Source organism: Mycobacterium sp. TKK-01-0059 (genome assembly GCF_000709305.1).
Taxonomy (GTDB): domain Bacteria; phylum Actinomycetota; class Actinomycetes; order Mycobacteriales; family Mycobacteriaceae; genus Mycobacterium; species Mycobacterium intracellulare.
Genome location: NZ_KL446993.1, coordinates 3,254,498 through 3,312,168 on the forward strand (window position 1 = coordinate 3,254,498; position 57,671 = coordinate 3,312,168).

Sequence of the window (57,671 nt, forward strand, 5' to 3'; positions counted from 1 at the left end):
TCGACGAGCACAACGTCGGCGCGGTGATCCTGGGTGACTTCGAGAAGATCGAAGAGGGCCAGCAGGTCAAGCGCACCGGCGAGGTCCTCTCGGTCCCCGTCGGCGACGCGTTCCTGGGCCGCGTGGTCAACCCGCTGGGCCAGCCGATCGACGGTCAGGGCGACATCGAAACCGACGTCCGGCGCGCCCTGGAGATCCAGGCGCCCTCGGTGGTTCAGCGGCAAAGCGTGAAAGAGCCCCTGCAGACCGGGATCAAGGCCATCGACGCGATGACGCCGATCGGCCGCGGCCAGCGCCAGCTGATCATCGGCGACCGCAAGACCGGCAAGACCGCCGTCTGCGTCGACACCATCCTCAACCAACGGCAGAACTGGGAGTCCGGCGACGAGCGCAAGCAGGTGCGCTGCGTCTACGTGGCCATCGGCCAGAAGGGCACCACGATCGCCTCGGTCCGGCGCGCGCTCGAAGAGGGTGGTGCGATGGACTACACCACCATCGTCGCGGCGCCGGCGTCCGACTCGGCCGGGTTCAAATGGCTTGCGCCCTACACCGGTTCGGCGATCGCCCAGCACTGGATGTACGACGGCAAGCACGTGCTGATCGTCTTCGACGACCTGAGCAAGCAGGCCGAGGCATACCGCGCGATCTCGCTGCTGCTGCGCCGCCCGCCCGGCCGCGAGGCCTACCCGGGTGACGTCTTCTACCTGCACTCAAGGCTTTTGGAGCGTTGCGCCAAGCTTTCCGACGAACTCGGTGGCGGCTCGCTGACCGGTCTGCCGATCATCGAGACCAAGGCCAACGACATTTCGGCCTACATCCCCACCAACGTCATCTCGATCACCGACGGGCAGTGCTTCCTCGAGTCCGACCTGTTCAACCAGGGTGTGCGGCCGGCCATCAACGTCGGTGTCTCGGTGTCCCGCGTGGGCGGCGCCGCCCAGATCAAGGCGATGAAGGAAGTGGCGGGCTCGCTGCGTTTGGACCTCTCGCAATTCCGCGAATTGGAATCGTTCGCGGCCTTCGCCTCCGACCTCGACGCGACGTCGAAGGCCCAGCTGGACCGTGGCGCGCGGCTGGTGGAGCTGCTCAAGCAGCCCCAGTACCAGCCCATGCCCGTCGAGGAGCAGGTGATCTCGATCTTCCTCGGCACCGGTGGCCACCTGGACTCGGTGCCCGTTGAGGACGTCCGGCGCTTCGAAACCGAATTGCTGGACCACATCCGGGCCTCCGAAGAGAAACTCCTGTCGGGGATCCGCGACACCCAGAAGCTCTCCGACGAGGCGGCCGAAGAACTCGAGAAGGTCATCAACAACTTCAAGAAGGGCTTCGCCGCCACCGGTGGTGGATCGGTGGTGCCCGACGAGCACGTCGAGGCGCTCGATGAGGGCGAGCTCGAAAAGGAATCGGTGAAGGTCACCAAGCCCGCACCCAAGAAGAAGGCAAAGAAGTAGCAACCTATGGCTGCCACACTTCGTGAATTGCGCGGACGCATCCGCTCGGCCGGGTCGATCAAAAAGATCACCAAGGCCCAGGAGCTGATCGCGACGTCGCGGATCGGTCGCGCTCAGGCGCGGCTGGACGCCGCCAGACCGTACGCCTTCCAGATCACCGCGATGCTCACCACGCTGGCCGCCGAGGCCGCCCTCGACCACCCGTTGCTCGTCGAGCGGCCCGAACCGAAGCGGGCGGGCGTGCTGGTGGTGACGTCGGACCGAGGTCTGTGCGGTGCCTACAACGCGAGCATCTTCCGCCGCGCCGAGGAGCTCTTCTCCTTGCTGCGGGAACAAGGCAAGACGCCGGTGCTGTACGCCGTCGGCCGTAAAGCGCTGAATTACTACAAGTTCCGCAACTGGGACATCAGCGGCTCCTGGACCGGCTTCTCCGAGCAGCCGCAGTACGAGAACGCCGCCGAGATCGGCGAGACGCTGGTCAACGCGTTCATGCTGGGCACCGGCGACGAGGACGAAGGCCAGTCCGACGTCGAGGGCGTCGACGAGTTGCACATCGTCTACAGCGAGTTCAAGTCGATGTTGTCGCAGGCGGCGGTCGCACACCGGATCGCCCCCATGGTGGTCGAATATGTCGAGGAACCGCCCGAAGTGCGAACGTTGTATTCGTTCGAGCCGGATGCGACAACGCTTTTCGAGTCGCTGTTGCCGCGGTACCTGACCACCCGTGTTTACGAGGCGCTGCTCGAATCGGCGGCATCGGAGCTGGCCTCGCGCCAACGCGCGATGAAGTCGGCCACCGACAACGCAGACGACCTCATCAAGGCCCTGACGCTGATGGCGAACCGCGAGCGGCAGGCCCAGATCACCCAGGAGATTAGCGAAATCGTCGGTGGCGCAAACGCGCTCGCCGACGCCCGCTAGGTAGCACCACTAGGAAGCGAAAGAAATTATGCCTGCTACGACAGCAACCGACGAGAAGTCCACGAAGTCGGCCAAGAGCGACACCAGCGGCCGGGTGGTAAGGGTCACCGGGCCCGTCGTCGACGTCGAGTTCCCCCGCGGTTCCGTGCCGGAACTGTTCAACGCGCTCAACGCGGAGATCACGTTCGAGGAACTGGCGAAGACCCTCACGCTCGAGGTCGCCCAGCACCTCGGGGACAACCTGGTGCGCACCATCTCGCTGCAGCCCACCGACGGCCTGGTGCGTGGGGTCGAGGTGACCGACACGGGTCGTTCCATCTCGGTGCCCGTCGGCCAGGAGGTCAAGGGCCACGTCTTCAACGTCCTGGGGCACTGCCTCGACAAGCCGGGCTACGGAGAAGAGCTCGAGCACTGGTCGATTCACCGCAAGCCACCGCCGTTCGAAGAGCTCGAGCCTCGCACCGAGATGCTCGAAACCGGCCTCAAGGTCGTCGACCTGCTCACCCCGTACGTGCGTGGTGGCAAGATCGCGCTGTTCGGTGGTGCGGGTGTCGGCAAGACGGTGCTCATCCAGGAGATGATCAACCGCATCGCCCGTAACTTCGGTGGTACGTCGGTGTTCGCCGGGGTGGGGGAGCGCACCCGCGAGGGCAACGACCTCTGGGTCGAACTGCAAGAGGCCGACGTGCTCAAGGACACCGCGCTGGTGTTCGGTCAGATGGACGAGCCGCCCGGTACCCGTATGCGAGTGGCGCTTTCCGCGCTGACCATGGCCGAGTGGTTCCGTGACGAGGCCGGCCAGGACGTGTTGTTGTTCATCGACAACATCTTCCGGTTCACCCAGGCCGGTTCGGAGGTGTCGACGCTGCTCGGTCGTATGCCCTCGGCGGTCGGCTACCAGCCCACGCTGGCCGACGAGATGGGGGAGCTGCAGGAGCGCATCACCTCGACGCGGGGCAAGTCGATTACGTCCATGCAGGCGGTCTACGTGCCCGCCGACGACTACACCGACCCGGCGCCGGCGACGACCTTCGCGCATCTGGATGCCACCACCGAGCTGTCGCGTTCGGTGTTCTCCAAGGGCATCTTCCCCGCAGTGGACCCGCTGGCCTCGAGCTCGACCATCCTCGACCCGAGCGTCGTCGGTGACGAGCACTACCGCGTGGCCCAGGAAGTCATCCGAATCCTGCAGCGGTACAAGGACCTTCAGGACATCATCGCGATCCTCGGTATCGACGAGCTGTCCGAAGAGGACAAGCAGCTGGTGCAGCGGGCGCGGCGCATCGAGCGGTTCCTGTCGCAGAACATGATGGCGGCCGAGCAGTTCACCGGTCAGCCGGGTTCGACGGTTCCGCTGAAGGAGACCATCGAGGCGTTCGACCGCGTGACCAAGGGCGAGTTCGACCACGTGCCCGAGCAGGCCTTCTTCTTGATCGGTGGCCTGGACGACCTGGCCAAGAAGGCAGAGAGCCTTGGCGCCAAGCTCTAACTTGCACCCGGGCCGAAACGGGCTCGCACGCTATCGAAGGGGTCTGTGGCATGGCCGAATTGAACGTTGAGATCGTCGCCGTCGACCGAAAGATCTGGTCGGGTGCGGCAACGTTTCTGTTCACCCGCACCACCGTCGGTGAGATCGGCATCATGCCGCGGCACATCCCGTTGGTAGCGCAATTGGTCGACGACGCAATGGTGCGCGTCGAACGAGAGGGCGACGACGATCTCCGGGTCGCGGTGGATGGCGGATTCTTGTCGGTCACCGAGGAGACGGTGACCATCCTGGCCGAATCCGCCGAGTTCGAGTCGGAGATCGACGAGAGCGCCGCGAGAGAGGCTTCTGAGTCGGACGATCCGCGTATCGCCGCCAGGGGGCGCGCCAGATTGCGCGCCGTCGGCGCGATCGACTAAGCGCCGATGAGCGCGCCCATGACCGCCATGGTCGTGCTCGTCGTCGTGCTGGCGGCCGCCGTCGTTGCGTTGAGTTATCGGCTGTGGAAGCTGCGCCAGGGCGGCACGGCGGGGATCATGCGCGACGTTCCCGCGGTGGGCGGTCACGGCTGGCGGCATGGTGTAATCCGTTACCGCGGCGGCGAAGCCGCGTTCTACCGGCTCTCCAGCCTGCGACTGTGGCCGGACCGGCGGCTGAGCCGGCGAGGCGTTGAGATCGTGGCCCGGCGCGCGCCGCGTGGCGACGAATTCGACATCATGACCGACGAGATCGTCGTCATCGAACTGCGCGACACGACCCAGGACCGCAGGTCTGGCTACGAGATCGCCTTCGACAAGGGTGCGCTGACCGCGTTCCTGTCGTGGCTGGAGTCGCGCCCGTCGCCGCGTTCCCGCCGGCGCAGCATCTAGCCCGCATCACCGAACGTCCTGCGGTGCCGGCTAACTTGTGGGGGCTTGCCCGCCGCCCGGCTTCCACAGCACATCGCCGTCCGGGTTGGCCACGCGCGACAGGATGAAGAGCAGATCCGACAGGCGGTTCAGGTATTTCGCGGGCAGGACGTTGACCTGCTGCGGGGCGGCGTCGACCGCCGCCCACGCCGAGCGCTCGGCTCGGCGCACCACGGTGCGCGCCACGTGCAAGTACGCCGACAGCGGCGAACCGCCCGGCAGCACAAAGGAATTCAGCTTCGGCAACGACTCGTTATATGTGTCACACCACTTTTCGAGCCGGTCGATGTAGGGCTGGGTGACCCGCAAGGGCGGGTACTCGGGGTTTTCCACCACAGGGGTGGACAGGTCCGCGCCGGCGTCGAAGAGGTCATTTTGGATCTGGCGTAACACGGCCTTGAGCTCGTCGTCGGGCTGACCGACGGCGACGGCGACGCCGATCGCCGAGTTGGCCTCATCGCAGTCGGCGTAGGCCACCAGGCGGGGGTCGGTTTTCGGGACCCGGGAGAAGTCACTCAATCCCGTGGTGCCGTCGTCGCCGGTCCGCGTGTAGATGCGGGTCAGGTGCACTGCCATGAGCAAAACGGTACTGCGGCGCGTGTAGGGGCCAAGACTTGGCTCGTTGGCATACGGGCTCGCTGGCAAGCCGGCCGACTGACAAGCCGATACCGCTTCACTAGACTGACCCGGGTGGCTGAGCGATTCGTGGTGACCGGCGGCAACCGGTTGTCCGGCGAAGTCGCGGTGGGGGGCGCAAAGAACAGCGTGCTCAAGCTGATGGCCGCGGCGTTGTTGGCCGAAGGCACCAGCACCATCACCAATTGCCCCGACATCCTCGACGTGCCGCTGATGGCCGAGGTGCTGCGCGGCCTCGGGGCAACCGTCGAACTCGACGGTGACGTCGCCCGGATCACCTCGCCCGACGAGCCGAAATACGATGCCGACTTCGCGGCGGTGCGCCAGTTCCGGGCTTCGGTGTGCGTACTTGGTCCACTGGTCGGTCGGTGTAAGCGGGCCCGCGTCGCCCTTCCCGGCGGAGACGCGATCGGCTCGCGGCCGCTGGACATGCACCAGGCCGGCCTGCGCCAGCTGGGCGCGCAATGCAACATCGAACACGGATGCGTCGTGGCGCAGGCTGATACGTTGCGCGGCGCGGAGATTCAGTTGGAGTTTCCGTCGGTGGGCGCCACCGAGAACATCCTGATGGCCGCGGTCGTGGCCGAAGGCGTGACCACGATCCACAACGCCGCGCGCGAACCCGACGTCGTCGACCTCTGCACGATGTTGAACCAGATGGGCGCGCAGGTCGAAGGCGCCGGTTCGCCGACGATGACCATCACCGGCGTCCCGCGGCTGCACCCGACCGAACACCGCGTCATCGGGGATCGCATCGTCGCCGCCACGTGGGGCATCGCCGCCGCGATGACCCGCGGAGACATCTCGGTCACCGGTGTCGACCCGGCGCACCTGCAGGTGGTGCTGCACAAGCTGCACGACGCCGGCGCCACCGTCACCCAAACGGAAAGCAGCTTCCGGGTGGCCCAGTACGAGCGCCCGAAGGCCGTCAATGTCGCGACCCTGCCGTTTCCCGGGTTTCCCACCGACCTGCAGCCCATGGCGATCGCGCTGGCGTCGATCGCCGATGGCACGTCGATGATCACCGAGAACGTATTCGAGGCGCGCTTTCGTTTCGTCGAGGAAATGATCCGGCTGGGCGCCGACGCCCGCACCGACGGGCACCATGCCGTCGTGCGTGGGCTGCCGCAATTGTCGAGCGCGCCGGTGTGGTGTTCGGACATCCGGGCCGGCGCCGGCCTGGTGTTGGCGGGGCTCGTCGCCGACGGCGACACCGAGGTTCACGACGTCTTCCACATCGATCGCGGCTACCCGTTGTTCGTGGAAAACCTGGCGATTTTGGGAGCGGAGATCGAGCGGGTAGAGTAACCAAAGTCAGTGCCCCACAAGCGCGATCACCGACGCGAAGGTGGACGAGAGCGGGGCCTTGACTCCCTCGCTGGATTGGTACTAGCCTGGCACGGCTGCTCCCGACTCGGTCTCTGGAAGACCAAAACTGGGAGTTGACTCCACTGCCGGACTTGTATTAAGCTGGCAGGGTTGCCCCAAAACGGGCGAAACAAGTGTTGTTTGAGAACTCAATAGTGTGTTTGGTCTTTTTATTTGTTGTTGTTTTTTGGCCATACCTAGCACTCCCCGTGTGTGGGTATGGCAATTTTTGATGCCAGTTATTTGGTGTCTTGTCAGGTATCTCTGATTTGAAATTCACCTCGTTCATCGAGGAGTTTTTGTTTGGAGAGTTTGATCCTGGCTCAGGACGAACGCTGGCGGCGTGCTTAACACATGCAAGTCGAACGGAAAGGCCCCTTCGGGGGTACTCGAGTGGCGAACGGGTGAGTAACACGTGGGCAATCTGCCCTGCACTTCGGGATAAGCCTGGGAAACTGGGTCTAATACCGGATAGGACCTTTAGGCGCATGTCTTTAGGTGGAAAGCTTTTGCGGTGTGGGATGGGCCCGCGGCCTATCAGCTTGTTGGTGGGGTGATGGCCTACCAAGGCGACGACGGGTAGCCGGCCTGAGAGGGTGTCCGGCCACACTGGGACTGAGATACGGCCCAGACTCCTACGGGAGGCAGCAGTGGGGAATATTGCACAATGGGCGCAAGCCTGATGCAGCGACGCCGCGTGGGGGATGACGGCCTTCGGGTTGTAAACCTCTTTCACCATCGACGAAGGTCCGGGTTTTCTCGGATTGACGGTAGGTGGAGAAGAAGCACCGGCCAACTACGTGCCAGCAGCCGCGGTAATACGTAGGGTGCGAGCGTTGTCCGGAATTACTGGGCGTAAAGAGCTCGTAGGTGGTTTGTCGCGTTGTTCGTGAAATCTCACGGCTTAACTGTGAGCGTGCGGGCGATACGGGCAGACTAGAGTACTGCAGGGGAGACTGGAATTCCTGGTGTAGCGGTGGAATGCGCAGATATCAGGAGGAACACCGGTGGCGAAGGCGGGTCTCTGGGCAGTAACTGACGCTGAGGAGCGAAAGCGTGGGGAGCGAACAGGATTAGATACCCTGGTAGTCCACGCCGTAAACGGTGGGTACTAGGTGTGGGTTTCCTTCCTTGGGATCCGTGCCGTAGCTAACGCATTAAGTACCCCGCCTGGGGAGTACGGCCGCAAGGCTAAAACTCAAAGGAATTGACGGGGGCCCGCACAAGCGGCGGAGCATGTGGATTAATTCGATGCAACGCGAAGAACCTTACCTGGGTTTGACATGCACAGGACGCGTCTAGAGATAGGCGTTCCCTTGTGGCCTGTGTGCAGGTGGTGCATGGCTGTCGTCAGCTCGTGTCGTGAGATGTTGGGTTAAGTCCCGCAACGAGCGCAACCCTTGTCTCATGTTGCCAGCGGGTAATGCCGGGGACTCGTGAGAGACTGCCGGGGTCAACTCGGAGGAAGGTGGGGATGACGTCAAGTCATCATGCCCCTTATGTCCAGGGCTTCACACATGCTACAATGGCCGGTACAAAGGGCTGCGATGCCGCAAGGTTAAGCGAATCCTTTTAAAGCCGGTCTCAGTTCGGATTGGGGTCTGCAACTCGACCCCATGAAGTCGGAGTCGCTAGTAATCGCAGATCAGCAACGCTGCGGTGAATACGTTCCCGGGCCTTGTACACACCGCCCGTCACGTCATGAAAGTCGGTAACACCCGAAGCCAGTGGCCTAACCCTTGGGAGGGAGCTGTCGAAGGTGGGATCGGCGATTGGGACGAAGTCGTAACAAGGTAGCCGTACCGGAAGGTGCGGCTGGATCACCTCCTTTCTAAGGAGCACCACGAAAAGCACTCCAATTGGTGGGGTGCGAGCCGTGAGGGGTTCCCGTCTGTAGTGGACGGGGGCCGGGTGCACAACAGCAAATGATTGCCAGACACACTATTGGGCCCTGAGACAACACTCGGTCGATCCGTGTGGAGTCCCTCCATCTTGGTGGTGGGGTGTGGTGTTTGAGTATTGGATAGTGGTTGCGAGCATCTAGATGAGCGCATAGTCCTTAGGGCTGATGCGTTCGTCGAAATGTGTAATTTCTTCTTTGGTTTTTGTGTGTAAGTAAGTGTTTAAGGGCGCATGGTGGATGCCTTGGCATCGAGAGCCGATGAAGGACGTGGGAGGCTGCGATATGCCTCGGGGAGCTGTCAACCGAGCATTGATCCGAGGATTTCCGAATGGGGAAACCCAGCACGAGTGATGTCGTGTTACCCGCATCTGAATATATAGGGTGCGGGAGGGAACGCGGGGAAGTGAAACATCTCAGTACCCGTAGGAGAAGAAAACAATTGTGATTCCGTAAGTAGTGGCGAGCGAACGCGGAACAGGCTAAACCGCACGCATGTGATACCGGGTAGGGGTTGTGTGTGCGGGGTTGTGGGAGGATACATCTCAGCTCTACCTGGCTGAGGGGTAGTCAGAAAGTGTCGTGGTTAGCGGAAGTGGCCTGGGATGGTCTGCCGTAGACGGTGAGAGCCCGGTACGCGAAAACCCGTCACCTACCTTGTATCAATTCCCGAGTAGCAGCGGGCCCGTGGAATCTGCTGTGAATCTGCCGGGACCACCCGGTAAGCCTAAATACTTCTCGATGACCGATAGCGGATTAGTACCGTGAGGGAATGGTGAAAAGTACCCCGGGAGGGGAGTGAAATAGTACCTGAAACCGTGTGCCTACAATCCGTCAGAGCCTCCTTGTGGGGTGATGGCGTGCCTTTTGAAGAATGAGCCTGCGAGTCAGGGACACGTCGCGAGGTTAACCCGTGCGGGGTAGCCGCAGCGAAAGCGAGTCTGAATAGGGCGCATCCCCTTTGGGGTGTAGTGGCGTGTTCTGGACCCGAAGCGGAGTGATCTACCCATGGCCAGGGTGAAGCGCGGGTAAGACCGCGTGGAGGCCCGAACCCACTTAGGTTGAAGACTGAGGGGATGAGCTGTGGGTAGGGGTGAAAGGCCAATCAAACTCCGTGATAGCTGGTTCTCCCCGAAATGCATTTAGGTGCAGCGTTGCGTGGTTCACCACGGAGGTAGAGCTACTGGATGGCCGATGGGCCCTACTAGGTTACTGACGTCAGCCAAACTCCGAATGCCGTGGTGTAAAGCGTGGCAGTGAGACGGCGGGGGATAAGCTCCGTACGTCGAAAGGGAAACAGCCCAGATCGCCGGCTAAGGCCCCTAAGCGTGTGCTAAGTGGAAAAGGATGTGTAGTCGCAGAGACAACCAGGAGGTTGGCTTAGAAGCAGCCACCCTTGAAAGAGTGCGTAATAGCTCACTGGTCAAGTGATTATGCGCCGATAATGTAGCGGGGCTCAAGCACACCGCCGAAGCCGCGGCACATTCACGTTTACGTGGATGTGGGTAGGGGAGCGTCCCTCATTCAGCGAAGCCTCCGGGTGACCGGTGGTGGAGGGTGGGGGAGTGAGAATGCAGGCATGAGTAGCGATAAGGCAAGTGAGAACCTTGCCCGCCGTAAGACCAAGGGTTCCTGGGCCAGGCCAGTCCGCCCAGGGTGAGTCGGGACCTAAGGCGAGGCCGACAGGCGTAGTCGATGGACAACGGGTTGATATTCCCGTACCCGTGTATGGGCGTCCCTGATGAATCAGCGGTACTAACCACCCAAAACCGGATCGACCATTCCCCTTCGGGGGCATGGAGTTTCGGGGCTGCGTGGGACCTTCGCTGGTAGTAGTCAAGCGATGGGGTGACGCAGGAAGGTAGCCGTACCAGTCAGTGGTAATACTGGGGCAAGCCTGTAGGGAGAGCGATAGGCAAATCCGTCGCTCATTAATCCTGAGAGGTGATGCATAGCCGATTGAGGTGAATTCGGTGATCCTCTGCTGCCAAGAAAAGCCTCTAGCGAGCACATACACGGCCCGTACCCCAAACCAACACAGGTGGTCAGGTAGAGAATACCAAGGCGTACGAGATAACTATGGTTAAGGAACTCGGCAAAATGCCCCCGTAACTTCGGGAGAAGGGGGGCCGGAATACCGTGAACACCCTTGCGGTGGGAGCGGGATCCGGCCGCAGAAACCAGTGGGTAGCGACTGTTTACTAAAAACACAGGTCCGTGCGAAGTCGCAAGACGATGTATACGGACTGACGCCTGCCCGGTGCTGGAAGGTTAAGAGGACCCGTTAACCGTAAGGTGAAGCGGAGAATTTAAGCCCCAGTAAACGGCGGTGGTAACTATAACCATCCTAAGGTAGCGAAATTCCTTGTCGGGTAAGTTCCGACCTGCACGAATGGCGTAACGACTTCCCAACTGTCTCAACCATAGACTCGGCGAAATTGCACTACGAGTAAAGATGCTCGTTACGCGCGGCAGGACGAAAAGACCCCGGGACCTTCACTACAACTTGGTATTGGTGTTCGGTACGGTTTGTGTAGGATAGGTGGGAGACTGTGAAATACAGACGCCAGTTTGTATGGAGTCGTTGTTGAAATACCACTCTGATCGTATTGGACACCTAACGTCGAACCCTTACCGGGTTCACGGACAGTGCCTGGCGGGTAGTTTAACTGGGGCGGTTGCCTCCTAAAATGTAACGGAGGCGCCCAAAGGTTCCCTCAACCTGGACGGCAATCAGGTGACGAGTGTAAGTGCACAAGGGAGCTTGACTGCGAGACTTACAAGTCAAGCAGGGACGAAAGTCGGGACTAGTGATCCGGCACCCCCGAGTGGAAGGGGTGTCGCTCAACGGATAAAAGGTACCCCGGGGATAACAGGCTGATCTTCCCCAAGAGTCCATATCGACGGGATGGTTTGGCACCTCGATGTCGGCTCGTCGCATCCTGGGGCTGGAGCAGGTCCCAAGGGTTGGGCTGTTCGCCCATTAAAGCGGCACGCGAGCTGGGTTTAGAACGTCGTGAGACAGTTCGGTCTCTATCCGCCGCGCGCGTCAGAAACTTGAGGAAACCTGTCCCTAGTACGAGAGGACCGGGACGGACGAACCTCTGGTATACCAGTTGTTCCACCAGGAGCACGGCTGGATAGCCACGTTCGGACAGGATAACCGCTGAAAGCATCTAAGCGGGAAACCTTCTCCAAGATCAGGTTTCTCACCCTTTTAGAGGGATAAGGCCCCCCGCAGACCACGGGTTCGATAGGCCAGACCTGGAAGCTCAGCAATGAGTGCAGGGAACTGGCACTAACCGGCCGAAAACTTACCAACACACAATCGCAACCACAGTCCATTTCGGCGGCATTTTGCCGCTGGAAGCTTGAACACCGCACCCCCCACCAAACAAATTTAAATAGAGTTACGGCGGCCACAGCGACAGGGAAACGCCCGGTCCCATTCCGAACCCGGAAGCTAAGCCTGTCAGCGCCGATGATACTGCCCATACGGGTGGAAAAGTAGGACACCGCCGAACATACACAAAAACACCCCCGGCAACGGGGGTGTTTTTGCATTCGTAGCCAAAACCACTGGCGCACAGGGATTTACACCGGCATGCGGGATCGCCGCGTCCCGTGTCCGTAAGCCGGCGACGCGGTACGCGCGGTCGACGGGCCACGGTGGAGCCGGGGGTGCAGCGCCCTCCGCGATGCCAACGGCGGTGCGCTGAGCCGGATCTCGACCCGATTGCTCGGGACGTTGTTGCTCGGCTAGCCGGCAAACGGCGGGCGGGCCATCACCGTCGGGCGGATCCCGTAGCGCGGGCCGGCGCCGGTCGAACCCCCGCCGACACCAGCCAGCGGCATACCGCCCAATAGGTTTCCGGGTCCCGATGTCTCGGGAGTGGTGATGAAGCGGCTGACCGGAATCGACGAGGCTCCGGAGGCGACCGCCGGGCCCGCCGCGGAGGTCCAGGCGGGGGGCACGGAGAGGCCGCCGACCGGCGCCGCAGAAGCCAAAGTCGCCGATATGGCGCCGCCGCCACCGGCCAGCCCGCGCAGCGATGCGCCCACGGCGGGCAGGCTCGCGGCGGCCTTCGCTCCCTCACTGGCGGCCTTGGCTGCGGGAGCCAAACCCTTTGAGAGCGATAGGAAGTGGGTCGACATCCCGGTAACGCGATACATCATCGCGAGGGTGTTCTGGGCAGGGCTGGCGTATTCGGCCCACATGTCGAACACGGGGTTCTGTTCCAGCACGTCGGTGATCGGCGGCAGTTCCGTGTTCGCCGCCGCGGGCGACGACAGTGCCTGCAGTGTGGGCGGTACCGAGGACAGCAACTGTGACTGTGCCGACTCCGCCCCGGCCGAGGTGCCGGCCGCCTGAGCGACGGAGGCTGCCTGCATGGCCTCGCCGGCCGGATTGGTGGTCTCCGCCGGCCGGGTGAACGGTGTCACCTGGGTGACCGGCGCGGCCTGACCCGCGTAGCCGTACATCGCCGTAGCGTCTTGCGCCCACATTTCGGCGTATTGCGTCTCGAGCTGGACGATCAGCGGCGTGTTTTGGCCCAGGACATTGGTCGACACCGCCTGGACGAGTTGGGCGCGGTTGGCTTCGATCAGCGGTGGGGGAACCGTGGCGGCAAACGCCGCTTCGTAGGCGCCCGCCGCGGCCCTGGCCGAAACGGCGGCCTGTTCGGCCTGTACGGAGGTGGTGCGCATCCACGCCACATAGGGTTTGGCGGCCTCGGCCATCTGGGCCGAGGCCGGGCCCATCCACTCTTCGCTCACCAGTTGCGTGATGATCCTGTCGTAGTCGTTGGCCGCGGAATCCAACTCCGCGGCCAGCAGATTCCAGGCCCACGCCGCGGCCATCATCGAGGCCGAGCCCGGGCCGGAATACATGCGCTCCGAATGGATCTCCGGGGGTAACGCTCCGAAATCCAGCACGTCGCACCCGCCTCAGCTGGACGCGGCGGCGTTGATGGCTTCGGTTGCCGCATATGAGCCGGCGCCGAAGTGCAGCATTCTCACGAAGCTGTCGTGAATCACCGTGGCCTGGGCGCAGACGGTCTGATACATCTGGGCGTGCGTGGCGAACTGCGCGGCAACCAGCACGGAGACCTCGTCGGTTGCCGCGGGTACCACTCCCATCGTCGGCGCCGATGCCGCTGCATTCTGTGCGGCCAGCGCCGAGCCGATGGCAGCCAAGTTCTGGGCTGCGGCGGTTAACGCTTCGGGCTGGGTGGTCACGAACGACACGGTGATTCTCTCCTCGCTGGTTCCGATTCAACGGTGCTGAACGGCCGCTGAAAGCCGCTCCACCGCGAGGTTAAGGGCTGCGCGCCCAATAGTGTATTGCTAAAGACAAGTGTTCATCTTCAGCTAGATTCAGTTCATATCTGTGAACTCATATGTACATATATGTTCTTACGATCACATATGTGTACAAACGTCCACTCATAAGAGATGACCGCCGTGCCCGAGGATCGGCATCGCGTTCGTGATTCGACGGCCGACGCCGGCGGCTGCGCTGGACGGTACCCGCGCACAAGTATCTGACCACAGTTTCGGGGGGCGTCGGCGCGCGTGCGACAGCCGTCGCCGACAAGACGAGGGGACCACTTAGTGGATTACGGGGCGCTTCCGCCGGAGGTCAACTCCGGGCGGATGTACGTCGGTGCGGGTTCGGGGCCGATGCTGGCGGCCGCCGCGGCCTGGGACGGGTTGGCCATCGAGCTGTACACCACCGCAGCCTCCTACGGTTCGTTGATCGCCGAACTCACCGGCGCGTGGCTGGGCCCGGCGTCGGCGACGATGGCCGCCGCCTCGGCCCCCTACGTGGCGTGGCTCACCGCGACCGCCGCACAGGCCGAACAGACGGCGGTCCAGGCGAAGGCCGCCGCGGGGGCCTACGAGGCGGCGTTCGCGATGACGGTTCCGCCACCGGTGATCGCGGCCAACCGCGCCCAATTGATGATGCTGATCGCGACGAACTTCTTCGGCCAGAACCTGCCCGCGATCGCGGCCACCGAGGCCCACTACGCCGAGATGTGGGCCCAGGACGCGGCCGCGATGTATGGCTATGCCGCGGCGTCGGCCGGCGCCTCGGCGTTGCCCCCGTTCGACCAGCCGCCCTCCACCACCAACCCGGCGGGGGAGGGCGGTCAAGCGGCCGCGGTCGCCCATGCCGCCGACACGGCGGCCGAAACAAGCACGCAACCCGGTGCCTCCACCTCGGGGTTAGCAAACCCAACGTTGGTCTCCAGCGCAGTGGTGGAAGGCTCGTCAGGGGCATCCGAATCGTCGGCATCGGAGTCCTGGAAAAAGTTGACCTCGTTGTATACCAACCACCTTGGTATGGCCTACAACCACGCGGGCGACTGGGAGCACATGATGAAGATCTGGGAAGGCGTGATGCCGGCCGCCGGTGACGGCAAAGGCGCGACGGCCGCGGCAAGCTTGCGCGGTGTGGGTGGAACGCTCGGCGGTGGCCCGGTGTCCTCGGGTGCGTCCTCGCCCGTGTCGGCGGGTCTGGGCAGGGCGGCCACGGTGGGTCACTTGTCGGTGCCGCAGAGTTGGGCCGCCGCGGCTCCGGCGGCAAGCGCGGACACAGCCGCGCCGGCGGTGAGCACCGTCGGCGCCGGCGCCGAAGCCAAGGGAAGCGGGTTGCTCCGCGGCATCCCGCTGTCGGGCACGGGCCGGGGGGCCGGGGGCAAGATCGTCGGGCAGCGGTACGGGTTCCGCCCGATGGTGGTAGCGCGGCACGTGGTGGGCGGATAAACGCTCAGGTCGCCGAAGGCGCGGGATGGCCTACTTGCCGGACGTGAACCAGGCCACCTTGGCCTGCCACGATCGCGCGGATCCGTAGGCGAAGCCGATGGCGCTCAGGCAGGCGCACAACCAGACGGGCAAGGCGATGTCCGTGCCCGCCCAGGCGGTGCCGATTTGAATCACGCTCGCCGCCACCCCGAATCCCGCCGAGATCAGGTAGAGGTCGACGGTCGTCGTTGAGCGGGGATCCGTCCGCAGGATCAGCAGCACTCGCCCGGCGTAGGAGAGCAGGTAGATCATCAGGGCGCCCAGGACCAGCCAGTAAGCCAGCAGCCAGAAGTCGGCGGGGGCCGCGAAGAAGTCGAGGTGATGGCCCTCGTCGGCGATGACGAACAGAACCACCAGCAGCGGAACCGCGATGCGTAGCGGGCGCGTGACGTGCTTGCGCAACAGCTCGCTCTCGTGGGCTTCGTCGACCAGGCGGATGAGCCCATGGCGGATGATCGCCGTCACCGCGAAGATCCAGCAGATGTGTCCGAGCAGGTGTTGCACGTTCCACAGCCCGAAGACGCGGTGTAGCGGGGGTCCGAGCGCGGCCGCGGCCCAGTGCGACATCAGCAGCACCGCGCAGCCATGCAGTGCGATGTTGCGGGTGGCGCCGGCCTCCCATCGGGAGCGCCAGGTGTAACGCCGGATCCACAGGCTGCACAGAAGGGCGGCCAAGGTGACGACGATGAGTGCGGTTTTGATCATCCAAACGGTCCGGCAGTGCCGCTCAGACGGGCGGACTGTTGGGATCGGGGCGAAGGTCGCGCAGCCTGGGCGGGCCGGTCTGGGACTCCAGGTACTCGGTGACCGAGTCGGGGTCGATCAGACCGTAGCGGACCTGCAGGTCGACCGGGTTCAACCCCAAATACTTGGCCGCCCTGATCAGGTTGTCGGCGGTGATCAGCCTGCCCTCGCGAGCCGCCTTGTAGTACGCGGACTTGCGGTAGCCGAACGCTTCGTAGACCTCGGTGGCCGCCAGGGGTCTACCGACCAGATACGGCAGCACCACCGCCGGATCCTTCGCACTGTCGTCCACAAATATGGACGATAGCGTCGTACGACGGACCTCGCAAAAGAAACGCGACCACCGCCGGCGGTCAGTCGAACAGCGTTGCGCAACTGTGGGTCTTTTCCAGATCCAGCAGGGCGCGCTTGCGCTGCAGGCCGCCGCCGTAGCCGGTGAGGCTGCCGTTCGAGCCGATCACCCGGTGGCAGGGCACCACGATCGCGATCGGATTGTGCCCGTTGGCCAATCCCACGGCGCGCGCGGACCCCGGAGCGCCGATCTGCTCGGCGATCCATCCGTATGACCTCGTCTCCCCATAGGGAATCGTCAGCAACGCCTTCCACACGCGCCGCTGGAACTCGGAGCCGTGCAGGTCGAACTCGAAATCGAAGTCGGTGCGCTCGCCGGCGAAATAGGCGGCCAGCTGCTCGACGGCGGCGCCGAACGCCCGCGGGTTCGGCGACCAGCCGGCGCGGCTCGGCTCATAGGTCTGGTCGACCATCCGTAGGTTCGTCAATACGGAGCCGCGACCGGCCAGGGTGAGCAATCCGATGGGGCTGTCGATGGTGCGGTACTCGATCATGCGACCTCCTGTGGCGGCCAATGGTTTACGGGATGCTCGAGAGTGGTCCAAAGATATTGGGTGGCATAGGAACGCCAGGGGCGCCAACGGGCGCCGCGTTCTACGAGGGAGCGTTCGTCGGACGGCAATCCCAGCTGTTTGGCGGCCAGGCGCAGCCCGAGGTCGCTGGCGGGGAAGGCGTCGGGGTCGCCAAGGCCGCGCATCGCGATCACTTCCGCGGTCCAGGGGCCCACCCCGGGCAGCGCGAGCAACTGTCTGCGGGCACTGTCCCAGTCGCATCCGGTGTCCAGCACGATGCTGCCGTCGGCGAGGCCGGCAACCAATGCGCTCAGCGTGCGGCGGCGGGCCTTGGGCACCGCCAGATGGACGGGATCGATCTCGGCGAGCTCCTCGACCGAGGGGAAGGTGTGGGTCAACGTTCCCTCGGCGTCGTTGACCGGCCGTCCGTACGCGGCGACCAGCCGGCCGGCATGGGTGCTCGCGGCCCTGGTCGACACCTGCTGCCCGAGCACTGCGCGCACCGCGAGTTCGGCTTCGTCGACGGTGCGCGGAATGCGCTGCCCGGGCGCCTTGGCCACGACGGGTCGCAGACCGGCGTCCGCGCCCAGCGCTTCGTCGACCGCCTCCGGGTCCGCGTCGAGGTCCAGCAGCCGCCGGCAGCGGGCGATCGCCGTGGTCAGATCGCGGAAATCGTCGAGCACGAGGACGCAACGGACATGGTCGACGGCGGGCGTCAGGGTCACGATGGCGTTGCCGAACGGAAGGCGCAAGCTGCGTCGGTACCCGCCATCGCGGACCTCCTCGCAACCGGGAACGGCGCCGGCCGCGAGATGGCCGAAGACGCCCTCGTAGGCGAAGGGTGTGCGCACCGGGAGCCGAAGGCACACGGTGCCAGGCGAATTGGCCTCGGACGCGGTACGGGCGGCCGCGCGCCGGCGCAGGGCGCTCGGTGTGCCTTCGAACACCGATCGCACGGTGTCGTTGAACTGACGGATGCTGGAAAAGCCCGCGGCGAATGCGACGTCGCCGAACGGCAGGTCCGTCGTCTCGATCAACACGCGGGCGGTCTGGGCGCGCTGCGCCCGGGCCAGTGCCAGCGGGCCGGCGCCGACCTCGGCCTGCAGGAGCCGTTCGAGCTGGCGAGTGGTGTAACCGAGGTGGGCGGCCAGACCACCCACACCGTCGCGGTCCACGGTGCCGTCGGCGATCAGCCGCATCGTGCGCGCCACCACGTCACCGCGCACGTTCCATTCGGGGGAACCCGGAGAGGCATCGGGACGGCACCGTTTGCAGGCCCGAAAGCCGGCCCGCTGGGCGGCCGCCGCGGTGGGGTAGAACCGCACGTTGCGGGCGAACGGCGGCCGCACGGGGCAGCTGGGCCGGCAGTAGATCCGGGTGGTCAGCACCGCGGTGACGAACCAGCCGTCGAACCGGGCGTCCTTGGACTGGACGGCGCGGTAGCAGCGGTCGAAATCGTCGTGCACGCTTCCAGACTTACACCCGGGCACCGACAAAACTAGCGGGAAAGCGACATCGTGGTGGGCGGTGTCGGTTGGCCTCACGTCGGAGCGGCTTTCTTGTCGATTCGAGGTACTTCCCGCACGCGATGGTATTTACTGTGACCCAACTCGCCGGCTCTGACGGCGTGACCCGACGGGGTGAGTGAGTTCGGGGAAAGGCGAACCGATGAAGCGGCTGGCGACGTGGTGGGGGCAGGACGACCACTTCGATTGGCTGACAGGTTATTTGCAAGCGCACGGGCTGAGCACCAACACCCGCAGGGTGTTGGCTGTCGTGGCGTCCTCGTTGGTGCTGGTGCCCGTCAATGTGTACTGGGGTCCCGAGCCGTTGTATCCCCATGTGGCGCTGACGGTTTCGGTCGTGTCCGCCGTGATCGGACTGGGCATGGCGGTGCTGTGGTTGAGCGGATGGCCCACCCGGCGCCAGTCGATCTTCTACATCATGACCGGCTGCGTATCCATTGGCGGCGGCTGTCTGTGGCAGCCCCAGCCGCTCGTCGGGCTGATGTCCTGCTCGGCGCTCTCGGTGACCGGCGGCTACATCGCGTTCTTCCACACCACCAGGCTCATGGCGCTGAACCTCGGCGTGGCCAGCGCGATCGGGGCCTGGCAGGCGGTGCGTCTGGCCGCCGAGGGGCAAGCAGTGTTGGCCTTCACCGGCTACTTCCTGGTTCTGGAACTCAACGTGGTCGTTCCGCTCGCCATCCAGGTCGTGGTGCGCGCCCTGTGGGTTGATCTCTCGCGTGCCAACCGCGATCCGCTGACCGGCCTGCTGAACCGGCGAGCCTGCGACAGGGAGATAGTCGGCCGGATGCTCGCGGGCGCGCATCACATGTTCTTGGCGGTGGCCATGGTCGATCTGGACCGCTTCAAAGAGCTCAACGACACCCGCGGGCACGCCGCCGGCGATGAGGCGCTCATCGAGGTGGCCGGCACCCTGACGACCGCCTGCGGAGAGACCGCGATCGTCGGCCGCGTCGGCGGGGAGGAGTTCCTGGTCGCCGACATTGTCACCGCGGACCAGCTGCCGGAGTGGGGCCGACAGCTCTGTGACGCGATAGCCGCGATGAACGCATCGGTGACCGCCAGCGTCGGAATCGCCACCCTCGCGTTGCGCAGCGTCGTCTCGGACTATGCCGAGCACGCGTTCCACCAATTGGTCGCCCAGGCCGACACCGCGATGTATGAAGCCAAACGGTGCGGCGGCAACCAGAGTCGCCACCGCCAGGTGGCGGTCTGAGCCCGCCGAAGCCCTACTGAGCGGATGAAGGGGCGTCGACGAGCGACGCCAACCGGGTGGGGCGCTCGTGCCCGCGCAGGGTGACCGTTTCGCCCAATGACCAACGGGCCCGCTCGTTTTCGCTTGCGCCCTCGATGGCGTCGGCCGTCGCGAGCAGACGGTTGGTGTGTGACTTGGCGAGCTCGCACAGCCGCGCCGCCTCGTTGACCGGCTCCCCGATGACGGTGTATTCGAATCGTTCTTTGGCGCCGACATTTCCGGCGACGACCTGGCCCGCGGCCACGCCGATCCCGGCCTCGAGGTCGGACATCTCGTCCGCCAGGCGCTCGGCGATACACCGCGCGGCGGCCAGCGCCGCATCTTCGGGACTGTCCAGGCGGTTGGGCGCGCCGAAGATGGCCAGCGTCGCGTCGCCTTCGAATTTGTTGACCAGCCCGCAGTAGCGGTCGACCTCCTCGACGACGATCGCGAAGAAACGGTTCAGCACCGCAACGACTTCGGCCGGCGGCTGGCTCGTCACCAGCTGCGTCGACCCGACGATGTCGATGAAGACGACCGCGACGTGGCGTTCTTCGCCGCCCAGCTTCGGCCGTTCGCGTTCCGCGGCCAGCGCCACCTCACGCCCGACGTGGCGGCCGAAGAGGTCGCGGACGCGTTCCCGCTCCCGCAGGCCGTCGACCATCGTGTTGAAGCCGCGTTGCAGCTCACCGAGTTCGGTACCGTCGAACACCACGAGGTCCCCCCGCAGATCGCCGCGCTCGACGCGCGCCAGGGCCGCACGGACCACCCGCACCGGTGTCGCGGTGAGCCAGGCCAGGATCCACATCAGGACGCACCCGAAGATCAACGGGGCCATCGACACGATGAACACGGCCACCGCGAACTGCGTCTGGGTCAGATTGCGCAGCACGAGCTCGAACAGAGCGAGCATCATGGTCCCGATGACGGGCACGGCCGAACCGAGGAACCAGACGACCATCGTGCGGCCCATGATGCCCGCCGCGAACCGTCGTGGCGGTGGCCCGGCCTCGAGCGCCTGGGCGGCGACGGGCCGCAGCGCGAACTCCGCGAGCAGGTAACTAGCGGTGGCGACCACCACCCCGCCAAAGCTCACGACGAGCAGGAATCGCGGAATGAAGAGCGTGTTGACCATGCCGTACAGCGTCGTCAGCAGTATCGTCCCGACGCCCCACAAGACGAGGTCGACGAGGGCGATGCGCCACGGCGCGACAAAGGTGTTGCGCTCGTCCTCTGGAGTCGGCTCGCGCTCTTCAATCGCCCAGCGCAGGGCGATCACGGTCCGGCGGGTGATCCAGTACGTGCCCCACGCCGAGGCCGCCACGATGTAGGCCGGGGAGGCACCGAACGTGATCCACGCCGGCGCGTCGTCGAACACGCTCGGCACCGGGATGGCGACCGTCACCAAAAACAGCGCGACGGCGATGCCGATCAGGTTCGCGCCCAGCACCAGCACCGTCATGATGATCTGGATGCGCACCCGGCGGCGGCCCTGGCTTTCCGACACCCGACCGAGCAGCAGGGAGCCGTACGCCGGCGTCTCTGGCAGACGGCCGCTCTGACGGGTGACGCGCTCGAGCACCCGGCCTATTCGTTGTGCCAAGGACGTGTTGGCCGACATGGTGGCGTCAGCCTAATTTGTCGGCCACGCTCTAAGGTGAGTCGGGTGCGTCTAGTGATCGCTCAATGCACCGTGGACTACGTCGGCCGGCTCACCGCGCACCTGCCCTCCGCGCGCAGGCTGTTGCTGTTCAAGGCCGACGGATCGGTCAGTGTGCACGCCGACGACCGCGCCTACAAACCGCTGAATTGGATGAGCCCGCCGTGCTGGCTGAGCGAGCAGGCCGGTGACCCCCCGGTGTGGGTTGTCGAAAACAAGGCGGGCGAACAACTGCGCATCACCGTCGAGGAGATCGAACACGACTCCAGCCACGATCTCGGCGTGGACCCGGGGCTGGTCAAGGACGGCGTCGAAGCGCACCTGCAGGCGCTGCTCGCCGAGCACGTCCAGCTGCTCGGCGAGGGGTACACGCTGGTGCGTCGCGAGTACATGACCGCCATCGGCCCCGTCGATCTGCTGTGCCGCGACGAACGCGGCGGCTCGGTGGCGGTGGAGATCAAGCGGCGCGGCGAGATCGACGGCGTCGAGCAGCTCACCCGCTACCTCGAGCTGCTCAACCGGGACAGCCTGCTGGCGCCGGTGCAAGGGGTCTTCGCGGCGCAGCAGATCAAGCCGCAGGCGCGCACCCTGGCCGTCGATCGCGGGATCCGTTGTGTGACATTGGATTACGACAAGATGCGGGGCATGGACAACGACGAGTACCGGCTGTTCTGAAGCCCGTCACTAGACTGATCGCATGCCTCGGCGCCGCCCACCGCCACGCAGGCAGCGGCCGTCGGCGCCGCTGTTGCGCCGGGTGGAGGTCGGGCCCGACGGACACGAGTACGAGGTCCGTCCCGTTGCAGCGGCCCGAGCGGTCAAGACCTATCGCTGCCCGGGCTGCGATCACGAAATCCGCTCCGGCTCAGCTCATTTGGTGGTGTGGCCGATCGATTCGGTGTCCGGGACAGGCGCGGGTCACGTCGAGGACCGCCGGCATTGGCACACGCCGTGCTGGGCGCACCGCGCCACCCGCGGTCCCACCAGGAAGTGGTCTTGACTACCGGCTCTCAGGCGGCCGGTTCGACGAGTTCGATCAGCACTCCGCCGCCGTCCTTGGGGTGAATGAAGTTGATCCGGGAGTTTGCCGTGCCGCGCCGGGGCGCGTCGTAGATCAACCGCACGCCTTGCTCGCGGAGCCGCTCGACCATGGCGTCGAGGTCGCTGACCCGAACGGCCATCTGCTGAATGCCCGGCCCGCGCTTGTCGAGGAACTTCGCGATCGTCGAGGACTCGTCGATCGGGGCCATCAACTGGATCTGCGCGGTGCCCGCCGGGGCGCCCCGCACCGCCAGCATGGCTTCGCGGATTCCCTGCTCCTCGTTGACTTCCTCGTGCACCAGGATCATGCCGAGGTGGTCGTGGTACCAGTCGATGGCGGCGTCCAGGTCGGCGACTGCGATGCCGACGTGATCGATCGCCGTCACCAGTGAGGTGGCCAGGATCTGACGGGCGTCAACTTGATCGGTCGTCATCACATAACGGTAACCTGGCGGCAAAGATTGCGCTTCTCCGGGAGTCCGAATCGGCCGTCGGGGGAGCGCCCAGCAGGCCTTAGGAGAGAGTCATGACGACGTCGGTGATCGTTGCTGGAGCGCGCACACCCATCGGCAAGCTGATGGGTTCGCTGAAGGATTTCTCGGGCAGCGATCTGGGCGCCATCGCGATCGCCGGCGCGCTGGAGAAGGCCTTCCCAAATGTTCAAGAGCCGGGTTCGCTGGTCGACTACGTGATCATGGGCCAGGTGTTGACGGCCGGGGCGGGCCAGATGCCCGCACGCCAGGCGGCCGTGGCCGCCGGCATCGGCTGGGACGTGCCGGCGCTGACCATCAACAAGATGTGCCTGTCCGGAATCGACTCCATCGCGCTGGCCGACCAGCTCATTCGCGCCGGGGAGTTCGACGTGGTGGTCGCCGGCGGCCAGGAGTCCATGTCCAAGGCGCCGCACCTGCTGATGGACAGCCGCTCGGGCTACAAGTACGGCGACGTCACGGTCCTCGACCACATGGCCTACGACGGCCTGCACGACGTGTTCACCGACCAGCCCATGGGCGCGCTCACCGAACAGCGCAACGACGTCGACAAGTTCACCCGCCAGGAGCAGGACGAGTTCGCTGCGCGGTCGCATCAGAAGGCGGCCGCGGCGTGGAAGGACGGCGTCTTCACCGACGAGGTGGTGCCGGTCAACATCCCGCAACGCAAGGGTGATCCGCTGCAGTTCGCCGAGGACGAAGGCATCCGCGCCAACACCACGGCCGAGTCGCTGGCCGGCCTCAAGCCGGCGTTTCGCCGCGATGGCACCATCACCGCCGGTTCGGCCTCCCAGATCTCCGATGGCGCCGCCGCGGTGGTGGTGATGAGCAAGGCCAAAGCGCAGGAGCTGGGGCTGAGCTGGCTGGCCGAGATCGGCGCGCACGGGGTGGTGGCCGGTCCGGATTCCACCCTGCAGTCGCAGCCGGCCAACGCGATCAAGAAGGCCATCGGCCGCGAGGGCATCTCCGTCGACCAGCTCGATGTCGTGGAGATCAACGAGGCGTTTGCCGCGGTCGCGCTGGCCTCGACCCGCGAACTCGGCGTGAATCCCGACATCGTCAACGTCAACGGCGGCGCGATCGCGGTCGGGCATCCCATCGGCATGTCGGGAGCGCGCATCACGCTGCATGCGGCGCTGGAATTGGCGCGGCGGGGGTCCGGATACGCCGTCGCGGCGCTCTGCGGGGCCGGAGGGCAGGGCGACGCCCTGGTTCTGCGGGCGGGTTAGCCAGGGATCGACGCTCCCCGCGACGTTGCTGGCGCCGTGCGGCGGCAAGAATTTTGTGATCTTCGTCATACGGGCCGATCACGCCCCTTTTTGAGGGGATTTTCGGCCCCGTCCCGGCCGTGCCCGAGCGGCGCCGCCACCGGGTGGATCGGTAGCCCGCGCGCATGACAAACTTGACGGCGTGACGCGTCCGCGACCTTCCATCGGCCCCGCACTGACCGGTGCTGTCGATCTGTCCGGTCTCAAGCAGCGCGCCCAGTCGCCCGGCGCCGCTCCGGGAGGGCCCACGCCCCCGACCCCCGAGGGGGGCGGCATCACCGCGGTCACCGAGGCCAACTTCGAGGCCGAGGTTCTGCTGCGGTCCGAGGAAGTGCCGGTCGTCGTGCTGCTGTGGTCGCCGCGCAGCGACGCGTGCGTCCAGCTCCTCGACACGCTGTCGGGCCTGTCCGGCCAGGACAACGGCAAGTGGTCGCTGACCTCCGTCAATGTCGATGTCGCGCCCAGGGTCGCCCAGATCTTCGGCGTCGACGCCGTCCCCACCGTGGTGGCCTTGGCGGCCGGACAGCCGATCTCGAGTTTCCAAGGCGTGCAGCCGGCCGAGCAACTGCGCGGCTGGCTGGACCAGATCCTCTCCGCGACCGCCGGGAAGCTTAGGGGCGCAACGGGTTCCGCGGAACCCGACGTCGTCGACCCCGAGTTGGCCGCGGCGCGCCAGCAGCTGGAGGACGGTGACTTCGAGGCCGCCAAGGCGTCCTATCAGTCGATCCTGGATGCCAACCCGGCCAGCGCGGAGGCCAAGGGCGCGATCCGCCAGATCGAGTTCCTGACGCGCGCGACCGCCCAGCGCCCGGACGCCGTCGCGGTCGCCGACGCGGCGCCGACCGACATCGAAGCCGCCCTCGCGGCCGCCGACGTGCAGATCCTCAACCAAGAGGTCGCCGCCGCGTTCGAGCGACTGATCGCCTTGGTGCGCAGCACATCCGGCGATGATCGCGCGTTGGTGCGCACCCGCCTGGTGGAGCTGTTCGAACTGTTCGACCCGGCCGATCCCGAGGTCGTCGTCGGGCGACGCAACCTCGCCAACGCGCTGTACTGACGCGAAATCGGCTCACGAACGTCGAGTTGTTGGCGCCAACAGCGCCGAAATCGCGCAACTAGTCCACGTTCGGCGATGGGGTTAAGGGGCCCTACTCCGGTTCCAGCCACAGCGCCGACGTGGGCGGCAACACCAGCACCGCCGAGGCCGGACGCCCGTGCCACGGATCCTCGGTGGCATCGACACCGCCCATGTTCCCGACCCCCGAACCGTTGTAGACGGTGGCGTCGGTGTTGAGCACCTCGCGCCACCGCCCCGCCGACGGCAGGCCCAGCCGGTAGCCGCCGTGCTCGGCACCGGCGAAATTGAACACGCACGCCATCACCGAGCCGTCCTTGCCGTAACGCAGGAAGCTCAAGACGTTGTTGCCCGAGTCGTTGGCGTCGATCCAGGAGTAGCCGTCGGGCACGGTGTCTTGGCTCCACAGCGCCGGGCGGCTGCGGTAGATGTCGTTGATGTCGCGCACCATGCGCAGGACGCCGTTGGAGAATCCCTGCTCGTCGAGCTGCCACCAATCCAGACCGCGCTCTTCGGACCACTCGGCGCGCTGGCCGAATTCCTGGCCCATGAACAGCAATTGCTTGCCCGGGTGCGCCCACTGGTAGGCGAGCAGGCTGCGCAGCCCGGCGGCCTTGACGTGATTGTTGCCCGGCATGCGTCCCCACAGCGTTCCCTTGCCGTGGACCACCTCGTCATGGCTGATCGGCAGCACGTAATTCTCGCTGAACGCATAAAGCATCGAGAACGTCATCTCGTGGTGGTGATAGCTCCGATAGATCGGATCGCGGCTGATGTAGTCGAGCGTGTCATGCATCCAGCCCATGTTCCACTTCATTGAAAAGCCCAGGCCGCCAAGGTTTGTCGGCCGGGTGACCCCGGGCCAGGAGGTCGACTCCTCGGCGATGGTGACGATGCCCGGGGCGCTCTTGTGCGCCGTGGCGTTCATCTCCTGCAGGAACTGGACCGCCTCCAAGTTCTCCCGCCCGCCGTAGATGTTCGGCGTCCAGCCACCTTCGGGGCGCGAGTAATCCAGGTACAGCATCGACGCGACCGCGTCGACCCGCAATCCGTCGATGTGGAATTCCTCGAGCCAATACAGCGCGTTGGCCACCAGGAAGTTGCGCACTTCCCGCCGGCCGAAGTCGAATACGTAAGTGCCCCAGTCGAGTTGCTCGCCACGCTTCGGGTCGGAATGTTCGTAAAGCGGGGTGCCGTCGAAGCGTCCCAGCGCCCACGCGTCCTTCGGGAAGTGTGCCGGCACCCAGTCCACCAGCACGCCGATACCGGCCTGGTGCAGGGCGTCGACCAGGGCCCGGAATTCGTCCGGGGTGCCGAACCGGGACGTCGGGGCGTAGTACGACGTCACCTGGTATCCCCAGGATCCGGCGAAGGGATGTTCGGCGACCGGGAGCAGCTCGACGTGGGTGAATCCGTGCTCCACAACGTAATCCGTCAGCTCGCGGGCCAACTGGCGGTAGTTGAGCCCGGGTCGCCATGAACCCAGGTGAACCTCGTAGGTGCTCATCGGCTCGAACACCGGGTTGCGCCCGGCGCGCTGCGTCATCCAGTCCGCGTCTTCCCAGGTGTACTTGCTGCGCGTCACCCGGGAGGCCGTGTGCGGCGGCACCTCGGTGGCGAAGGCCATGGGGTCGGCGCGTTCGGTGACCACTCCGTCGGCGCCATGAACGCGAAACTTGTACAGCCCCTCGAGCTGGAAGCCGGGCCAGAACAGCTCCCACACGCCCGAGGAGCCCAACACCCGCATCGGGGCGTCGTTGCCGGTCCAGCCGTTGAACTCGCCGATCAGGCTGACGCCCTTGGCGTTGGGCGCCCACACCGCGAACGACACCCCGTTGACCACGCCGTCGGCCGTGGTGAACGAGCGAGGATGCGCGCCAAGGACTTCCCAGAGGCGCTCGTGGCGCCCTTCGGCGAAAAGATGAAGGTCGACCTCGCCGAGGGTGGGCAGGAAACGATAGGCGTCGGCGACGACGTAGGGGTCGGCGCCCTCGTAGGTGATCTGAAGCCGATAGTCGATCAGGTTGGTGAACGGCAGCGCCACGGCGAACAGCCCGGACTCGACGTGCTGCATCGGGAATCGGTCGTCGCCGACGATCGCGACGACCTCGACCGCGTGCGGCCGGTACGCCCGAATGACGGTGTGGTCGCCGTATTCGTGGGCACCCAGCACGCCGTGCGGGTTGTGGTGCGTGCCGGCGACCAGGCGCGACAGGTCGGCGGGGTCGGGCGCCAGGTGCGTCCGAGCGAGTTGGTCGGCTTGGCTCATGTCCCTTTCGCCTCCGGTCCGTTTCATGTCTGGTGTCAATGCCTGCGCAGCAGCGTCATTCGAGCGTCATGCGGTACGCGCGGCATGTTGATGATGTGCGCGACCGCCTGCCCGGGATCGATGCGAACGTAATTGGCTTGTCCCCATTGGAATTCCTGGCCGGTGATCTCGTCGCGCACCCAAAAGCGCTCGTAGGGCTCCATACCCAGTGCGGCCATATCCAAAAACAGGGTCGCTTCCTCGGGGCCGAAGGCGTTGAGCGTCACCACCACCAACACGCAGTCGCCGGTGGCCGGGTCGAACTTGCTGTAGGCGAGCAGCGCGTCGTTGTCCACGCTGTGGAAATGGATGGTGCGCAGCTGCTCGAGGGCGGGGTGGAGTCGGCGAATCGCGTTGAGCTGCGTGATGAATGGTTCAAGCGAGCGTCCCTCGGCGAGCGCACCCGCGAAATCGCGAGGCCGCAACTCGTATTTCTCGGAGTCCAGGTACTCCTCGCTGCCTTCCCGCACCGCGCGATGCTCGAACAGCTCGTATCCCGAATACACGCCCCAGGCCGGTCCCATCGTCGCGGCCAGCGCCGCACGGATGGCGAACATCCCGGGCCCGTTGTGCTGCAAGATGGCGTGCAGGATGTCGGGGGTGTTGACGAACAGGTTGGGCCGGCGGAAGTCGGCCAAAGCGGCGATCTCGTTACCGAATTCGGTCAGCTCCCACTTCGCCGTGCGCCAGGTGAAGTAGCTGTACGACTGCGTGAAGCCCAGTTTGGCCAGCCCGTACTGGCGGGCCGGCGGCGTGAAGGCCTCGGAGAGAAACAGCACGTCGGGGTCGATGGCCTTGACCGCGGCGATCAACCACGCCCAGAAGTCCGGCGGCTTGGTGTGCGGGTTGTCGACGCGAAAAACCTTGACGCCGTGGTCCATCCAGTGCCGGACCACGCGCAGCACCTCGTCGTAGAGGCCGGCCGGGTCGTTGTCGAAGTTGATCGGATAGATGTCCTGGTACTTCTTGGGCGGGTTCTCCGCGTAGGCGATGGTGCCGTCGGGCAATTCGGTGAACCAGTTGCGGTGGTTACGCGCCCAGGGATGGTCCGGCGCGCATTGCAGCGCCAGGTCCAGCGCCACCTCCATGCCCAATTCGCGTGTCGCGGCGACGAACGCGTCGAAGTCCTCGATGGTGCCCAAATCCGGGTGGACGGCGTCGTGGCCGCCCTCGTCGCTGCCGATCGCCCAGGGAGAACCCACATCTGTCGGAGCGGCGGTGGGGGAGTTGTTGCGCCCCTTGCGATGTACCTTGCCGATCGGATGGATCGGCGGCAGGTAGACGACGTCGAACCCCATCGCCGCGATGCGCCCGAGCGCGGCGGTTGCGGTGGCGAATGTGCCGTGCACGGGGTTGCCGTCGGCGTCCCATCCGCCGGTCGAGCGGGGAAACATCTCATACCAGGAGCCGAACCTGGCCAACGGCCGGTCCACCCAGACGCTGTACTGCTCGCCGCGCGTGACGAAGTCGCGCAGCGGGTGGTCCGCCAGGATTTCCTCGATCTCCGGCCCCAGCGCCAGCGCCGTTCGGGTGACCGGGTCGCCGGGGGTGCGCAGCGCCGCGGCGGCGGCCAGCAGCGGTTCGCGCCGGGCGCGCGGCACCTCGCTCGCGGCGCGTTCGAACAACCCGGCGCCTACCAGAAGATCATTGGACAGTTCCTTCTCGCCCTGACCGGCGTCCAGTTTGGCGACCAGCCCGTGCCGCCAGGTGTGGATCGGATCGCCCCACCCCTCGACGCGGAAGGTCCACAGCCCCACCTGGTCGGGGGTGAACTGGCCGTGGAACACATAGGGTTCCAGACCCATCGTCATCGGCAGCGCCAGCGGCTTGACCTTTTGCTGGTCGACCTTGCCGTCGCGATCGGTCACCGGCTTTGCCGGAGCCTGAACCGCTTTGACCCGCCGGGTCTCGGTGACTTGCGGATAGCCCGGCCCGAGGTAGCGCACGACCAGGGTTGCGGCCACCGCTTCGTGGCCTTCCCGCCACACCGCGGCGCTGACCGGCACGACCTCGCCGACCACGGCTTTCGCGGGAAACGCGCCACAGGAAACGACCGGCTGGACGTTATCGATCTCGACACGACCGGGCACCACCACTCCGTTCCGATTTTCCCGCTTCCTCCGCGCCCCGCGCCGCGGGCCGCATCGTCACCGGGAGCGATCCAGATTGTGTGCGGCCAGTCCGGGGTGTGCTCCGCGCGGAACGCCGCTCGTCGGGAAACTTCCTGTCGTGGGGAACTTTCTATGCGGGGAAGCATCGTTGCGACCCCGATAACTAACCGATACCCACCCTAGTCTTCGGTCACACCCCGCCACGGAAAGCGAACGAAAAGCGGTCTTTCGCGCCGCCGTGCGCGGGCCGGAATCCTCAGTAAGGTAGGGACGCGTGAAAGCCCTCCGCCGGTTTACCGTCCGTGCTCACCTTCCCGAGCGTTTGACCGCGCTGGACCAGCTCTCGACCAACTTGCGATGGTCATGGGACACGCCGACCCAGGACCTTTTCGCGAGCATCGACCCGGACCTGTGGCAGCGATGCGGCTGCGATCCGGTGGCGTTGCTGGGGGCGGTCAAGCCGGCGCGACTCGACGAATTGGCGATCGACGAGACCTTCCTTCGCCGGCTCGACGAGCTGACCGCCGAATTGAACGATTACCTCAACCGCCCGCTGTGGTACCAGCAACAGCAGGACCACGGCGCCGAGATGCCGGCCGCCATCGCCTACTTCTCGATGGAGTTCGGCATCGCCGAGGTGCTGCCCAACTACTCCGGCGGCTTGGGCATCCTCGCCGGTGACCACCTGAAGTCCGCATCCGATCTGGGCGTGCCGTTGGTCGCGGTGGGGCTCTACTACCGGTCCGGCTACTTCCGGCAGTCGCTGACCGCCGACGGGTGGCAGCACGAGAACTACCCGTCGCTGGACCCGCAGGGGCTGCCGTTGCGGTTGCTGACCGATGCCACCGGCGACCCCGCCCTGGTTGAGCTGATGCTGCCGGACTCCGCGCAGCTGCACGCCCGGATCTGGGTCGCGCAGGTGGGCAGGGTCCCGCTGCTCCTGCTCGATTCCGACGTCCCCGAGAACGAGCACGATCTGCGGGGTGTCACCGACCGCCTGTACGGCGGCGATCAGGAACACCGGATGAGGCAGGAGATCCTGGCCGGCATCGGCGGCGTGCGGGCGATCCGCGCCTACACCGCCATCCACGGCCTGCCCGCGCCGGAGGTGTTCCACATGAACGAGGGGCACGCCGGGTTCCTGGGCGCGGAGCGCATTCGCGAGCTGATGACGGGCGCGGCGTTGGACTTCGACACCGCGCTGGCGGTCGTGCGCTCGAGCACCGTGTTCACCACCCACACCCCGGTGCCCGCGGGCATCGACCGTTTCCCCATCGACATGGTGCGGCTGTACTTCGACGACCATCTTGCCGACGAATCGGCATCCGGCGGCGACGGCACGGCGGCCGACGCGACGAGCGCGCCCGTGTTGCTGCCGGGGGTGCCGACGGCGCGCATCCTGGCGCTCGGCGCCGAGGACGACCCGACGAAATTCAACATGGCGCACATGGGTCTGCGCCTGGCCCAGCGGGCCAACGGGGTCTCGTCGCTGCACGGCCGGGTGAGCCGGGCGATGTTCAACGAGCTGTGGCCCGGATTCGACCCCGGGGAGGTGCCGATCGGGTCGATCACCAATGGGGTGCACGCGCGCACCTGGGCGGCGCCGCAGTGGCTGCAGCTGGGCTACGAGCTGGCCGGGTCGGATTCGTTCAGCGATCCGGGCGTGTGGTTGCGCCTGCAGCAGGTCGATGCGGGTCACCTGTGGTGGATTCGTTCGCAATTGAGGTCCCTGCTGGTCGACGACGTGCGGCGCCGGCTGCGGCGCTCGTGGTTGGAACGCGGCGCCTCGGACGCCGAATTGGGTTGGATAGCAACAGCTTTCGATCCGGAAGTGCTGACCATCGGGTTCGCCCGGCGGGTGCCGACGTACAAGCGGTTGACGCTGATGCTGCACGATCCGGATCGGCTGGAGCAGCTGCTGCTGGACAGCGAACGGCCGATCCAGCTGATCGTCGCCGGTAAGTCGCACCCGGCGGACGACGGCGGCAAGGCCTTGATCCAGCAGGTGGTGCGATTTGCCGACCGGCCGCAGGTGCGCCACCGCATCGCGTTCTTGCCCGACTACGACATGTCCATGGCCAGGCTGCTCTATTGGGGCTGCGACGTCTGGTTGAACAACCCGCTGCGCCCGTTGGAGGCCTGCGGCACCTCGGGAATGAAGAGCGCACTCAACGGCGGGCTGAACCTGTCCATCCGCGATGGCTGGTGGGATGAATGGTACGACGGCGAAAACGGTTGGGAGATACCGTCTGCCGACGGCGTGGCCGACGCGGAGCGCCGCGACGACCTGGAATCCAGCGCGCTGTATCGGCTGCTGGAAGAAGCCGTGGCACCGAAGTTCTACGAGCGTGACCAGCACGGGGTACCGCCGCGCTGGATCGAAATGGTGCGCCACACCCTGCAGACGCTCGGCCCGAAGGTCCTGGCTTCCCGCATGGTGCGCGACTACGTCGAGCAGTACTACACGCCCGCGGCGCAATCGCTGCGCAAGACGCTCGCGCCCGCCGACGGCGGCGGCGAGTTCGGCGCCGCCCGCGAGCTGGCCGCCTATCGCCGGCGCGCCTACGAGGCCTGGCCGAAGATCGTGATCACCGACGTCGACAGCACCGGCCTGCCGGACAGCCCGGTGCTCGGCTCGAAGCTGACCCTGACCGCCACCGTGCAGCTGGCCGGGCTGGCGCCCGAGGAGGTCACGGTCCAGGCGGTGGTCGGCCGCGTCGACGCCGGCGATGCGCTGCTGGAGCCGATCACCGTCGAGATGTCGTACACCGGCACCGCCGAGGGCGGCAACCAGGTGTTCTCGACGACCACCCCGCTGCCGCTGGCGGGATCGGTGGGATACACCGTGCGCGTGCTGCCCCGCCATCCGATGCTGGCCGCCAGCAACGAGCTCGGTCTGGTCACCCTGGCCCGCTAGCCGGAACCCTCAGGCGGACAGGCCTTCTTGCGAGTCCTCCGCTGTCCGCAGCCGCTGCAGCGCCTCGCGCACCTGCGCCCCGTTGGTGGTCTGCCAGAACGGCGGCAGCGAGGCCCGCAGGTAGCCGCCGTAGCCGGCGGTGACCATGCGCGAGTCGAGCACCGCGACCACCCCGCGATCGGTCACGCGGCGCAACAGCCGGCCGGAGCCCTGCGCCAGCAGCAGCGCCGCGTGGCTGGCCGCGACGGCCATGAAGCCGTTGCCGCCGCGCGCCGCGACCGCCCGCTGGCGCGCCCCCAGCAGGGGGTCGTCGGGGCGGGGGAACGGGATGCGGTCGATCAGCACCAGCGACAGCGACGGCCCGGGCACGTCGACGCCCTGCCACAGCGACAGGGTGCCGAACAGCGAGGTTTGCGGGTCGGCGCTGAACCGCTCGACCAGCGCCGACGTGCTGTCGTCGCCCTGGCACAACACCGGTGTCGACAGCCGTTCGCGCATGGCCTCGGCGGCCGCGCGGGCCGCCCGCATCGACGAGAACAGGCCCAGGGTGCGCCCGTCGGCGGCGGTGATGAGCTCGGCGATCTCGGTCAGCTGCTCGGCCGAGCCGACACCGTCGCGCCCGGGCGGCGGCAGGTGCGCGGCCACGTACAGGATGCCGGCCTTGGCGTGCTGAAACGGCGAGCCGACGTCGAGGCCGCGCCATCGTGCGTCGCCGCCGTCGTCGCTCGTGGGAGCGGTCAGGCCCCACGCCGCGGCCATGGCGTCGAAGGAGCCGCCGATCGTCAGCGTCGCCGACGTCAACACCACGGTCGAACGCGAGAACACGCGTTGGCGCAGTAGCCCGGCGACCGAGAGCGGGGCCACCCGCAACACCGGGCGCGGTGCACCCCGGTTCTCCTCGTGTTCCAGCCACACCACGTCGGTGCGGTCGGGGATGGCCGGCCCGAACGAGGCGAGCACTCGCGACGCCGTCTCCGAAATCTCGCTGAGCGCGGCGACCGCTTCGGCGCGGGCCGCCGCCGCCTTGGCGTCGTTCGTGGTGTCGATCGCCGAGCGCGCCGCGGTGGCGACGTCGCGCAGCGCGGTCAGGTACGTCGCCAGGTCCTCGTCGAGGCGGTCGATGCGCCCCGGCGTGCCGTCGTGGATCGCCGCCGCGAAGTTGGCGGTGGTCGCGTCGAGGCGCTGGACCAGTTCCGGGCTCACCAACCGGCTGATCCGCCGCGAGGCGACCCCGAGCGCGGCCGACGTCAACTCCGCGGTGGCCACGGACGTCACCCGGTCCACCAACTCGTGCGCCTCGTCGACCACCAGCAGCGCGTGCTCGGGCAGCACCGCGGATTCGGCGACCGCGTCGATGGCCAGCAGCGCGTGGTTGGTGACCACGACGTCGGCACGGCCGGCCAGGCCCCTGGCCCGCTCGGAGAAGCACTCGGTGCCGAACGGGCAGCGGGCCACCCCGAGGCATTCCCGCGCGGAAACGCTGACCTGAGACCAGGACCGGTCGGGCACGCCCGGCTTCAAATCGTCGCGGTCACCGGATTCGGTGGTCGACGCCCACTCGGTGAGCCGTTGCACGTCGCGGCCCAGGGCGCTGACCGCCATGGGGTTGAAGAGTTCCTCTTGCGGCCGCCCGTCGACGTCGTCACCGTCGGCCGCCCCGCCGTTGTGAATCTTGTTGAGACACAGATAGTTTCGTCGGCCTTTGAGCAGCGCGAACTGCGGGCGGCGCGGCAGCGCGTCGGCCAGCGCATCGATGAGCCGGGGCAGATCGCGATCGACGAGCTGGCGTTGCAGCGCGATGGTGGCCGTCGACACGACGACGGGGGAGTCGTCGTCCAGGGCGTGCACGATCGCGGGCACCAGATAGGCGAGCGACTTGCCGGTGCCGGTGCCGGCCTGTACGACGAGGTGTTCGTCGGTGGCGAAGGCCCGCGCCACCGCGTCGGCCATCTCCTGTTGGCCGCTGCGTTCACTGCCGCCGAGCGCGGCCACGGCGGTGGCCAGCAGCTCGTGCACGGACACGTCGGACGTGGTCACTCCCTTGCTCAGGCGCGGATCTGCGTCGTCGTGACCGCGGGTTCGCCGTGCGACAGGTTCAGCCCCTCCCACGGCAGACTGCGCAGCCCGGAAGCTACCAGCTCGCGCGCCGCGGCGAGGTTCGGTTTGGACACCAGCTCCCCGCCGCGGACCAGCGGGACGGTCAACACCCGGGCCGGTTCATCGACGTCGGGCTGACGGCCGGCCGGGTACAGGATCTCCTCGGTGATGGTGCCGGAGCTGCGCGCGGTGCGCAGTGCCTCTTTGTGTCCGCCGTGGGATTCCTTGTGGCTGCTGCGCTTCTGCACCGGCAGGCCGTCCACTTCGACGAGCTTGTACACCATGTTCGCGGTGGGTGCGCCCGAGCCGGTCACCAGCGACGTGCCGACGCCGTAACTGTCCACCGGCTCGGCTGCCAATGCGGCGATGGAGAACTCGTCGAGGTCACCGGAGACCACGATGCGGGTCCGCGTGGCGCCCAGGTCATCGAGCTGCTGGCGCACCTGGCGGGCCAGCACGCCCAGCTCACCGGAGTCGATGCGCACGGCACCGAGCCCGGTGCCGGCGGCGGCCACCGCGTTGGCCACGCCGGCCGTCACGTCGTAGGTGTCCACCAGCAGGGTGGTGTCGACGCCGAGCGCCTCGACCTGCGCCCGAAAGGCCGCCAATTCGGTCGACTCTGCGGGGGTGTCGGCGCGCGCGTGCAGCATGGTGAACGCGTGCGCGGAGGTGCCCTCGGCTGGTATTCCGTAGCAGCGCTGAGCCTCCAGATTGGAGGACGCGGCGAAGCCGGCGATGTAGGCGGCGCGGGCCGCGGCGACCGCCGCCTGTTCGTGGGTTCGCCGTGACCCCATCTCGATCAGCGGTCGTCCCCTGGCCGCACTCACCATCCGCGCGGCGGCCGACGCGACCGCGGTGTCGTGATTGAAAATCGACAGCGCCAGCGTTTCGAGCACCACGCACTCGGCGAACGTCCCGCTCACCGAGAGCACCGGGGATCCGGGGAAGTACAGCTCGCCCTCGGCGTAGCCGTCGATATCGCCGCCGAACCGAAAATCGCGCAAGTACCGCAACGTATCTGGATCGAGGAATTGCCCGAGCGACCGGCAGGCCTCGTCATCGAAGGTGAACTGCGGCAGCGCCTCGAGCAGCCGGCCGGTTCCGGCGACCACGCCGTAACGGCGTCCCTCGGGAAGACGGCGCGCAAAAAGCTCGAAGGTGGTGCGGCGATTGGCGCTGCCGTCCCGCAGCGCCGCCGCCAACATCGTCAACTCGTACTTGTCGGTCAGCAGCCCGGTGACGACCGAGTCGTTCATTCCATAACGGTATCGGCTGCCCCGCGGGCTCGGAAACGTCGTGCATCCCTCGGTATCGTGTAGGCCATGGTTGTTATGTCAGCGCCCACTGAGCCGAAATCGAGGCCGGGCACTACAGGACAACGCGAGTCCGCGCCGGTCGAGGTCACGGCGAGTCCCTGGGTCACGATCGTCTGGGATGACCCGGTCAACTTGATGACGTACGTGACATACGTGTTCCAGAAGTTGTTCGGCTACAGCGAGCCGCATGCCACCAAACTGATGCTGCAGGTGCACAACGAAGGAAAGGCCGTGGTGTCCGCCGGTAGCCGGGAGTCCATGGAAGCCGATGTGTCCAAGCTGCACGCCGCCGGTTTGTGGGCGACGCTGCAGCAGGACCGCTGACGATCGAGGCGCTGGCGATTCCCTGTGCGCAAATGGAAGCGCGTCGAGACCGCGGACGGTCCCCGTTTCCGGTCGGCCCTGGCGTCCCATGAGGCGGCACTGCTGAAGAACCTGGCCACCGCGATGATCGGTTTGCTCGACGAGCGTGAATCCTCTTCGCCGGCAGACGAACTCGAAGAAATCACCGGCATCAAGACCGGCAACGCGGAACCGCCCAAAGACCCCACCCTGCGCCGGCTGCTGCCGGACTTCTACCGAAACGACGACCAGGACACCGCGCCTGCAGATTCCGCGGACAGCCTGAACGCCGCACTGCGCAGCCTGCACGAGCCGGGCATCGTCGACGCCAAACGCATTGCGGCACAGCGGTTGCTGAGCACGGTCCCCGAGGACGGCGGCCGGTTCGAGCTGAGCGAGGAAGACGCGAACTGTTGGATCGGGGCGGTCAACGACATCCGGCTGACGTTGGGAGTCATGCTCGAGGTCGGACCCGAGGGCCCCGAGCGGCTGCCGGCCGATCATCCGCTGGCCGTGCACTTCGACGTCTACCAGTGGCTAACGGTCCTGCAGGAGTACCTGGTGTTGGTGCTGATGGGGTCCCGGTGACCGCGAAGGGCGCGATCACCGACGTCGCTGGGATCCGCGTCGGCCACTACCACCGATTGGACCCCGACGCCTCGTTGGGCGCGGGCTGGTCCTGCGGCGTCACCGTGGTGCTCCCGCCCCCGGGGACCGTCGGCGCGGTCGATTGCCGCGGCGGGGCCCCCGGGACGCGCGAGACCGATCTGCTCGACCCCGCCAACACGGTGCGGTTCGTGGACGCGGTGCTGCTCGCCGGGGGCAGCGCCTACGGCCTGGCGGCCGCCGACGGCGTCATGCGCTGGCTGGAAGAACAGGAACGCGGCGTGGCGATGGGTGGGGGCGTGGTGCCCATCGTGCCGGCAGCGGTGATCTTCGATCTGCCGGTCGGCGGCTGGCAGTGCCGCCCGACGGACGAGTTTGGCTACCTGGCCTGCGCCGCCGCCGTGCAAGAAGGTGCGGCGATGGGCGTGGGCAACGTCGGCGCCGGGGTGGGGGCCCGGGCCGGGGCGCTCAAGGGCGGCGTTGGGACCGCCTCGACGGCGCTGCCGAGCGGTGTGACCGTCGGCGCGCTGGCCGTGGTGAACGCCGCGGGCGAGGTCGCCGACCGGGCGACCGGGTTGCCGTGGATGGCCGACTTGGCCCACCAGTTCGGACTCTCTCCTCCGCCGCCCGAGCAGATCGACGCCTTCGCCCGGCTGCCGTCCCCGTCGGACCCGCTGGAGGAGCCCCTCAACACCGTCATCGCGGTGGTGGCCACCGACGCCGCCCTGAGCCCGGCGGCGTGCCGTCGGGTGGCCATCTCGGCCCACGACGGCCTGGCCCGCAGCATCCGGCCGGCCCACACGCCGGTCGACGGGGACGCGGTGTTCGTCCTGGCCACCGGGGCGGTCGAGGTCGAGCCCCCGTCGCCCAGTTCAAAGCCGGTGCCGGCCGCGTTCTCCCCCGAGACGCGCCTGGTCACCGAGGTCGGCATCGCGGCGGCCGATTGCCTGGCGCGAGCGGTGCTGGGCGGGGTGCTGGCCGCCGAAACGATCGCCGGGATACCGAGCTACCGCGACGTGCTGCCCGGCGCACTCGGCCGATGAGGAATCCGCCCGCCGCGCCGGTAGCCTGGACGATGCCGGAAACGCGCTGGAAGGGCAGCTATGGGTAAGACCGCTCCGAGGGCACCCGCCGCCCAGGAGAAGAAGCGGTCCACGCCGATGGTGGGCGCCGCCACGATCCTCACCTTCGTCGTGTTGCTCTACTTCGTCGAGCTGATCGACCAGATGACCCGGCACTCGCTGGACGCCAACGGCATCCGGCCGCTGGAGCTCGACGGCCTGTGGGGCATCGTCTTCTCCCCGCTCTTGCACGCGAGCTGGGAGCACCTGATGGCCAACACGGTGCCGCTGCTCGTGCTGGGTTTCCTCATGACGCTGGCGGGGCTGTCCCGGTTTGTGTGGGCGACCGCAATCGTGTGGATCCTCGGTGGTTTGGGCACCTGGCTCATCGGCGACGTCGGCAGCAGCTGCGGCCCCACCGACCACATCGGGGCTTCCGGCCTGATTTTCGGCTGGCTGGCCTTCTTGCTGGTGTTCGGGATCTTCGTGCGCCGGGTGTCCAACATCGTCATCGGGCTGGTCGTGATGTTCGCCTACGGCGGCGTCCTGCTCGGCGCCATGCCGGTGCTCGGACTCTGCGGGGGCGTGTCCTGGCAAGCGCATCTGTGCGGGGCGATCGCCGGCGTCGTGGCCGCCTATTGGCTGTCCGCCCCGGAACGCAAGGCCCGGACGAAAAGGACGGCCGGCACCGCGTCGCCGCGCCGGAAGACATGAGCGGACCATCCCCAGCCTGTCGGCGGGGACCCCGAGCGCCCGTCGGGGTCTTCGACTCCGGCGTCGGGGGGCTCACCGTCGCGCGGGCGATCATCGATCAGCTGCCCGACGAGGACATCATCTACGTCGGTGACACCGGCCACGGGCCCTACGGCCCGCTGACGATCCCCGACGTTCGGGCGCACGCGTTGGCCATCGGCGACGACCTCGTGGGCCGCGGCGTCAAGGCGTTGGTCATCGCCTGCAACACGGCATCCGCGGCCTGCCTGCGCGACGCCCGCGAACGCTACGACGTGCCCGTCGTCGAGGTGATCCTGCCCGCGGTGCGCCGCGCGGTCGCGACCACCCGCAACGGACGCATCGGCGTCATCGGCACCCAGGCGACCATCAACTCGCACGCCTACCAGGACGCGTTCGCGGCCGCCCGCGACACCGAGATCACCGCGGTGGCCTGCCCGCGGTTCGTCGACTTCGTCGAGCGCGGCGTGACCAGCGGGCGTCAGGTGCTCGGGCTGGCCGAGGGCTACCTGGAGCCGCTGCAGCGCGCGCAGGTGGACACGCTGGTGCTCGGATGCACGCACTACCCGTTGTTGTCGGGACTCATTCAACTGGCCATGGGTGAGCACGTGACGCTGGTGTCCAGCGCGGAGGAGACCGCCAAAGAGGTGCTCCGGGTGCTCACCGAGGCAGACCTGCTTCGCCCGCATGATGCGCCGCCCGCGACTCGCGTCTTCGAAGCCACCGGCGACCCCGACGCATTCACCAGATTGGCGGCGCGATTCCTCGGTCCCGCCGTGTCCGGAGTTCAGCCCGTTCATCAGGTGCGCGTTGATTGACGACCGGGCGAGATTCTCGTCACACCAAAGCGGCCATGTTTTCGTCATGGCCCTGTCGGGCATGGCACAGTAGTGTCCGTGCGAATAACCGTGCTCGGCTGCTCGGGCAGCGTGGTGGGTCCGGATTCGCCTGCGTCGGGTTATCTGCTCCGGGCACCGGACACTCCGCCATTGGTCATCGACTTCGGCGGCGGTGTTCTCGGCGCACTGCAGCGCTATGCCGACCCCGGTTCCGTGCACGTCCTGTTGTCGCACTTACACGCCGACCACTGTCTGGATTTGCCCGGACTGTTCGTATGGCGGCGCTATCACCCGACGCGCCCGCTCGGTAAGGCGTTGCTGTACGGCCCCGGCGACACCTGGTCGCGGCTGGGCGCGGCGTCCTCACCCTACGGCGGCGAGATCGACGACTGCTCGGACATCTTCGACGTTCGTCACTGGGTCGACGGCGAGCCGGTGACGATCGGCGAGCTGACGGTGACGCCGCGGGTGGTGGCCCACCCGACCGAGTCCTACGGCTTGCGGATCACCGATTCCTCCGGCGCGTCGTTTGTCTACAGCGGTGACACCGGAGTCTGCGATCAGCTCGTCGAGCTGGCCCGCGGCGCCGACGTATTTCTCTGCGAGGCGTCCTGGACGCATTCGGCGGACCGACCGCCCGCGCTGCATCTGTCGGGGACCGAGGCCGGCCGGGCCGCGGCCGAGGCCGGCGTTCACGAATTGCTGCTGACGCACATCCCGCCGTGGACCTCGCGGGAGGACGTGATCAGTGAGGCCAAGGCCGAGTTCGATGGTCCCGTGCATGCGGTGGTGTGCGGTGAGACGTTCGATATCCGCCGCTCCGAGAGGGTCTGACACTCCACGTTAGGGTTGCGTCGTGACGAGACGAGAAGACGGCCGCCTTGACGACGAGCTCCGGCCCGTCGTCATCACCCGCGGTTTCACTGACCACCCCGCCGGTTCGGTGCTGATCGAATTCGGCCACACCAAGGTCATGTGCACCGCCAGCGTGACCGAGGGTGTGCCGCGCTGGCGCAAGGGTTCGGGTCTGGGGTGGCTGACGGCGGAGTACGCGATGTTGCCGTCGGCGACCCACACGCGCTCCGACCGCGAATCGGTGAAGGGGCGGCTGTCGGGGCGCACCCAGGAGATCAGCCGGCTGATCGGACGCTCGCTGCGGGCGTGCATCGACCTGGCGGCGTTGGGGGAGAACACAATTGCCGTCGATTGTGACGTGTTGCAGGCAGACGGGGGAACCCGCACCGCGGCCATCACGGGCGCATTCGTCGCGCTCGCCGATGCGGTGACGTATCTCGGGGCGGCGGGCAAGCTGTCGGATCCGCGGCCGTTGTCGTGCGCCATCGCGGCGGTCAGTGTCGGAGTGGTCGACGGCAGGGTCCGGGTGGACCTGCCCTATGAGGAGGACGCCCGCGCCGAGGTGGACATGAACGTCGTCGCCACCGACACCGGCACCCTCGTCGAGGTTCAGGGAACCGGTGAGGGCGCCACCTTCCCGCGTTCGACGCTGGACAAGCTGCTCGACGTGGCGCTGGCCGCCTGCGACAAGTTGTTCGCCGCCCAGCGCGAGGCATTGGCGCAGCCATACCCCGGTGAGCTCCCCGAGGGGGCTCCGGCGCCGAAGGCGTTCGGCAGCTGACCGTGCGCCGGCTGCTGGTCGCCAGCCGCAACCCCAAGAAGCTGGCCGAGCTGCGCCGGGTGCTCGACGCCGCCGGCCTGACGGGCTTGACGTTGGTGTCGCTCGACGACGTCGCCCCGTTCGAGGAAGCGCCGGAGACGGGCGCGATCTTCGAGGAGAACGCGTTGGCCAAGGCGCGCGACGCGTTCACCGCGAGCGGGTTGCCAAGCGTGGCAGACGATTCCGGACTGGAGGTGGCCGCGCTCAACGGCATGCCGGGGGTGCTGTCGGCGCGCTGGTCGGGCAACCACGGCGACGACGCCGGCAACACCGCCCTGCTGCTGGCGCAAATGCGCGACGTGCCCGACGAACGGCGCGGCGCGGCGTTCGTGTCCGCCTGCGCGCTGGTGTCGGGGGCGGGCGAGGTCGTCGTCCGGGGCGAATGGCCCGGCAGCATCGCCCGGGAACCGCGCGGCGATGGTGGATTCGGGTATGACCCAGTGTTCGTGCCCGACGGGTACGAGCGCACGGCGGCCGAGCTCAGCCCGAGCGAGAAGGACGCGCTCTCGCATCGCGGTCGCGCGCTGCAACTGCTGTTGCCGTCGCTTGAAACGCTGGCCCGGTCCGGGGGGTGACGTCCCGGCGTGCGGGGCATTGGCAACAGGGGTCACATCCGTCGCGGCGCGGGGTGACAGGTGAAATGCCCACCTCCTAGCGACAACCCGTCGTGCGCGCGTGTTGTCGCTAGGAGGTGGGCATTGCGGGTCCCGTCCCCGGCAGGGACGGGTGTGGCGTATGTGACCTACAAGCTGAATCGGGCTTTGACGTCCCGGGTTTGGAAGTGCTCGACGATGATCCCCAACAGCGGGATCGTCCCGGACAACAGCACACCGACCGTCTTGCCGATCGGCCAGCGCACCTTGATCGCCAGGTTGAAGGCGGTCAACACGTAGATGAAATACACCCAGCCGTGGACCACTTCGATCCACCGGATCTCGTGGTCGAACGCCAGGTGCGAGACGATCTCGTAGCACAGCGCGATGAGCCACAGACCCGTCGTCCAGGCCATGATCCGGTAGCCGAGCAAGGCGGTGCGGATCTTGTCGACGGGCACGGCGGGCACTGCACCGCCCGGGGTCTCCGGTGTGGTCATGCGGTTGTCCTCTTTTGTTTTTCGGCGTCCTGCGCGGCCAGCTCGGCCAAGTATTTGTTGTATTCCCGCAGCGCCGGGTCATCGGGTGCCTGCGGCGGGGGAGCGGGTCGGTCGGGCAGCAGACCGGCGGGGATCTCCGTCACGGCCTCGTTGCTGCGCGGCGGGGGTGGCTCCTCTTCGTAGCGCACGAATTTGCGGTAGGCGTACACGCAGAACCACGCGAACAGCGGCCACTGCAACGCATAGCCGAGGTTCTGAAACGAGCCGGAGACCGATTGGAACCTGGTCCACTGCCACCAGCCCAGGGCCAGGCAGCCGCACGCCGCGATGATCACCAATGCGATCAGCGCGGGTCTGCGACGGTGTGTAGTGGACACCCCTTGACCGTACCGCGCGTCAATGCGCCCCCGTCGCGGACAAGTTGGACATATCGCAGGCGATACGATTGCCGGACGCGCGGGCGTGGCGAAATTGGCAGACGCGATGGTTTTAGGTGCCATTGCTCGAAAGAGCTTGAGGGTTCGAGTCCCTCCGCCCGCACTGGTCAACATTCGAAATGAAATCTTCAGCGGGCTAAGCGTCAAACCCGTCCGGCGGGGTACATCGAACTCACAGGACACAAGGGAGACGCCATGCCCACCGGACGCGAGCCGGCACCACCCGGCGAAAACGTTTTCACCGCACAAGATGTCGAACTCGCCGAACGCAGAGTGGCCATGGCGCGCGAGCGCGCGGCTCGCGCGGGGCTGTCCGCGGCACGAAGCTTCGAGGAATCAGCGATCCAGCATGAGCGAGTCGCCAAAAGCCAAGACTGGGTCGTCCGACAAGGGGTGCCGCACCGCGACGTGCACCGCGAATCCGCGCTCAAGCACCGCCAAGCCGCGGCCGAGGACCGCAAGCTGGCCGAGCTCAAGCGCAGGGAATCCGAGGCGGACCTGGCGGCCGGCGCCGCCACGGACTGACGCGTTCTCAGTCCTCTACGAAGCGGGCGTGAACCTCCGGAGGCGGCAGCGGACAGCTGTCGTACTTGCCGAAGACCCGATAGCGGTTGGCGGCGAACCTGTCGTAGAGCCAGTCGCGCACGGGGGTCGGAACGAGACGGGCGACCGCGAGCGCCTTCCACGGCCCGCCGAGATAATCCGCGACGCGCAACGCGGCGGCTGAGCGGACGGCCACGCGTTCCGAGAGCTGTCCGGGGTCGTCGACGAACACCACCGAGTCGACGTTCCCGATCTCCGGGTGCCGCTCGATGATCGCCTTGGCGAAGACGCTCTGCAGGGCCGCAAAGCGCAGCGGACCTGCGGGGTCGAAGCGAAGGATCGTGCGCACCGCCCGGTTGCACACCCCGCAGACACCGTCGTACAGCAGGACGGGCGCCGCCGACTCACCGCTCATGTCTCCCAGGTTACTGACCGCCGCGGCAGGTGAGCGGCACCGAGGTTGACCTATGGTAAGGCAACCCTTAGTTTGTGGGGGTAACGTACCAAGTCGTGACCGGGTGGCCGGTGATCCGCGGCGGGGTGCCGCCCGCGCGGGATCGTGGCAGGTGTCGAATTCACAGTTTGTGCGGCCCTCGCCGGCCGCACCGATCCGTGGCCTCGTGGCGGTGACCCCGCCGGATCGTCAGCTCCGTGCAGGCGCGGAGCGCCGCGAGAAAGGACCGCTAATGGCACGCGGATTCCAAGGTGTGATGTTGCGCAGCTTCGGCGCGCGCGATCACACCGCGACGGTCATCGAAACCGTCCGGATCGCACCGCACTTCGTGCGCGTGCGCATGACGTCGCCGACGCTGTTCGAAGACGTGGACGCCGAACCGGCCGCATGGTTGCGGTTCTGGTTCCCGGATCCGGACGGATCGAAGACAGAGTTTCAGCGCGCGTACACGATCTCGGAAGCCGACGTCGCGGCCGGACGCTTCGCGGTCGACATCGTGCTGCACGAGCCGGCCGGTCCGGCGTCGCAGTGGGCGCGCACCGTGCAGCCCGGCGCCACCATCGCCGTCATGGCGCTGATGGGTTCGTCGCGGTTCGACATGCCCGACGAGCAGCCGGCCGGATATCTGCTCATCGGCGATTCGGCGTCCATCCCAGGGATGAACGGGATCATCGGCGTCGTCCCGGACGACGTCCCGATCGAGATGTACCTCGAACAGCACGACGATAACGACACGCTGATCCCGATCGCACAGCATCCGCGGCTTCGGCTGCATTGGGTTGCCCGCCGCGACGAGAAATCGCTTGCGGCGGCGATCGAGAGCCGAGATTGGTCCGACTGGTATGCGTGGGCGACGCCGGAGGCCACGACGCTCAAGCAGGTGCGGACCCGCCTGCGCGACGAGTTCGGCTTTCCCAAATCCGAGGTGCATGCCCAGGCGTACTGGAGCGCCGGGCGGGCGATGGGCACCCGCCGCGGTGACGAGCCCGAGGGCTCCAAAAGCGTGGCGCCCACCGTCGCCCCGGAAGAGGTTGCGGCGCAACTGGAGTCGGCTCAGCTGGTTCCCGAGACGGCGCCTGCCCCGGTGTCGCGCGGAAACTGGCGCGCCCAGGCCGCTGGCCGGTTGCTCGCGCCGCTGCGCTCGGCGCTGATCGTGTCGGGCGTGTTGCAGGCGGTCATCACGCTGGTGCAGCTGGCGCCGTTCGTGCTGCTGGTCGAACTCGCCCGCCTCCTGGTGTCCGAGGCGCCCGCGTCCCGGCTGTGGAACGTCGGCATCGCCGCGGTGTCGTTACTCGGCCTGGGGGCGCTGCTAGGCGCCGCCCTCACCCTGTGGCTCCACGTCGTCGACGCGCGATTCGCCCGCGATTTGCGTACGGGATTGTTGCGCAAGCTCTCTCGGCTGCCGCTGGGCTGGTTCACCGCACGCGGATCGGGCTCCATCAAGCAACTGCTCCAGGACGACACGCTGTCCCTGCACTACCTGGTCACCCATGCCATCCCGGACGCGGTGGCCGCGGCCGTCGCGCCGGTGGCGGTGCTCGTCTATCTGTTCGTGGTCGACTGGCGGGTGGCGCTGGTGTTGTTCGCGCCCGTCCTGGTTTACCTGGTGCTGACCTCGTCCCTGACGATTCAATCGGGCCCGCGCATTCCGCAGTCGCAGCGCTGGGCGGAGACGATGAGCGGCGAGGCCGGCGCCTACCTGGAGGGCCAGCCGGTGATCCGCGTCTTCGGTGGTGCCGCCGCGTCGAGTTTCCGGCGCCGCCTGGACGAATACGTCGGCTTCCTGGTCGCCTGGCAGCGGCCACTGGCCGGCAAGAAGACCTTCATGGATCTGGTCACCCGGCCGTCGACCTTCCTGTGGCTGATCGCGACCACCGGCACCCTGCTGGTGGTCGGGGGGCGGATGGATCCGGTCAACCTGTTGCCATTCTTGTTGCTGGGAACCACCTTCGGCGCACGCCTGCTCGGGATCGCCTACGGCCTCGGCGGCATCCGCGCCGGCATGTTGGCCGCCCGGCGCCTGCAGAACACGCTCGACGAAGCCGAACTCGCCGTGCGCGATCACGGCCAAGTCCAGGGGGAGCCGACGAAGGCGGTGGTGTTCGACCACGTCAGTTTCGGCTACCGTCCGGGCGTTCCCGTGATCCACGACGTGTCGCTGACCCTGCGCCCTGGCACGGTCACCGCGCTGGTGGGGCCGTCGGGATCCGGCAAGTCGACGCTGGCCGCGTTGCTCGCACGGTTCCACGATGTCGATCAGGGCTCGATACGCGTTGGGGGACAAGATATCCGGTCGATGACCGCCGACGAGCTGTACGCCCAGGTCGGATTCGTGCTGCAGGAGACGCAGTTGGTGCACGGCACCGTGGCGGAAAACATCGCGCTGGCCGCTCCCGAAGCCACCCCGGCGCAGATCGAACAGGCCGCGCGCGAGGCGCAGATCCACAACCGGATCATGCGGCTGCCGGACGGCTACGACACCATGCTGGGTGCCGGGAGCGGCCTGTCCGGCGGGGAGCGCCAGCGCCTCACCATCGCCCGCGCGATCCTGGCCGACACCGGCGTTCTCATCCTCGACGAGGCCACCGCGTTCGCCGATCCGGAGTCGGAATACCTTGTGCAGCAAGCGCTCAATCGTTTGACGCGGGACCGCACCGTGCTCGTGATCGCGCACCGGCTGCACACCATCACCCGGGCCCACCAGATCGTCGTGCTCGACCACGGCCGTGTCGTCGAGCGCGGCACCCACGACGAGTTGCTGGCCGCCGACGGCCGGTATCGGAGCCTGTGGGAGGGCGGCCAGCGCGATGAGGTGGCCGCCGGCGTGGCCGGGGAGGGTGCCCGATGATCCGCACGTGGTTGAGCCTGGTGCCGGCGGATCGGCGCACCCGGGTCGTCGCCTACACGGTGCTGGCGTTGATCTCCGTGGTGGTGCGGGCGGTGGCCACCGTGCTGCTGGTTCCCCTGGTGGGCGCGTTGTTCAGTGAGGCCCCACACCGCGCGATGATGTGGCTGGGGTGGCTGACCGCCGCCACCGCACTCGGCTGGGTGATCGACACCGCGACGGCGCGCATCGGCTTCAACCTGGGCTTCGCGGTGCTGGACCACAGCCAGCATGACGTGGCCGACCGACTGCCCGGCGTGCGGCTGGATTGGTTCACCGCCGAGCACACCGCGACGGCGCGGCAGGCGATCGCGGCGACGGGCCCCGAACTCGTCGGCCTCGTCGTCAACCTGCTCACGCCGTTGATCTCGGCCGTGCTGCTGCCGGCGGCCATCGCGGTCGTCCTGCTGCCGGTCTCCTGGCAACTCGGCCTGGCCGCGCTGGGCGGGCTGCCGCTGATGCTGGGCGCGCTGTGGGCGTCGGCGCGCCTGGCGCGTCGCGCCGATTCCACTGCGGCCGAGGCCAATAGCGCGCTCACCGAGCGGATCATCGAGTTCGCCCGGACCCAGCAGGCATTGCGCGCCGCGCGGCGCGTCGAACCGGCCAGGAGCATGGTCGGCGACGCGCTGGCCGCCCAACACGGCGCGACCATGCGGCTGCTCTCCATGCAGGTGCCGGGTCAGCTGCTGTTCAGCCTCGCCAGCCAGCTGGCCCTGATCCTGCTGGCCGGGGCGACCACCGCGCTGACGGTGAACGGAACGCTGTCGGTGGCCGAGGCCATCGCACTGATCGTCGTCATCGTGCGCTACCTCGAGCCGTTCACCACGATCAGCGAGTTGGCGCCGGCGCTGGAGAGCACCCGCGCCACGCTCGACAACATTCGCTCGGTGCTCACCGCGCCGCTGATGAACGCGGGCGCCGCGACGCTGCCGGGCGCCACGGCCCCGCGTATCGAGTTCGACGACGTGACGTTCGGGTACGACAGTGCCGGCGCGCCGGTGCTCGACAGGGTGAGTTTCTCATTGGCGCCGGGAAGCGCAACGGCGATCGTCGGACCGTCCGGGTCGGGCAAGAGCACCATCCTGGCGCTGATCGCGGGGTTGCACGAGCCCACGCGCGGCCGGGTGCTGATCGATGGTGTCGACGCGGCGACGCTGGACGCGGAAGACCGGCGGGCGGCGAGCAGCGTCGTGTTCCAGCATCCCTACCTGTTCCACGGGTCCATCCGCGACAACGTTTTCGCCGGGGACCCCGGCGCCGACGACGACCGGTTCGCGCGCGCGGTGGCGCTCGCCCGCGTCGACGAGCTCGTCGCACGGCTGCCCGACGGCGCCGACAGCGTCGTCGGCGAGGCCGGTTCGGCGCTCTCGGGCGGTGAACGCCAGCGGGTCAGCATCGCCCGCGCGTTGCTCAAACCCGCGCCGATACTGCTGGTAGACGAGGCGACCAGCGCTCTGGACACCGAGAACGAGGCCGCCGTGGTCGACGCGCTGACCGCCGACCCGCAATCACGCACCCAGGTGATCGTCGCGCATCGGTTGGCGAGCATCAGCCACGCCGACCGCGTCCTGTTTCTCGACAGCGGCCAGGTGGTCGAGGATGGCACGGTCGACGAATTACTCGCTGCGGGGGGTCGTTTCGACGAATTCTGGCGCCAGCAGCACGAGGCCGCCGAATGGCGCATTCTGGCCGATTAGATCACCGCTGTTGACCGCAACTCTTGCGGTATGCCTTACAGTTGGTCAGTCGGATCGAGCTGTCCGCGGGCAGGAGGCGTGCTGGGAATGAGTGCTGTGCTGTCGTCGATACCGCGTTACCCCGGCGACGTGACCCCGGCATGGCTGTCGGCCGCGCTCAGTGGCCGCGGCGCTCCCGTCGAGGTCGCCGAGGTGGACGTGGTCGCGATCGGCACGGGACAGACCGGGGCGACCTACCGGGTGAGCGCCCGCTACGCGACGGATCCCGGTGACCTTCCGCAGACCTTCGTGATCAAGCTGCCCGCCCAGGACGACACCGTGCGCGACCGGGTGGTGATCGGCTACCGCAGCGAATGCGCGTTCTACTCCTCGGTGGTGGACCGGGTGCAGGTGCCGACCCCGCGGTGCTTCTACTCCGAGATCACCGAGGACGCAATGGATTTCGCCCTGCTGCTCGCGGATCAGGCGCCGGCGGTGCAGGGCGATCAGCTCATCGGTTGCGGCGAAGCCGAAGGGCGCCTGGCGGTTAACGCCCTCGCCGGCCTGCACGCGCCGACCTGGTGCGATCCCGCCTGGCTCGATTTCCCCGGCATCGCGTTCGGGCGCCCGGATGAGGCCGGCGCTGCCGGCATGGGCGAAGTGGCGAAGATGAGCGCCGATATCACGCTGGAGAAGCTGGGCGATCGGATGAGCGCCGAAGACCGCGATACCTTCAGCGCGGCAATGGGTGTGATTACACCGTGGCTGCTGTCCGAGTACGACCGGTTCGCCCTGCTGCACGGCGACTACCGGCTGGACAATCTGCTGTTCGACCCGGACCGGACCCGGGTCAGCGTGGTCGACTGGCAGACGCTCGGGGTGGGCCTGCCGACCCGGGATCTCGCGTACTTCACCGCAACCAGCCTCAATTCGCAGCTGCGCGCTGCCATCGAGGAGGAGCTGGTCGCCGACTACCATCGCGCGCTGACGGCCGGCGGCGTCAGCGACTACGACCGCGAAACATGTTGGCGCGATTACCGGCTCGGGGTGCTGCAGGCGCCGCTGATCTCGGCGCTGGGGTTCGCGTTCGCCGCCGCCACCGAGCGTGGCGACGACATGGTGCTGGCCATGCTCAGCCGCGGCTGCCAGGCGATCCGCGAGCTGGGCACGCTGGAGCTAGTCGGCTGAGACCTTATAGATCGCCGGTGAAGTCGGCGCTCAGCCAGCGGTCGGGCCGGATGGTGAACAGCACCTCCTCGACGCCCTCCATGCTGCGGACGAACGCGCGCCCGCCTTCCTCGCCGAGATAACGGATGGCGACCGCCTCCGCCACGTCCAGCGGGGCCGGCTTGGTCGTCTCGATGATCGTGCCCTCGACCACCACGTACTGATACGGCGGCTCCTCGCGCTGCACCACCAGCGTCACCGTCCCCGCCCGCTCGATGAGCCGCGCCTTGCGGCTGGACGCGCCGGTCATGATTCGAACGTTTCCGCCGGGGGTGTAGTCGTACCAGATCGGGACACTGGCCGGCGGGCGGCCGTCACCGGCGTCGACCGACAGCACCGCCACGTGCTTGTCGGCGAGGAATTCCTGGCGTTCGGATTCGCTGAAGGCTTTCATGACGTGTGCAAACGCCCGCGGTGCTTGCCTATTCCCGCCGCGCTGAGTTCAATACTGCGTCGAGCCCTGATCGACCGGGATCTGCGCGGCGGTGACCTTGCGGGACTCGTCGCTGGCCAGCCAGCACACGGTGTCGGCGATCTCCTCGGGTTCGGCAATCCAGTCGGGCAGGAACGGCGTGAGGACGTGCGACAGCTGCGGGTTGGTTTCCATCGTCTTGCCCACCGCCGTGACCATGTCGCCCGAACCCATCGGGGTGTTCACCGGACCCGGGTGGACGCTGTTGACCCGGATCGAATGCTTACCCAACTCGGCGGCGAAGGCCCGCGCCAGACCGGTGACGGCGTGCTTGCTGGCGGTGTAGTGAATCATGAACGGCTGCATCTTCATACCGGCCGCGGAACTGATCAGGATGATGGAGCCGCCGCGGCCGCCCTCGATGATCTTGTCCGCCCCGGCCATCACGGTGTTCCACGTGCCCGTGACGTTGATGTCCATGACGTCGCGGAAGTCTTCCGGCGTGATGGTGTCCCAGGCCTGCGGCGCCGCGACCCCGGCGTTGGCGACGATGATGTCCAGGCGCCCCAGCGCGGCGACACCGTCCGCGACGACCCTTCGCAGTCCGTCGAAGTCACGCGTGTCCACCACCGAGGCGATGATGCGGCTATTCGCCTCTTCGACCAGGCGCACGGTTTCGCTCAGGTCGTCCGGGCTCGCCGGGTCGTAGGGAACGCACGACGGAAGCTTGCCGGCGATGTCGACGGCGATGATGTCCGCGCCTTCGGAGGCCATACGTACCGCGTGCGCCCGGCCCTGGCCGCGCGCCGCCCCGGTAATCAATGCCACTTTTCCGGCAAGCTTGCCTGCCATTAACGCTCCTTCGTTGTGGTGGCCCGCCCGGCCGCCTTGACCAGATTCGAACCGATGATCAGACGCTGAATCTCGCTGGTGCCCTCGTAGAGCCGCAGCAGGCGCACGTCACGGTAAATGCGTTCGACCGCAACGCCTCGCATGTAGCCGCTGCCGCCGTGGATCTGCACCGCGAGATCCGCGACATTGCCCGCCATTTCGGTGCAGAACAGCTTGGCCGCCGACGGCGCGATCCTGCGGTCCTGATCGGTGACCCACAGCCGCGCGGCGTCCCGCACCAGCGCGCGGCCGGCCATCACGCCGGCCTGCTGGTCTGCGAGCATCGCCTGCACCAACTGGAAGCTTCCGATCTCCGCCCCGCCCTGCGTCGCCGTGGCGGCATACGCGACGGATTCGTCGAGCGCGCGTTGGGCGGCACCCACGGCGAGTGCGGCGATGTGCACCCGGCCGCGGGCCAGCGAGGTCATGGCCGCGCGGTACCCGATGTCTTCGCTGCCGCCGATCAGTGCGGCGTCGTCCACCCGGACGTCGTCGAAGGCGACGTCGGCGGTCCACGCGCCTTCCTGGCCCATCTTGGCGTCCTTGGCGCCCACCTGCACGCCGGCGGCATCGGCCGGAACCAAAAAGACCGCGATCCCGGGTCCCTTGTCGTCGGCCGGCCGGGTGCGGGCGAACACCACGAAAAGGTTGGCGACGGGCGCGTTGGTGATGAACCGCTTCTGCCCGGAGATCACCCAATTGTCGCCGTCGCGAACGGCTTTGGTACGCAGGCCGGCGGGGTTGGATCCGGCGCCGGGTTCGGTCAGCGCGAAGGAGGCGACGACGTCGCCGGACGCGATGGACTCCAACCAGCGCGATTTCTGTTCGTCGGTGCCGAACCCGACCAGAACCTGTCCGGCGATGCCGTTGTTGGTGCCGAACATCGACCGCAGCGCCAGCGACGTGTAGCCCAGCTCCATCGCCAGCTCGACGTCCTGCATCAGGTTGAGGCCGAGACCGCCCCACTCCTGGGGGATCGCGTAGCCGAACAGGCCCATCCGCTTGGCCTCGTCGCGCAGGTCGTCGGGGACGCGATCGTCGTCGAGGATCTCCTGCTCGCGGGGGACCACCGCGCTGCGCACGAATTGCCTTGTCTGAGCCAGGATCTCGCGGAAGTCCTCGTCGGAGACTTCGGCGATTTCGGCGGTGGCCATCGGCTCCACGCTCCTCTCCCGACCGGGGCACCCCGGTTCAGGGGAGGATCCTATATCAAATATGATATTTGCCTGATGGGCGCCCGATGGCGGCGATAACAGAGAAGGATGTGTGATCCAGGTGGCGTTGTTGGCAGGTCAGACCGCAGTAATCACCGGCGGAGCGCAAGGACTCGGTCTGGCCATCGCGGAGCGCTTCGTCGCCGAGGGGGCGCGGGTCGTGCTCGGTGACGTCAATCTCGAGGAAACCCAGGTGGTGGCCAAGCAGCTGGGCGGTGACGACGTCGCGATCGCGGTCCGTTGCGATGTCACGCAGTCCTCCGACGTCGAGACGCTGATCCAGACCGCGGTCGAGCGGTTCGGCGGCCTGGACATCATGGTCAACAACGCCGGGATCACCCGGGACGCGACGATGCGCAAGATGACCGAGGAGCAGTTCGACCAGGTCATCAACGTCCACCTGAAGGGAACCTGGAACGGCACCCGGCTGGCCGCCGCCATCATGCGGGAAAACAAGCGCGGCGCCATCATCAACATGTCCTCGGTGTCGGGGAAGGTCGGCATGGTCGGCCAGACCAACTACTCGGCGGCCAAGGCCGGCATCGTCGGCATGACCAAGGCGGCCGCCAAAGAGCTGGCGTATCTGGGCGTCCGGGTCAACGCGATCGCGCCCGGTTTGATCCGGTCGGCGATGACGGAGGCCATGCCGCAGCGCATTTGGGATTCGAAGGTGGCCGAGGTGCCGATGGGCCGGGCCGGCGAGCCCAGCGAAGTCGCCAGCGTGGCCCTGTTCCTGGCTTCCGACCTGTCGTCGTACATGACCGGCACCGTCATGGAAATCACCGGCGGCCGACACCTGTGAGAACTCGCGCGAGCAGACGCAGAATCTCACAATCCGCACGGCATCAATGCGATTCTGCGTCTGCTCGGCATCAAGACAGGAGTCACAATGCGTGAAACCGTCATCTGTGAGCCGGTGCGGACGCCGATCGGCCGCTACGGCGGAATGTTCAAGGCGCTCAGCGCCGTCGACCTCGGTGTCACCGCCCTGAAGGGTCTGCTCGAGCGAACCGGGCTGGCGGCCGACGCCGTACAAGACGTCATCCTCGGCCACTGCTATCCCAACAGCGATGCGCCGGCGATCGGGCGCGTGGTGGCGCTGGATTCCGGGCTGCCGGTGACGGTTCCGGGCATGCAGGTCGACCGGCGTTGCGGGTCGGGCCTGCAGGCGGTGATCCAGGCGTGCCTGCAGGTCGGCCATGGCGACCACGATCTCGTCGTCGCCGGGGGTTGCGAAAGCATGAGCAACGTCGCCTTCTATTCCACCGATATGCGCTGGGGCGGGGCTCGCGGCGGCGTGCGGGTGCACGATGGGCTGGCGCGGGGACGCACGACCGCCGGCGGACGGCACTACCCGGTGCCGGGTGGAATGCTGGAGACGGCCGAGAATCTGCGTCGCCAGTACGGGATTTCACGCGAGGAACAAGACGAGCTGGCGGTGCGGTCGCATCAGCGCGCGGTGGCCGCGCAGAAAGACGGCGTCCTCGCTGAGGAGATCGTTCCGGTTGCCGTCCCCACACGCAGCGGCGAGGAAGTCATCGACACCGACGAACACCCGCGCGCGGACACGTCGGTGGAGTCGCTGGGCAAGCTCAAACCCGTTCTGCTGAAAGACGACTCGGGGGCCACGGTCACGGCCGGCAACTCCAGCGGGCAGAACGACGCTGCGTCCATGTGCGTGGTGACCACGCCGGAAAGGGCCGACGCGTACGGCCTGAAGCCGTTGGTGCGCCTGGTGTCCTGGGGGGTGGCGGGGGTGGCGCCCAACGTCATGGGCATCGGGCCGGTCCCCGCGACGCAGGTGGCGCTGTCCAAGGCGGGCCTGCAGCTGTCCGCCATCGACCTCATCGAGCTCAACGAAGCCTTTGCCGCGCAAGCGCTTGCGGTGATGCGGGAATGGAATTTCGGTGCGGCCGACCATGAGCGGACCAATGTGCACGGTTCGGGAATCTCGCTGGGCCACCCGGTGGGGGCGACGGGCGGACGGATGCTGGCCACGCTGGCGCGCGAGCTCAATCGGCGGCAGGCGCGCTACGGGCTGGAGACCATGTGCATCGGCGGCGGGCAGGGGCTTGCCGCCGTCTTCGAACGGGTCGCATCGAGATGACCGACCCCGGGCTGCCTCTGGACGGCCTCACCGTTGTCGAGGTGTCCAGCTTCGTCGCCGCGCCGCTGTGCGGCATGACCCTGAATCAGCTTGGCGCAGAGGTGATCCGGGTCGACCCGATCGGTGGTGCGTCCGACGTGCAACGCTGGCCGCTGTCGGCGGACGGTACGTCGATCTATTGGACGGGCCTGAACAAGGGAAAGCGTTCGGCCACCATCGATCTGCGCTCCGAAGACGGCCAGGCACTGGTCCAGCGCCTGATCGTCGAGGGTGACGGCATCGTCGTGACCAACGCGGCCGGGCTGTCCTGGCTGAGCCACGACGTCCTGGCGGCCAAGCGCCCCGACGTCATCCACGTCCAGTTACTCGGGCGCGGTGACGGTTCCACCGGCGTGGATTACACGGTCAATGCCGGCCTGGGCTATCCACTTGTCACGGGCCCGGCCGATCATGCCGGTCCGATCAATCACGTCCTGCCGGCCTGGGACGTGTGCTGCGGACTGTACGCCGCGCTGTCCGTCGTCACCGCCGTCCATCGCCGCGACAAGTCCGGGGCGGGGACGCGGATCAGCTTGGCGTTGGAGGACGTCGCGCTGGCCACCGCCGCCAACCTGGGGTTGCTCACCGAACCTCAGGTCAACGGGACGCAACGCGAACGGCTGGGCAACGCCATCTACGGCCAGTACGGGCAGGACTTCACCAGTCGCGACGGCGGCCGGTTCATGGTCGTCGCCCTGACCAAGCGGCACTTCCGCGATCTGGTCGAGGTCACCGGCACCCAGGACGCTGTGTCGGCACTCGCGGAGGCGCTCGGGGTGGACTTCGGGTCCGAAGGCGACCGGTACCGGTACCAGGACGTGCTGTCCGGGTTGTTCGCCACCTGGTTCAACGATCACAGCGCTGACGAGGTCACCGCCGCGCTGTCGAATACCACGGTGCTGTTCGAACGCTACCGCACCTTCGCCGAGGTCGCGGCGGGACCGAAAGTCACTGACAATCCGCTGTTTTCGCGGTTGCGGCAACCGGGCCTCGGCGACTACTTCGCGCCGGGCCTACCGGCCGCGTTCGACGGGGTCCATCCCGCCAGCGCGCCGGCGCCCGCCTTGGGACAAGACACCGCCGAGATCCTTCAGCGGTTGCTGGGGCTGACCACCGCTGACGTCGAGCGCCTGACGGACGCCAAGACCATCGCGGGCTGAGCAGCCGGAAGGAAACACAGCACATGACCAAACTCGCCCAGACGCTCGGGCTGACCGAAGTCCAGACCGAAATCATCGCCACCGTCCGGCAATTCGTCGAAAAGGAAGTCATCCCCAACGCGGTTGAACTCGAACGCGCCGACACCTACCCGCAGGCCATCGTCGACCAGCTGCGCGACATGGGTCTGTTCGGGCTGATGATCCCCGAGGAATATGGCGGCCTGGGCGAATCGCTGCTGACCTACGCCCTGTGCGTCGAAGAGCTTGCGCGCGGGTGGATGAGCGTGTCCGGGGTGCTCAACACCCATTTCATCGTGGCGTACATGCTGCGCCAGCACGGCACCGACGAGCAGAAGCAACGCTTCCTGCCGCGCATGGCGACCGGCGAGACGCGCGGCGCCTTCTCGATGTCGGAACCCGAGCTGGGCTCGGACGTCGCGGCGATCCGGACCCGGGCCCGACGCAACGACGACGGCACCTACACGATCGACGGCCAGAAAATGTGGCTGACCAACGGCGCCACCGCGACACTGGTGGCGACGCTGGTGCGCACCGACGAGGGCTCGGACAAGGCGCACCGCAACCTGACCGCCTTCCTGGTCGAGAAGCCGGTCGGCTTCGGCGAAGTCGTTCCGGGCCTGCGCATTCCGGGCAAGATCGACAAGCTGGGCTACAAGGGCATCGAAACCACCGAGATGATCTTCGACGGCTACCAGGCCGGCGCCGACGACGTCCTCGGCGGGGTCACGGGGCAGGGCTTTTTCCAGATGATGGACGGCATCGAGGTCGGCCGGGTCAACGTGTCGGCCCGCGCCTGCGGCGTCGGGCTTCGCGCTTTCGAACTTGCGGTGCGCTACGCACAACAACGCGAGACCTTCGGCAAGCCGATCGCCGAGCACCAGGCCATCGCGTTCCAGCTGGCCGAGATGGCGACCAAAGTCGAAGCCGCACACCTGATGATGGTAAATGCGGCGCGGCTGAAGGACTCGGGGGAGCGCAACGACGTCGCCGCCGGGATGGCCAAGTACCTGTGCAGTGAGTACTGCGCCGAGGTCACCCAGCAGAGCTTCCGGATCCACGGCGGCTACGGCTATTCCAAGGAATACGAGATCGAGCGGCTGATGCGCGACGCGCCGTTCCTGCTCATCGGCGAGGGAACCAGCGAAATCCAGAAGAACATCATCAGCAAGCGACTGCTCGCCGAATACCAGGTGTGAAACGATGAGCGTTCCGGATTTCGCTGCGCGGCCTCAACTTTCCGAGGACGTTGCACGCTTGATCCGCAGCAGGATCTTCGATGGCAGCTATGCCGCCGGGTCGTATATTCGGCTCGACCAGCTGGCCGCGGAGCTGGGCATCAGTGTCACACCGGTGCGCGAGGCGCTGTTCGCGTTGCGCGCCGAGGGCTTGATCGCCCAGCAGCCCCGCCGGGGCTTCGTGGTGTTGCCGGTCACCGGCCGCGACGTCACCGACGTGGCGAATGTGCAGGCGCATGTGGGAGGCGAGCTGGCCGCGCGGGCCGCGCTCAACATCACCGACGACCAGCTACGCGAACTCAAACAGATCCAGGCGCAGTTGGAGGATGCCTATGCCGGTGATGAGCACGAGCACACCGTGGGCCTGAACCACGAATTCCACCGGGCCATCAACATTGCCGCCGATTCGCCGAAGCTCGCGCAGCTGATGTCCCAGATCACCCGCTACGCGCCGGAATCGGTGTTTCCGGCCATCGAGGGCTGGCCCGAGCAGTCGATGCGGGACCATCGGCGGATCTTGTCCGCCCTGAAAAAACGCGACGGCGAGCTGGCGCGCGCGGCGATGTCTGAACATCTCGCCGCCGGCGCGGTTCCCCTGATCGATCACCTCATTGCGCACGGCGTGGTGGTGGAGGAATAGCCGCCGCCATCTCTTGTCGCCCAGCCGGGCCGGGCCTACGCTGCGATCAGGGTGGGCGACGGACGGAGAGAACAAGATGCCCGCAACGCTTCGCGCATCGGCCCTATTCGTTGCAACGCTGACAGGCCTCGCCCTCGCCGCGCCGGCCCGCGCCGACCAAATCGACCCGATCCCCGGCAACGGCGTGTTTGTCGTCGGGCCCGATATCGCGCCGGGCCTCTACCACACGGGCGGCTCGGGTTCGGCCTTCGGCGT

The 57,671-nt window shown here is 67.0% G+C and carries 50 protein-coding genes, 1 tRNA gene and 3 rRNA genes (2 of these 54 running past the window's edge); 35 read left to right on the plus strand and 19 right to left on the minus strand.

Translation table 11 applies throughout. The features are described from left to right. The 5 genes in view from atpA to K883_RS15690 are tightly spaced (at most 50 nt apart) and all read left to right on the plus strand, a layout consistent with a single transcriptional unit that may run on beyond the window. On the plus strand, positions 1-1,451 hold the 3' portion of the coding sequence (atpA, locus tag K883_RS15670; protein WP_008254816.1) for a F0F1 ATP synthase subunit alpha. It extends 205 nt beyond the left edge of the window; 1,451 of the gene's 1,656 nt are visible here — the last part of the coding sequence; its start codon lies beyond the left edge, outside the window; its stop codon occupies positions 1,449-1,451. A 6-nt stretch (positions 1,452-1,457) separates the two neighbouring features. Next, positions 1,458-2,372, plus strand: coding sequence for a F0F1 ATP synthase subunit gamma (locus K883_RS15675; RefSeq protein ID WP_008254818.1), 915 nt, complete (start codon positions 1,458-1,460; stop codon positions 2,370-2,372). Between the two features lie 28 nt (positions 2,373-2,400). Further along, positions 2,401-3,861 carry a F0F1 ATP synthase subunit beta gene (gene atpD, locus K883_RS15680; RefSeq protein ID WP_014384076.1) on the plus strand — a complete coding sequence of 487 codons (1,461 nt, stop codon included), beginning with the start codon at positions 2,401-2,403 and terminating at the stop codon, positions 3,859-3,861. Between the two features lie 50 nt (positions 3,862-3,911). Beyond that, complete coding sequence (locus K883_RS15685; RefSeq protein ID WP_008254826.1) at positions 3,912-4,277, plus strand: F0F1 ATP synthase subunit epsilon; 366 nt, start codon at positions 3,912-3,914, stop codon at positions 4,275-4,277. Between the two features lie 6 nt (positions 4,278-4,283). Next, entirely contained in the window at positions 4,284-4,727 is a 444-nt protein-coding gene (locus K883_RS15690; RefSeq protein ID WP_009955321.1) for a DUF2550 domain-containing protein, read from the plus strand. A gap of 30 nt (positions 4,728-4,757) precedes the next feature. Here the strand turns inward: K883_RS15690 and K883_RS15695 are convergent, their stop codons facing one another. Further along, complete coding sequence (locus K883_RS15695; RefSeq protein ID WP_036454908.1) at positions 4,758-5,342, minus strand: cob(I)yrinic acid a,c-diamide adenosyltransferase; 585 nt, start codon at positions 5,340-5,342, stop codon at positions 4,758-4,760. Positions 5,343-5,456: 114 nt separating this feature from the next. Here K883_RS15695 and murA point away from each other — a divergent pair, with 114 nt between their 5' ends. The 4 genes from murA (at position 5,457) to rrf (ending at position 12,194) form a co-directional block, all read left to right on the plus strand. Further along, positions 5,457-6,710: a UDP-N-acetylglucosamine 1-carboxyvinyltransferase gene (gene murA, locus K883_RS15700; protein WP_008254832.1), complete on the plus strand. Its 1,254-nt coding sequence runs from the start codon at positions 5,457-5,459 to the stop codon at positions 6,708-6,710. A gap of 360 nt (positions 6,711-7,070) precedes the next feature. After that, positions 7,071-8,601, plus strand: a 16S ribosomal RNA gene (locus tag K883_RS15705). Positions 8,602-8,883: 282 nt separating this feature from the next. Beyond that, positions 8,884-11,992, plus strand: a 23S ribosomal RNA gene (locus tag K883_RS15710). 89 nt (positions 11,993-12,081) lie between these two features. Next, positions 12,082-12,194: ribosomal RNA gene (gene rrf / locus K883_RS15715) — 5S ribosomal RNA — on the plus strand. Together the 16S, 23S and 5S rRNA genes form the textbook arrangement of a ribosomal RNA operon. Before the next feature lie 235 nt (positions 12,195-12,429). On the opposite strand, the gene K883_RS15720 is transcribed toward rrf, so the two are convergent. Beyond that, entirely contained in the window at positions 12,430-13,605 is a 1,176-nt protein-coding gene (locus tag K883_RS15720; RefSeq protein WP_008254834.1) for a PPE family protein, read from the minus strand. A gap of 12 nt (positions 13,606-13,617) precedes the next feature. Further along, positions 13,618-13,917 (minus strand): PE family protein, encoded by a 300-nt coding sequence (locus tag K883_RS15725; RefSeq protein ID WP_008254840.1) that lies wholly within the window; start codon positions 13,915-13,917, stop codon positions 13,618-13,620. Between the two features lie 366 nt (positions 13,918-14,283). Between K883_RS15725 and K883_RS15730 the strand changes: the two genes are divergently transcribed. Beyond that, a complete protein-coding gene (locus K883_RS15730) occupies positions 14,284-15,438 on the plus strand; it encodes a PPE family protein (protein ID WP_008254843.1) in 1,155 nt (384 codons plus the stop codon). Between the two features lie 30 nt (positions 15,439-15,468). Here the strand turns inward: K883_RS15730 and K883_RS15735 are convergent, their stop codons facing one another. The 4 genes from K883_RS15735 to K883_RS15750 all read right to left on the minus strand — a co-directional run bounded on the left by K883_RS15735 (position 15,469) and on the right by K883_RS15750 (position 18,550). Then, positions 15,469-16,182, minus strand: coding sequence for a hypothetical protein (locus tag K883_RS15735; protein WP_008254846.1), 714 nt, complete (start codon positions 16,180-16,182; stop codon positions 15,469-15,471). A 22-nt stretch (positions 16,183-16,204) separates the two neighbouring features. Then, positions 16,205-16,513 carry a hypothetical protein gene (locus K883_RS15740; protein WP_008254847.1) on the minus strand — a complete coding sequence of 103 codons (309 nt, stop codon included), beginning with the start codon at positions 16,511-16,513 and terminating at the stop codon, positions 16,205-16,207. Positions 16,514-16,574: 61 nt separating this feature from the next. Then, on the minus strand, positions 16,575-17,066 hold the full coding sequence (locus K883_RS15745) for a methylated-DNA--[protein]-cysteine S-methyltransferase (protein ID WP_008254850.1): 492 nt from the start codon (positions 17,064-17,066) through the stop codon (positions 16,575-16,577). After that, a complete protein-coding gene (locus K883_RS15750; RefSeq protein ID WP_008254852.1) occupies positions 17,063-18,550 on the minus strand; it encodes a DNA-3-methyladenine glycosylase 2 family protein in 1,488 nt (495 codons plus the stop codon). Before K883_RS15750 ends, K883_RS15745 begins: the two co-directional genes overlap by 4 nt. Before the next feature lie 202 nt (positions 18,551-18,752). On the opposite strand from K883_RS15750, the gene K883_RS15755 reads away from it, so the two are divergent. Further along, the gene (locus tag K883_RS15755; protein ID WP_008254855.1) at positions 18,753-19,826 is read left to right on the plus strand and encodes a GGDEF domain-containing protein; all 1,074 of its coding nucleotides are present in this window, start codon (positions 18,753-18,755) and stop codon (positions 19,824-19,826) included. 13 nt (positions 19,827-19,839) lie between these two features. Here the strand turns inward: K883_RS15755 and K883_RS15760 are convergent, their stop codons facing one another. Then, positions 19,840-21,465: an adenylate/guanylate cyclase domain-containing protein gene (locus tag K883_RS15760; protein WP_036454911.1), complete on the minus strand. Its 1,626-nt coding sequence runs from the start codon at positions 21,463-21,465 to the stop codon at positions 19,840-19,842. 45 nt (positions 21,466-21,510) lie between these two features. Here K883_RS15760 and nucS point away from each other — a divergent pair, with 45 nt between their 5' ends. Further along, a complete protein-coding gene (nucS, locus tag K883_RS15765) occupies positions 21,511-22,179 on the plus strand; it encodes an endonuclease NucS (protein ID WP_008254859.1) in 669 nt (222 codons plus the stop codon). Between the two features lie 22 nt (positions 22,180-22,201). After that, positions 22,202-22,504, plus strand: coding sequence for a hypothetical protein (locus K883_RS26860; protein WP_080552542.1), 303 nt, complete (start codon positions 22,202-22,204; stop codon positions 22,502-22,504). Between the two features lie 10 nt (positions 22,505-22,514). Here the strand turns inward: K883_RS26860 and mce are convergent, their stop codons facing one another. Further along, positions 22,515-22,982 carry a methylmalonyl-CoA epimerase gene (mce, locus tag K883_RS15770; RefSeq protein WP_014379600.1) on the minus strand — a complete coding sequence of 156 codons (468 nt, stop codon included), beginning with the start codon at positions 22,980-22,982 and terminating at the stop codon, positions 22,515-22,517. Between the two features lie 89 nt (positions 22,983-23,071). Between mce and K883_RS15775 the strand changes: the two genes are divergently transcribed. Both K883_RS15775 and K883_RS15780 read left to right on the plus strand, forming a co-directional pair. Further along, positions 23,072-24,265 (plus strand): acetyl-CoA C-acetyltransferase, encoded by a 1,194-nt coding sequence (locus tag K883_RS15775; RefSeq protein WP_014711089.1) that lies wholly within the window; start codon positions 23,072-23,074, stop codon positions 24,263-24,265. 181 nt (positions 24,266-24,446) lie between these two features. Then, the gene (locus K883_RS15780; RefSeq protein ID WP_014711090.1) at positions 24,447-25,361 is read left to right on the plus strand and encodes a tetratricopeptide repeat protein; all 915 of its coding nucleotides are present in this window, start codon (positions 24,447-24,449) and stop codon (positions 25,359-25,361) included. Between the two features lie 91 nt (positions 25,362-25,452). Here K883_RS15780 and glgB read toward each other — a convergent pair whose 3' ends face one another. Next, the gene (gene glgB / locus K883_RS15785) at positions 25,453-27,648 is read right to left on the minus strand and encodes a 1,4-alpha-glucan branching protein GlgB (RefSeq protein ID WP_014711091.1); all 2,196 of its coding nucleotides are present in this window, start codon (positions 27,646-27,648) and stop codon (positions 25,453-25,455) included. 35 nt (positions 27,649-27,683) lie between these two features. Beyond that, entirely contained in the window at positions 27,684-29,777 is a 2,094-nt protein-coding gene (locus K883_RS15790) for an alpha-1,4-glucan--maltose-1-phosphate maltosyltransferase (protein WP_201767264.1), read from the minus strand. Between the two features lie 295 nt (positions 29,778-30,072). Here K883_RS15790 and glgP point away from each other — a divergent pair, with 295 nt between their 5' ends. Beyond that, positions 30,073-32,715 (plus strand): alpha-glucan family phosphorylase, encoded by a 2,643-nt coding sequence (gene glgP, locus K883_RS15795; protein WP_014711093.1) that lies wholly within the window; start codon positions 30,073-30,075, stop codon positions 32,713-32,715. A gap of 9 nt (positions 32,716-32,724) precedes the next feature. Here the strand turns inward: glgP and K883_RS15800 are convergent, their stop codons facing one another. Further along, on the minus strand, positions 32,725-34,752 hold the full coding sequence (locus K883_RS15800) for an ATP-dependent DNA helicase (protein ID WP_014711094.1): 2,028 nt from the start codon (positions 34,750-34,752) through the stop codon (positions 32,725-32,727). Between the two features lie 8 nt (positions 34,753-34,760). Continuing rightward, a complete protein-coding gene (locus K883_RS15805; RefSeq protein WP_014711095.1) occupies positions 34,761-36,068 on the minus strand; it encodes a nicotinate phosphoribosyltransferase in 1,308 nt (435 codons plus the stop codon). Positions 36,069-36,134: 66 nt separating this feature from the next. Here K883_RS15805 and clpS point away from each other — a divergent pair, with 66 nt between their 5' ends. The 8 genes from clpS to rdgB all read left to right on the plus strand — a co-directional run bounded on the left by clpS (position 36,135) and on the right by rdgB (position 41,958). Continuing rightward, positions 36,135-36,452: an ATP-dependent Clp protease adapter ClpS gene (gene clpS, locus K883_RS15810; protein WP_036428642.1), complete on the plus strand. Its 318-nt coding sequence runs from the start codon at positions 36,135-36,137 to the stop codon at positions 36,450-36,452. 24 nt (positions 36,453-36,476) lie between these two features. Then, on the plus strand, positions 36,477-37,058 hold the full coding sequence (locus K883_RS15815) for an oxidative stress transcriptional regulator AosR (RefSeq protein WP_020822005.1): 582 nt from the start codon (positions 36,477-36,479) through the stop codon (positions 37,056-37,058). After that, positions 37,055-38,119, plus strand: coding sequence for a P1 family peptidase (locus tag K883_RS15820; protein ID WP_020822006.1), 1,065 nt, complete (start codon positions 37,055-37,057; stop codon positions 38,117-38,119). The genes K883_RS15815 and K883_RS15820 overlap by 4 nt, the downstream gene beginning before the upstream one ends. 60 nt (positions 38,120-38,179) lie before the next feature. Next, on the plus strand, positions 38,180-38,851 hold the full coding sequence (locus K883_RS15825) for a rhomboid family intramembrane serine protease (protein ID WP_036454914.1): 672 nt from the start codon (positions 38,180-38,182) through the stop codon (positions 38,849-38,851). Next, a complete protein-coding gene (gene murI, locus K883_RS15830) occupies positions 38,848-39,687 on the plus strand; it encodes a glutamate racemase (RefSeq protein ID WP_020822008.1) in 840 nt (279 codons plus the stop codon). The genes K883_RS15825 and murI overlap by 4 nt, the downstream gene beginning before the upstream one ends. A 72-nt stretch (positions 39,688-39,759) precedes the next feature. Next, on the plus strand, positions 39,760-40,542 hold the full coding sequence (locus K883_RS15835; protein ID WP_008254889.1) for a cyclic nucleotide-degrading phosphodiesterase: 783 nt from the start codon (positions 39,760-39,762) through the stop codon (positions 40,540-40,542). A 22-nt stretch (positions 40,543-40,564) separates the two neighbouring features. Next, complete coding sequence (gene rph / locus K883_RS15840; RefSeq protein ID WP_008254891.1) at positions 40,565-41,344, plus strand: ribonuclease PH; 780 nt, start codon at positions 40,565-40,567, stop codon at positions 41,342-41,344. A gap of 2 nt (positions 41,345-41,346) precedes the next feature. After that, on the plus strand, positions 41,347-41,958 hold the full coding sequence (gene rdgB, locus K883_RS15845) for an RdgB/HAM1 family non-canonical purine NTP pyrophosphatase (RefSeq protein ID WP_020822009.1): 612 nt from the start codon (positions 41,347-41,349) through the stop codon (positions 41,956-41,958). 167 nt (positions 41,959-42,125) lie between these two features. Here the strand turns inward: rdgB and K883_RS15850 are convergent, their stop codons facing one another. Both K883_RS15850 and K883_RS15855 read right to left on the minus strand, forming a co-directional pair. Further along, on the minus strand, positions 42,126-42,476 hold the full coding sequence (locus K883_RS15850; protein WP_020822010.1) for a DUF3817 domain-containing protein: 351 nt from the start codon (positions 42,474-42,476) through the stop codon (positions 42,126-42,128). Beyond that, positions 42,473-42,853, minus strand: coding sequence for a hypothetical protein (locus tag K883_RS15855; protein WP_036454916.1), 381 nt, complete (start codon positions 42,851-42,853; stop codon positions 42,473-42,475). Before K883_RS15855 ends, K883_RS15850 begins: the two co-directional genes overlap by 4 nt. Positions 42,854-42,932: 79 nt before the next feature. Between K883_RS15855 and K883_RS15860 the strand changes: the two genes are divergently transcribed. Then, positions 42,933-43,016 (plus strand) — tRNA-Leu (locus tag K883_RS15860). Positions 43,017-43,108: 92 nt separating this feature from the next. Then, positions 43,109-43,438, plus strand: a complete 330-nt coding sequence (locus K883_RS15865; protein WP_020822012.1) for a hypothetical protein — start codon at positions 43,109-43,111, stop codon at positions 43,436-43,438. Between the two features lie 7 nt (positions 43,439-43,445). Here K883_RS15865 and K883_RS15870 read toward each other — a convergent pair whose 3' ends face one another. Continuing rightward, complete coding sequence (locus K883_RS15870; protein ID WP_020822013.1) at positions 43,446-43,871, minus strand: thiol-disulfide oxidoreductase DCC family protein; 426 nt, start codon at positions 43,869-43,871, stop codon at positions 43,446-43,448. A 271-nt stretch (positions 43,872-44,142) separates the two neighbouring features. On the opposite strand from K883_RS15870, the gene K883_RS15875 reads away from it, so the two are divergent. From K883_RS15875 to K883_RS15885, 3 genes are all read left to right on the plus strand, one after another. Next, positions 44,143-46,758, plus strand: coding sequence for an ABC transporter ATP-binding protein/permease (locus K883_RS15875; protein WP_020822014.1), 2,616 nt, complete (start codon positions 44,143-44,145; stop codon positions 46,756-46,758). Beyond that, complete coding sequence (locus tag K883_RS15880) at positions 46,755-48,491, plus strand: ABC transporter ATP-binding protein (protein WP_020822015.1); 1,737 nt, start codon at positions 46,755-46,757, stop codon at positions 48,489-48,491. Before K883_RS15875 ends, K883_RS15880 begins: the two co-directional genes overlap by 4 nt. 87 nt (positions 48,492-48,578) lie before the next feature. Next, complete coding sequence (locus K883_RS15885) at positions 48,579-49,658, plus strand: phosphotransferase family protein (RefSeq protein ID WP_036454919.1); 1,080 nt, start codon at positions 48,579-48,581, stop codon at positions 49,656-49,658. Positions 49,659-49,662: 4 nt separating this feature from the next. Here the strand turns inward: K883_RS15885 and K883_RS15890 are convergent, their stop codons facing one another. From K883_RS15890 to K883_RS15900, 3 genes are read right to left on the minus strand one after another with little or no spacing between them, the layout of a single operon-like run. Next, positions 49,663-50,091: a pyridoxamine 5'-phosphate oxidase family protein gene (locus K883_RS15890; RefSeq protein WP_014711103.1), complete on the minus strand. Its 429-nt coding sequence runs from the start codon at positions 50,089-50,091 to the stop codon at positions 49,663-49,665. 48 nt (positions 50,092-50,139) lie between these two features. Continuing rightward, positions 50,140-50,961 carry a mycofactocin-coupled SDR family oxidoreductase gene (locus K883_RS15895; protein ID WP_008254912.1) on the minus strand — a complete coding sequence of 274 codons (822 nt, stop codon included), beginning with the start codon at positions 50,959-50,961 and terminating at the stop codon, positions 50,140-50,142. Continuing rightward, the gene (locus K883_RS15900; protein ID WP_008254915.1) at positions 50,961-52,154 is read right to left on the minus strand and encodes an acyl-CoA dehydrogenase family protein; all 1,194 of its coding nucleotides are present in this window, start codon (positions 52,152-52,154) and stop codon (positions 50,961-50,963) included. Before K883_RS15900 ends, K883_RS15895 begins: the two co-directional genes overlap by 1 nt. A gap of 112 nt (positions 52,155-52,266) precedes the next feature. On the opposite strand from K883_RS15900, the gene fabG reads away from it, so the two are divergent. From fabG to K883_RS15930, 6 genes are all read left to right on the plus strand, one after another. Then, positions 52,267-53,016 carry a 3-oxoacyl-ACP reductase FabG gene (gene fabG, locus K883_RS15905; RefSeq protein ID WP_008254916.1) on the plus strand — a complete coding sequence of 250 codons (750 nt, stop codon included), beginning with the start codon at positions 52,267-52,269 and terminating at the stop codon, positions 53,014-53,016. A gap of 87 nt (positions 53,017-53,103) precedes the next feature. After that, the gene (locus K883_RS15910) at positions 53,104-54,321 is read left to right on the plus strand and encodes an acetyl-CoA C-acetyltransferase (RefSeq protein WP_020822017.1); all 1,218 of its coding nucleotides are present in this window, start codon (positions 53,104-53,106) and stop codon (positions 54,319-54,321) included. Continuing rightward, positions 54,318-55,520 carry a CoA transferase gene (locus K883_RS15915; RefSeq protein WP_014711106.1) on the plus strand — a complete coding sequence of 401 codons (1,203 nt, stop codon included), beginning with the start codon at positions 54,318-54,320 and terminating at the stop codon, positions 55,518-55,520. The genes K883_RS15910 and K883_RS15915 overlap by 4 nt, the downstream gene beginning before the upstream one ends. Positions 55,521-55,543: 23 nt before the next feature. Beyond that, positions 55,544-56,737 carry an acyl-CoA dehydrogenase family protein gene (locus tag K883_RS15920; protein ID WP_014711107.1) on the plus strand — a complete coding sequence of 398 codons (1,194 nt, stop codon included), beginning with the start codon at positions 55,544-55,546 and terminating at the stop codon, positions 56,735-56,737. A gap of 4 nt (positions 56,738-56,741) precedes the next feature. Further along, positions 56,742-57,416: a GntR family transcriptional regulator gene (locus K883_RS15925; RefSeq protein ID WP_008254926.1), complete on the plus strand. Its 675-nt coding sequence runs from the start codon at positions 56,742-56,744 to the stop codon at positions 57,414-57,416. 76 nt (positions 57,417-57,492) lie between these two features. After that, positions 57,493-57,671: the 5' portion of a hypothetical protein gene (locus tag K883_RS15930; RefSeq protein WP_036454922.1), read on the plus strand. The gene runs 184 nt beyond the window's last position; the window shows 179 of its 363 coding nt (coding positions 1-179); it begins with the start codon at positions 57,493-57,495; its stop codon lies beyond the right edge, outside the window.

Bases quoted from the DNA above. Each gene is read 5' to 3' on its own strand.
- K883_RS15675 (WP_008254818.1), top strand. From the start codon at position 1,458: ATGGCTGCCACACTTCGTGAATTGCGCGGACGCATCCGCTCGGCCGGG.
- atpD (WP_014384076.1), top strand. From the start codon at position 2,401: ATGCCTGCTACGACAGCAACCGACGAGAAGTCCACGAAGTCGGCCAAG.
- K883_RS15685 (WP_008254826.1), top strand. From the start codon at position 3,912: ATGGCCGAATTGAACGTTGAGATCGTCGCCGTCGACCGAAAGATCTGG.
- K883_RS15690 (WP_009955321.1), top strand. From the start codon at position 4,284: ATGAGCGCGCCCATGACCGCCATGGTCGTGCTCGTCGTCGTGCTGGCG.
- K883_RS15695 (WP_036454908.1), bottom strand. From the start codon at position 5,342: ATGGCAGTGCACCTGACCCGCATCTACACGCGGACCGGCGACGACGGC.
- K883_RS15735 (WP_008254846.1), bottom strand. From the start codon at position 16,182: ATGATCAAAACCGCACTCATCGTCGTCACCTTGGCCGCCCTTCTGTGC.
- K883_RS15745 (WP_008254850.1), bottom strand. From the start codon at position 17,066: ATGATCGAGTACCGCACCATCGACAGCCCCATCGGATTGCTCACCCTG.
- K883_RS15755 (WP_008254855.1), top strand. From the start codon at position 18,753: ATGAAGCGGCTGGCGACGTGGTGGGGGCAGGACGACCACTTCGATTGG.
- K883_RS15760 (WP_036454911.1), bottom strand. From the start codon at position 21,465: ATGTCGGCCAACACGTCCTTGGCACAACGAATAGGCCGGGTGCTCGAG.
- K883_RS26860 (WP_080552542.1), top strand. From the start codon at position 22,202: ATGCCTCGGCGCCGCCCACCGCCACGCAGGCAGCGGCCGTCGGCGCCG.
- K883_RS15775 (WP_014711089.1), top strand. From the start codon at position 23,072: ATGACGACGTCGGTGATCGTTGCTGGAGCGCGCACACCCATCGGCAAG.
- glgB (WP_014711091.1), bottom strand. From the start codon at position 27,648: ATGAGCCAAGCCGACCAACTCGCTCGGACGCACCTGGCGCCCGACCCC.
- K883_RS15805 (WP_014711095.1), bottom strand. From the start codon at position 36,068: ATGAACGACTCGGTCGTCACCGGGCTGCTGACCGACAAGTACGAGTTG.
- clpS (WP_036428642.1), top strand. From the start codon at position 36,135: ATGGTTGTTATGTCAGCGCCCACTGAGCCGAAATCGAGGCCGGGCACT.
- K883_RS15825 (WP_036454914.1), top strand. From the start codon at position 38,180: ATGGGTAAGACCGCTCCGAGGGCACCCGCCGCCCAGGAGAAGAAGCGG.
- murI (WP_020822008.1), top strand. From the start codon at position 38,848: ATGAGCGGACCATCCCCAGCCTGTCGGCGGGGACCCCGAGCGCCCGTC.
- K883_RS15850 (WP_020822010.1), bottom strand. From the start codon at position 42,476: ATGACCACACCGGAGACCCCGGGCGGTGCAGTGCCCGCCGTGCCCGTC.
- K883_RS15865 (WP_020822012.1), top strand. From the start codon at position 43,109: ATGCCCACCGGACGCGAGCCGGCACCACCCGGCGAAAACGTTTTCACC.
- K883_RS15870 (WP_020822013.1), bottom strand. From the start codon at position 43,871: ATGAGCGGTGAGTCGGCGGCGCCCGTCCTGCTGTACGACGGTGTCTGC.
- K883_RS15875 (WP_020822014.1), top strand. From the start codon at position 44,143: ATGGCACGCGGATTCCAAGGTGTGATGTTGCGCAGCTTCGGCGCGCGC.
- K883_RS15880 (WP_020822015.1), top strand. From the start codon at position 46,755: ATGATCCGCACGTGGTTGAGCCTGGTGCCGGCGGATCGGCGCACCCGG.
- K883_RS15885 (WP_036454919.1), top strand. From the start codon at position 48,579: ATGAGTGCTGTGCTGTCGTCGATACCGCGTTACCCCGGCGACGTGACC.
- K883_RS15890 (WP_014711103.1), bottom strand. From the start codon at position 50,091: ATGAAAGCCTTCAGCGAATCCGAACGCCAGGAATTCCTCGCCGACAAG.
- K883_RS15895 (WP_008254912.1), bottom strand. From the start codon at position 50,961: ATGGCAGGCAAGCTTGCCGGAAAAGTGGCATTGATTACCGGGGCGGCG.
- K883_RS15900 (WP_008254915.1), bottom strand. From the start codon at position 52,154: ATGGCCACCGCCGAAATCGCCGAAGTCTCCGACGAGGACTTCCGCGAG.
- K883_RS15910 (WP_020822017.1), top strand. From the start codon at position 53,104: ATGCGTGAAACCGTCATCTGTGAGCCGGTGCGGACGCCGATCGGCCGC.
- K883_RS15915 (WP_014711106.1), top strand. From the start codon at position 54,318: ATGACCGACCCCGGGCTGCCTCTGGACGGCCTCACCGTTGTCGAGGTG.
- K883_RS15920 (WP_014711107.1), top strand. From the start codon at position 55,544: ATGACCAAACTCGCCCAGACGCTCGGGCTGACCGAAGTCCAGACCGAA.
- K883_RS15925 (WP_008254926.1), top strand. From the start codon at position 56,742: ATGAGCGTTCCGGATTTCGCTGCGCGGCCTCAACTTTCCGAGGACGTT.